Origin of the sequence: Paracoccus versutus, assembly GCF_000763885.1 — a bacterium.
Lineage (GTDB): Bacteria > Pseudomonadota > Alphaproteobacteria > Rhodobacterales > Rhodobacteraceae > Paracoccus > Paracoccus versutus.
In genome coordinates this window covers 1-52,698 of sequence record NZ_JRKO01000042.1, presented here as the reverse complement: position 1 = coordinate 52,698, position 52,698 = coordinate 1, and the positions used below count along the sequence as shown (strand labels likewise).

Here is a 52,698-nt window from a genome sequence, read left to right as displayed (position 1 = left end):
GGCGCCGAGGGGGGCCCTGCCCCCCTCGCGCTTGCGCGGCCCCTCGATGGGGCCGCGCAAGCGCCCCCCGGGGTATTTGGGAACGGAGAAAGGCAGGGGACGCCCCGGCCTTCCGCCGCCGTCCCGCCTCAGGCCGCGCCCTGCTGGGGGCGCATGTCGGCCGGGTCGATGCCGGCGACCACCACCGGCTTCTTCATCGCGTCGCGGCGGAAGGGCTCGCCCAGTTCCTGGTTCAGCAGCACCTCGATGAAGGTGGTCTCGCGGTTCTTCATCTGCCGCTCGACCGCATCGTGCAGCGCCGCGGTCAGTTCCTCCTGGCTCTTCACCTGCACGCCGACGAGCCCGCAGGCCTGGGCGATCTTCGCATAGGAGGTGTCGCGGTCCAGCTCGGTGCCGACGAAGTTGTTGTCGTACCACAGCGTGGTGTTGCGCTTTTCCGCCCCCCACTGGTAGTTGCGGAAGATCACCATGGTGATCGCCGGCCAGTCCTCGCGGCCGCAGGCGGTCATCTCGTTCATCGAGATGCCGAAGGCGCCGTCGCCGGCAAAGCCGATCACCGGCGTCGAGGGATTGCCGATCTTGGCGCCCAGGATCGCCGGGAAGCCGTAGCCGCAGGGCCCGAACAGCCCCGGCGCCAGGTATTTCCGCCCGGCCTCGAAGCTCGGGTAGGCATTGCCGATGGCGCAGTTGTTGCCGATGTCCGAGCTGACGATCGCCTCCTTCGGCACCGCCTGCATGATCGCCCGCCAGGCCTGGCGCGGGCTCATCAGCCCGGCGTCGCGCCTGCGCGCGTCCTCGTTCCATTCGGTGCCGGGATCGTCCTCCTCGTGGTCCAGGCTCGACAGTTCCTGCGCCCAGCGGGACCTGGTCTGCGCCACCAGCGCCTTGCGTTCCGCCCGGCCGGCATCGCCGGCGGTGGGGGCAAGCTGCGCCAGGATGCCGCGCGCCACCTTGGCCGCGTCGCCCTGGATGCCGACCGTGACCTTCTTGGTCAGCCCGATGCGGTCGGCGTTGATGTCGACCTGGATGATCCTGGCGTCCTTCGGCCAGTAGTCGATGCCATAGCCCGGCAGGGTCGAGAACGGGTTCAAGCGCGTGCCCAGCGCCAGCACCACGTCGGCCCTGGCGATGATCTCCATCGCCGCCTTCGAGCCGTTGTAGCCCAAGGGGCCCATGGCCAGCGGGTGCGAGCCGGGGAAGCTGTCGTTGTGCTGGTAGTTCGAGCAGACCGGCGCATCCAGCCGCTCGGCCAGCCTGGCCAGCTCCGGGATCGCGCCCGACAGCACCACGCCGGCGCCCGACAGGATCACCGGGAACTCGGCCGCGGACAGCAGCTTTGCCGCCTCGGCCACCGCCTGCTCGCCGCCCGCGGGCCGCTCGAAGGCGACCACCTGCGGCAGCTCCACGTCGATGACCTGGGTCCAGAAGTCGCGCGGGATGTTGATCTGCGCCGGGGCCGAGTTGCGCCAGGCCTGCATGATCACCCGGTTCAAGACCTCGGGGATGCGCGAGGCGTCGCGCACCTCTTCCTGGTAGCAGACGCAATCGGCGAAGATGCGCATCTGCTCCATCTCCTGGAAGCCGCCCTGGCCGATGGTGCGGTTCGCCGCCTGCGGCGTGACCAAGAGCAGCGGGGTGTGGTTCCAGTAGGCGGTCTTGACCGGCGTGACGAAGCCGGTCACGCCGGGGCCGTTCTGCGCGATCGCCATCGACATCCGGCCGGTCGAGCGGGTGAACCCGTCCGCCATCATCCCGGCATTCGTCTCGTGCGCGCAGTCCCAGAACGTGATCCCAGCCCTGGGAAACAGGTCCGACACAGGCATCATCGCAGAGCCGATGATCCCGAACGCATGCTCGATCCCGTGAAGCTGGAGAACTTTCACAAAAGACTCCTCAGTGGTCATTCTCATTTTATTGTCCTTGCATTTTCAGTATATTATCCAATGGCGGCGCGCATAATTCGCTGTCGGCCCAGACCGGGAACATGCCGATCCCAAGGAAAGACATTTCGCATCGGCCCTGGCATCGATCGAACTGCTCCGGGTGATCCTTCGCATGCCATTTGGCTTGGCTTGGCTTGGCTTGGTTTGGCGTGGCGGGGGGATCGGACCTGCCCGGCAGGGCAGGTCCCTTCTTCATTTCGATACTGCGCCGGCGATCTGTGGATCGCAGTCCAGATCCTTGTCTTCGTTCGCGTCCTCGTTCGCTGGATCGTCGAGAAACGGACGGTCAGGCCGGATGAACAGTGCCATGCCCGCGCCCAGCAGAAGCAAGACCAGCGAGGCGGCAAAGGGCAGATCCCAGCGTCCGGTCAGGTCGATGATCAGCCCGAAGACGATAGGCGAGATCATCCCGGCCAGGCCAAAGCCGAAGTTCATGAAACCGCTGGCAGTACCGGAGTATTGCGGCGCGATATCCATCGGCGTGGCCCAGATCGGCGCCACGATCAGCTCGGCGAAGAAGAAGGCCGCGCTGAGGCTGATCGCCACCGTCACCAGATCGGTCGAGAACATCACCGGCAACATGCAGGCGAAGGCGCCCAGGAAGCCCAGGATGATCACGCTGATCCGCGCCAGGGCGACATTGCCGGTGCGGCGCAGGATGCCGTCGCTGAGCCAGCCGCCCGCCAGGTCGCCCACGACCCCGGCCAGGAAGACGCCGGCCGCGAAGATGGCGGATTTCTTCAGGTCCAGTTCGTGCTGGTGCAGGAAATAGGACGGGATCCAGTTCAGGAACAGCCACAGCGTCCAGCCATAGCAGAAATCGGTGATCGTCACCGGCAGCATCCGCTTGAGCAGCCGGCCCCAGGGCAGGGTCTTGCGCTCGCCCACGATCCTCTGGTCCGGCAGGGCCTCCAGTTCCTCGGGCGTGATGCCCTTGTGGCTGCGGGGATCGTCGCGGAAATACCACCACCACAGCGCCACCCACAGGAAGCTGATCAGGCCGACGATGACGAAGGCATGCCGCCAGGACAGCGCGATGACCAGGAAGGCGATCAGCGGCGGGGTCAGCGCATTGCCGAAACGGGCGAAGGCATGGGTGATGCCCTGCGCGAAGCCGCGCTTCTCGGCCGGCATCCAGTTCGACAGCGCCCGCGTGGCGGTCGGGAAGGCCGAGCCTTCGCCCATGCCCAGAAGCACGCGCGCGATGATGAGCGAGACCGCGCCCTCGACGAAGCCGATCATCACGGTTGCGGCCGACCAGACGGTGCCGCAGATGATCAGGGTCTTGTGCGGTCCCAGCCGGTCGCCCAGCCGGCCGCCGAGGATCTGGAACAGCGCATAGGGATAGGCGAAAGCGGAAAACGCCAGCCCCAACTCGAAATTCGACAGGCCCAGCTCGGCCTGCATGGCGGGGGCGGCGGTGCTGATGTTCACCCGGTCGATATAGGTGACCAGATACATCAGGCAGATGACGAACAGAACGCGGTCCGTCGTCCTGAATCGGGTAAGCCTTAGCATGTCTCCTCCCTGGATTATGCTGGATGTGTTGGCACGTCCGTTTGCGGCCCGTTGCGCGGTCCTCTGTTGAAGCTCCGCCCTCCTCCGGCGGGTCTTCGGGCTCCTGGCGGCGGGCCGTGTTCTTGGGAAACGACGCCTCCTTCCTGCCCCTCGGGCGCTATTGTGTCAGTTGCGCCAGCTTCAGGCGCTGGATCTTGCCCGAGGGGCCCTTGGGTAGCTCGGCCATCAGGTGGATCACCTCGGGCGACTTGAACTTCCCCAGCCGCTCCTCGCAGATCGAGATCAGCTCGGGCGCGCCAAGCGGCGAGCCGGGGCGCAGGGTGACGGCCGCCTCGACCCGCTCGCCGTAGCGGGCGCATTGGCGGGCGAAGGCCGCGGCCTCGATCACGTCGGGATGGGTATAGAGTGCCTCGTCGATCTCGCGCGGGGCGATATTCTCGCCGCCCTTGATGATCAGCTCCTTCAGGCGGCCGGTGACGAAGACGTAGCCTTCCTCGTCCATCTGGCCCAGGTCGCCGGTGCGCAGCCAGCCGTCCGGGGTCAGCGCGGCGGCGGTCGCGGCCGGGTCGCCCAGATAGCCGCGCATGACATTGGCGCCGCGCACGGCGATCTCGCCCTCGATGCCCGGCGGCAGCGGGCGCAGGTCGGGCGACAGGATCGCCACCTGGTTGCCCACCGCCCGGCCGGGCGAGCCGATCTTGCGCAGGCCCGGCGGCAGCGGGTTCGACAGGATCTGGGCCGCCGTCTCGGTCAGGCCCATGGTCTCGATGATGGGAATGCCGAAGCGGCGCTCGAAGCTCGACTGCACCTCAGGCGCCAGAGCCGCCGAGGCCGAGCGGCCGAAGCGCAGCCGCGCTCGGGCAGCCGGCGACGGCTCGCCCTCGCCATGCAGCAGATGCGAGATGATCGTCGGCACGACCGAGAACCAGCTGGCCTCGTGCCGGTCGCACAGGCCCCAGAACCGGCTGGCCGAAAAGCGGTCGCAGACCACCACCGAGCCGCCCGAGAGCAGCGGGCCAAGGATGGTCACGCAAAGCCCGTTGATGTGATAGATGGGCAGCACGCACAAGGCCCGGTCCTCGGGCCGCAGCTCATGTGCCAACGCCGTGGTCCAGCCGCCGGCCAGCAGGCTGGCATGGCTGTGCACCACGCCCTTGGGCCGGCCGGTGGTGCCCGAGGTATACATCAGCAGCGCATCGTCCGCGGCGCCATGCGGATGCGGCTCGGCCGGCGCGCAGCCGGCGGGCCAGTCGAAGCCGGCACCCGCCTCGATCACCACAGGCGCGGCAGGATGGGCGGCGAGCGCCGCCTCCAGCAGCGCGCGCTGGCCGGGATCGACCAGCAGGGCGCGGGCGCCGGAATGCGACAGCACATAGCCGATGGCATCGGCGCCGGCGATCAGGTTGATCATGGTGGCCCGAAAGCCGCCGTAAAGCGCGCCGTAAAGGCCCAGCACCGCATTGCGGCCATTGGGCATCATCAGCGCGACGCTTTCGCCGCGCTCCAGGCCCAGCCCGGCCAGATGCCCGGCGATGCGGGCGGCCTCGTCGCGCAATTCGCGCCAGGTCAGGACCGAGCCGTCCTCGGGAAAGACATGGCTGATCGTCCGGCCCTGGTCGGCGGCACGATGGTCCAGCCAGTCGCGGGTGGTGCCCTGCGGCGGGTTCAGCGGATCCAGCCTCATTTCCCCGCCTCCTGCCAATAGCTGCCGAAGATCTCGTCAAGCGCCGGCTCGCGCGGGGGAATTGGCCGCACGACGCGGGTGCGCTGCATGAAATGGCGCCAGTTCAAATTGGCGTCGATGGAGTTGCCGCCCCAGCTGCCGCAACCCATCGACAGCGAAAAGGGCAGGCCGTTGTCGAAGGCTCCGCCGGTCGCGAAGCAATGCGCCTGGTTGACGATGACCCGGCAGACCGGCAGGTCGCGGCCAAGCGCCAGCGGGCGATCGGCGTCGCGCGAATGCAGCCCGACCGAATGGCCGGCGCCCTGATGGCTCAGGATGCGGCGCGCCAGTTCCGCCGCGTGCTCGAAATCCCGCGCGCGGTAAAGCGCGGCGATGCGGCTGAGCTTTTCGCCCGACAGCGGATGGTCGGGACCGATGCCCTCGGTCTCGACCGCGATCAGCCGGGTGCCGGACGGCACCCTGCCGGCCAGCCCCAGCCGGTCGATCATCACCTCGGCATCCTTGGCGATGATCTCGCGGTTCATATGCCCGTCCTGCCAGAGCCGGGCCACGATACCCGGCGCTTCGGATGGCGGCAGGACCGCGCCCCCTTCGGCCGCAAGTGCAGCGGCGAAGGCGTCATAGACCGCATCCACCACGATCAGCGCATTTTCGGACGAACAGGATGTCGCATTGTCGAAGGTCTTGGAGGCGGCGATCTTGCCCGCCGCATCGGCCAGGTCGGCGGTCTCGTCCACGATCACCGCCACATTGCCGGCGCCGACGCCGATGGCGGGGGTGCCGCTTTCATAGGCGCGCCGCACATTGTCCTGGCTGCCGGTCACGACCACCAGGTCGGCGGTCTCCAGCAGGCGCTGGGTCTTGGCCTTGCTGCCTTGCCCTGGAAGCACCTGCACCAGGTCGCGGTCCTCGCCGATGCGGTCGAACTCGGCATGGATGAACCCCAGCAGCATCTCGCAACAGGCCACCCCCTTGGGCGAGGGCGACAGAACGATGGCATTGCCGCATTTCAGCGCGTTGATGATGTTGTTCGCCGGCGTCGCGGCCGGGTTGGTCGAGGGCACCACCGCGCCGATCACGCCGATGGGCCGCGCGATCTCGGCGATGCCGGTTTCGGGGTCGTCGGACAGGATGCCATGCGTGGCCACGCCACGGATGTCGCGCAAAAGACCCAGCGTCTTGCGATGGTTCTTGACGATCTTGTCGGCGACATTGCCCAGCCCGGTGCTGCGGACCGCCAGTTCCGCCAGTTGCCGGTTGCGTTCGGGCTGCATGATGGCCCAGCCGACGGCAAGGGCAGCCCGGTCATAGCGGCTCTGGCTGCCCCCCGCCTCGTATCCGGCCTGGGCGCTGCGCGCCCGCACCATCGCCGCGTCGACCGAAAGAATATCGTTCGAGATGTTCATACCTGTCATTTGCTCCTGCTCCCGGCAGTCCGCCCGCCGGGAAGGTGAATAGGTCAGCAGCCCGGAAAAACCGGGGCTCGCCCTGTCTGCAATGTTGGTCTGGCACGGCCTCCTCTTGCCGTGGTTTTCGACCCTAGGCCATGAAAACAGTCTTGCAACTGTTTTCATTAAATTTTATGATTCGCAAAAATATATGTGAAAAATCTGATGATTAAGCCAGATATTGTTTTCGTAGCCAATCTTGCAGGCGTTTCACCGGCGACGGTGTCGCGGGTGATGAATCACCCGGATCTGGTGCATCCGGCGACGCGCAAGAAGGTCGAACTGGCGATCGAGAAATCCGGCTATATCCGCAACCGCGCCGCGCAGGCCATGCATGGCAAGCGCAGCGCCACCATCGGTCTGGTGGTGCCGACCGTCGCCAACACCATCTTCGCCGAGGTGGTCCAGGCTTTTAACGACACGGTCAGCGAGCAGGGCTTCACCCTGCTCCTGGCCTCGCATGGCTACGATCTGGAGACCGAATATCGGCTGGTTCGCAAATTGCTGGAGCATCGCGTCGATGCGCTGGCGGTGGTCGGGCTGGATCACAGCGCCGGCACCTTCCGTCTGATCGCCGAACAGCGCGTGCCATTGCTGGCGCTCTGGAACTACCTGCCGGATTCGGCGCTGCCCTGCATCGGGGTGGACAACCGCGAGGCGGGGCGGATGGCAGCCGAACATCTGATCGCACTGGGGCATCGCCGCATCGGCATGGTCTTTCCCACCACCTTCGACAACGACCGGGCACGTGACCGCAAGACGGCGGCGACGGCTGTTTTCCGCGATGCCGGCATCGTGTTGCAGGATCGCTGGCAGGTCGAGGTGCCCTACAGCATCGCCCAGGCCAAGGCCGCTTGCCTGGAATTACTGGCGGGACAGGACCGGCCGAGCGCCTTGCTTTGCGCCAATGACGTGATCGCGCAGGGGGCGATCTATGCGGCGGCGCGGCTGGGGATCGCCATTCCCACCACCTTGTCGGTGATCGGCATCGGCGACTTTGCCGGCTCGGCGCAGATGGAACCGGCGCTCACCACAGTGCGCATCCCCGCGCAGAAACTGGGGGCCACGGCAGGGCGAGAGATTCTTGCGATGATTGGCGCGCCCGACCCCAATTACATGGTTCATAGCAAGATTGAATTGGAACTGATTATGCGTAGCAGCACAGCGATTGCGGTCGAGCTGTCCGGGGCGATCGTGTAGGTATTTGCAGCGGGGAAGGCGTATCCCCTTGTCCGCACGCAATGCATTGCTTTCGAAGGAATACAGCCGCATTGCCCTGTTCCATTCCGCCCCATTGCGGGGTCTCCGAACCGGGTCAGCCGGCCTCATGGGCCAGCGCCCACCTCCGCATCTGCGTGAGTTTCCCCGCCCGCCGGCAGCCGTGCCAAGCGCTCGGCTGCCGGCGGTTGGTCTTCCTGCAATCGCCGGGGCGGCGGGGATCGGCGACGGGGCGATAATTGCGCAGCTGCCGAGCGTCTCGATCAGGCGTTCGCGGCCTAGCCGGTCGGACCCCGCCTCATGGCGGAAGTGGAGCGCGGCGCCTGGGCGGGCCAGCTTCTTCGCCAGCCGCTGGATGGATGCGTTATCCTTGCGGGACTCGCCGAGGACGTGGCGGCGCTGGATTTCTTCGGCATTCCTTTGCGCTTGGCCAGTGGCGAGGTCGAGGAGCGCATCTTCGCAATTCTGGCCCGGCATGACGGCGACACGATGCTGGCTGATAGGGGGCTTGCCGCCGAACCGCGCAAATCCGACAGAACGGATGCGAAAGAACCGCGGCAAATTTGAGCGGGATTGCTTGCGGGTTTCGCGCCCGATCCGCTGAAAAAACCCTGGCTGGGCGGCCTGTGCGCCATGGGGATGCAGCCGGCGACGCGCGTCGAAAGCGGCGCCGGGATAGCCTTGGCGGCCAGGTGCCAGGCATTCGCCGGCAAGCCATGCGCCAGCCACCGCCTTCATGGCCTGCGGAGGAGCCACATCGTGGGCAAGCCATGGATCATGCGGATTTGCGAGGTTCCGCCGCTCTTCAGCGGAAGCCTCGGGCTTGAACGGAACGAGGAGGATAGATGGCCATTGCAATACTGTCGGGCGGGCCGGCGGTGCGGGACGCCCAGGGGCGCCTGCCTGTCGACGAGGCGCCGCTGAAAACCATTCACGTCCTGGCCGCCGCCGCCGTTCTGGGCGGCGCGGTGCTGGACGGCTATGTCCTGGGCATCGTCGGCCCGGCCCTGTCGCTGGCCGGAAACGAGATGCAGCTTTCCGCGCTGGCCCAGGGCCTGATCGCATCGAGCGCGCTGATCGGCATCTTCGTGGGCGGGCTGTTCTTTGGCAACCTGGCCGACCGCTTCGGCCGCCGGCCGGTGTTCGGCTGGAACCTTGCCGCCTTCATCCTGCTGTCGCTGATGCAACTGTTCGTCCAGGACGTCTGGCAACTGGTGGCGCTGCGGCTGGCGCTGGGCCTAGCCGTCGGCGTCGAATATGCGGTCGGCTCGTCGGTGCTGGCCGAGTTCTCGCGCCGCAGGGGGCGGGGGATGCTGCTGGGCAGCTTCTCGATCGGCTGGCAGGTGGGCTTCACGCTCGCCTTCATCGTGGGCGCGCTTTACCAGGGCGACAACTGGCGCATGCTGCTGGCGACCAGTGCCGTGCCGGCGATCATCACCTTCGTCTTGCGGATGACCCTGCCGGAAACCCCGATGTGGCTGCAAGCCAGGGGCCGCAAGGCCGAGGCGCGCGCTGTCGTCGACCGCCATTTCGGCAAGGAGTTCTACATCCCCGAAATCGAGCTGGGCGCGGAACATGCCTCGCCGCGCGAGCTGTTCACCGCCCGGACCTGGCGGCAGTCGCTTTATTCGGGCCTTTTCTGGTTCTGCCAGGTCGGCCCGTTCTTCGGCATCTTCACCTTCATGATGCCGGTGCTGCAATCCCTGGGCGTCGAGGAATCGGGCTCGGTCGACATGTGGCTGAACGCCATCCAGATCGCGGGCGCGTTCGCCGGCATCCTTCTGCTGCACTGGATGAGCCGGCGCGGCTTCGTCATCTGGACGTTTGCCATCATCCTGCTGACGCTGCTGGGCCTGGGCCTGTTCCCGCAAGCGCCCGCCTGGATCGTGCTGGGCCTGTTCGGCATCTACATGTTCGTGGCCCCGGCCGCCAACGACATCCAGTATGTCTATCCGCCCGAGATCTTCGACACCCATGTCCGGGCCACCGGCGTCGGCTTCTCGGCCGCCTTCTCGCGCATTTCCGCGGCGGGCGTGACCTTCCTGCTGCCCTGGCTGATGCAGACCTTCGGCTTCTCGGCCACGCTGACGATGATGGCGGGCTTCCCGTTGCTGGGCCTGGTCCTGTCGATCATGTGGGCGCCGGAAACCAAGGGCAAGCACCTGAGCTGAGCGCCTCATTCAGCAAGAGACGACCAGCCGCCCCTCCCTTGCCGGCGCAAGGGGCGGCTGGTGACGGCGCCGGCAGGACATCCGGTCCGCCGCAGCCGAGGGTGAAAGGGCCGGGCCGGGAAGGGTCTTTTCCGGGCGTCCTGTCCAGGCGGGTCTCGCCACCGCCGGGCACGGATCGGCTTGCCCGGCCTTCGACAAGCTCTCCGCCGCCGGGACGAGCCGGGCCGGCAGATGCCGGACGCCGCGGCGGGGGTTTTCAGCGCGACCCGTTGATCCAGCGTGCCGAGCTCGCGTCCAGCACGCAACGCGGCCCGGCCCGCGCCACGATTTTCGGGGCGATTTCGGCGATGGTGGCCTCGGTGCGGGCCTTATCGCCCGCGGCTCTCCACTACCCCCGGTCGCTGCCGGCCGGGCTGGACGGCGATCGGCGTCACGCCGATCCTGCATCCCTGCATCCCTGCATCCCTGCATCCCTGCATCCCTGCATCCCTGCATCCCTGCATCCCTGCATCCCTGCATCCCTGCATCCCTGCATCCCTGCGCCGGCGCGGCGATCATGCGGGGTCCGCGAGCCTTGCCTTGATCTTCCAGCCGGCATCGTCCCGCCCCAGCAGCCAGGACTTGCGCGCGATGGAGGTTCCTGCCGCGGTGCGATGGCTGGCGATTTCCAGCCGGAACCCTTCGGGGCAAGGCGACAGGCGGCCCGGCACCTCGATCCCGTCGGCAAGGCATATGACGACATCGGTCCCGGCCGCGGGCAGATCGCCCGGCAATGTCGCGCGGCATCCCGGATAGGCATGGCTGTCGCCGAGAAAGATCTGCATCACCGCTCGCCCCTGAAAGTGCTTGCCATCATTAACTCGACTTGCGGCGGGCAAACCAATATGATTGCGCTAACAACAGCTATCTTGCGGAGCCTGCATGGATATTCACGCCGACCTGGCCCTTGTCGCGCATGACGGCAAGAAGGACGACCTGATTGCCTGGGTCGAAGAGCGGATCGACCGGCTGCGGCCGCTGTCGCTGGTCGCCACCGGCACCACCGGAGCGCGGATCCATGCGGCGACGGGGCTTGATGTGGCCCGGCTTCTCAGCGGCCCGCTGGGGGGCGACGCGCAACTGGGGGCGATGATTTCCGAAGGGCGGCTGAAGAACCTGATCTTCTTCATCGACCCGCTGTCCGCCTTGCCCCATGACGTGGACGTGAAATCGCTGCTGCGGCTGGCGATCCTTTACGATGTGCGCCTGGCCGTGAACAGCAAAAGCGCGGATGCGGTGCTGGCGGCCATCGACGCCGATCCCCGCTGAACGGTGGGGCGATCCTGCGCCCCATCCTTTCCCGGACTGTGGTTCTTTGGCGTCGATTTCGAAGGTTTCCGTCGGAAAATGCCCTGGCGATCTTGCGGGCTCCGCCGGCCTGACGCGCATCGCGCGAGGCGTTCTTCGGGACGGCGGGGTCTGCGCAGGCTGACCCTGCGCGCAAGGTTCCAGGATCTCGTGCCGGCCAAGCCCAATGGAAAGGGGCCGGGATGATCCGGCCCCCGATGCCCTTGCGCGGGCGGTCACAGGTCGATGCGCGCCACGCTCTCGTCGCTGTTCTTGGGTGCGCCCTCGGCGGATTTCACCGTCGCGAACAGCGCGTTCTGCCCGGCGTCGAAGGCCAGGCTGTTCGGATGTGCGCCCGTCTCCAGCTTTTCCAGCAGGTCATAGCTGTCGGTGTCGAAGACGCTGATGCTGCCCTCGGCCCGGTTGGTGACGTAAAGCCGCCGGTGCTCGCCGTCGAAGCGCAGGGCGACCGGCCCCTCGCCGCTGGCCATGCGCCTGATCTCGCTGCCGTCCCTGGTGCTGAAGACGAAGACCTGGTTGCCCTCGCCCCTGGGCTGGTAGTCGGGAAGCGCCTCGGCGCGGTATTTGGTGACGCGCGGATGGCCCTGGTCGGTGGCGAAAAGCCGCCCGCCCTCGGCGTCGAGCGCAAGGTTCAGCAGCTGGTCCGCCCCGGTCTCGACCGTGCTGACGATCTCCAGCGTCCCGGTATCGACGGCGAAGAGCTGGCCTTGCAGGTTCGAGACATGGACCCGGCCCGCCGCAGGGTCGATGGCGATGCCGGTGGCGTTGTAGCCAAAGCCCGGCACGACCTTTTCCACCTTCATCGCCTCGGTATCGACGACATAGAGGCTGGAGCCCGTGGGGTGCAGGCCCGGCGCATAGAGGCGATGGTTCTGCGGGTCCAGCGCCAGTTCGCGGAAATGGTGGGGATAGGCGTCCTCGCCTTTCTCGTCCTTGATCTTCTCGGCAAGCTGGATGGTGCCGACGACCTTGTTCGCGGCCGTGTCGATGACGATGACGGCGGCGTCCAGCCCGGCGCCGACATAAAGCCGACCGGCCGCGTCGTCGTTGGCAAGGCCGAAGCCCTTCCGGTCCAGCGGGATCTCGGCCTGGACGGCCAGGGTCTCGGGGTCGAGGCGCAGGATGCGCGAAGGCGCCGCATTCTCGCCGAAGCCGCCGGCCGAGGCCGCGAACAGCGCACCTTGGCGGGGCGAATGCACCAGTTCGTAAAGCCCTTGCGCCAGGGCGGCGGTCCTGATCCGGGCGTCCTGCCGGACCGCGGCCGGATCGGCCTGCGGCGCCGGGGCCGCCTGTTCGGCATGGGCGGCAAGGCCGCAAAGCAGCGATGCGGCCAGGGCGGTGGCCAGTCGCAGGGATGGATGTCGCATGGGGTCTCCTTCCGTTTTTCCGGGAGTCTTGCGGATCGGGCCGCCGCCCTTTCCTTGCATCCGGGTGGTGGCCTTGCCCTTGGGTCCAGGGGCCGGAAGCTGCCTGCCGCACGCCTTCCGCTCTAGCCCGATTTCCCGCGGGATGCCAGTCCGCGCGCCGTCGCAGGGGGGTGCGGCGGATTTCCCGCCGTTTGACAGCCCCGCCTGCGCGACCTAATCTGCGGCCAGCGGTCCAAGCCGCTTCCAGACCCGCGGAAAGGGCCGAGCCCACTTGACCCGACGCCTGATCGTCGAACGAACCTTTGTGCTGCCGGATTGCGGGTCGTCGGCATCGGATGCACCGAGGGTTCCATGAGCGTTCTTCCCGAACGACCCGATCTTGATCAATTGAAACGGCAGGCTAAGGAGCTTTTGCGGCTTTGCCGCGCGGGCGATGGCGGCGCGCTTGACCGCCTGCGCCGCGGCTTGCCTGCGGCAAGGGGGCGCGGCGACGCGCAGGTCGCGGCGGCAGGCTGCCGGCTGCATGATGCGCAATCCTGCATCGCGCGGGAACATGGCTTCGCGTCCTGGGCGGCGCTGAAGGCCTTCGTCGAGGCGGCGTGGCCGCGCGGTTTGGAGCTCGGCGCGCTTGCCGAGGCTTTCGCGCGCTTCGCCTATGCCGGGGATATTGCCGGCGGCACCGGCAATGCGCGCCCGGAACTGGCGGTGCGGCTGCTGCAGGACCAGCCCCGGCTGCCGCTGGATTTCCCGATCATCGCCTGTGCCGCGGGGGATGTCGCCGCGGTGCGCCGCGCGATCCTTGCCGATGCGGGCTGGGTGCATCGGCCGGCGGGGCCGCTGTCCTTGCCGCCTCTGGTCGCCGCGACCCATTCGGGGCTGTTGCAGCTGCCGGCATTCCGCCCGCGCATCCACGCTGTGGTCGGGCTGCTTCTGTCCGCCGGTGCCGATCCCGACCAGCGGGTCGGCAGCCGCTGGCCGCCCGCCTCGGTCCGGGAACCGGACGCCGGCCTGCCGCTTTCCGCGCTTTACGGCTCCGTGGGGCGCAATCACGACGCCGATCTTGCGCGCCTGCTGCTGGAGGCTGGCGCCGATCCGAATGACGGCGAGTCGCTTTACCATTCGCTCGAGGGTCTCGGCTGCACCGATCTGCTGCTGGCGGCGGGGGCGGTCGTCACCGGCACCAATGCGCTGTTCCGCTGCCTAGATTTCGACGATATTGCGCGGCTTCGGCTGTTGCTGGATCATGCCGCCGCCGCGCCCGAGCTGCGCGGCGGCGCCCTGCTGTTCCATGCCATCCGCCGGCGCCGCTCGCCCGCGCATGTCCGGGCGCTGCTTGCGGCAGGCGTCGATCCCGGCGCGCGGACCGGGGATGGCACCGATGCGGCCGCGCTGGCCCTGCGCTATGGCCTGCCCGAGGTCGCGTCCCTGCTGGGCCGGCCGGACGCGCTGTCGCCCGAAGAGCGCTTCATCGCCGCCTGCACCAGCGCCGATGCGGCCGAGGCCCGGCGGATGCTGTCGCAAGCCCCCGGACTGGTCGCCCGCCTGGACCCGGCCCGGCTGCGGCTTTTGCCGGATCTGGCGGCCGAGGGCGCCGGCGATGCCGTCCGGCTGATGGTCGAGCTGGGTTGGCCCATCGAGGCGCGCGGCGGGGATTGGAACGCAAGCGCGCTGAACCACGCCGTCTTCCGCGGCGATAGCGCCCTTGCCGAATTCCTTCTGCAGCATGGCGCGTCCTGGCGGGCCGGGCAGGGGTTCGGCGACGATGTGTCCGGCACCCTGGGCTGGGCATCCTTGAACCGGCCCGTGCCGGAGGGCGACTGGATCGGCTGCGCAAGGGTGCTGGCCCGGCATGGAATGGCGCCCTTCGGCCGCGATCCCGCGACGCCGGACGCGCTGCTTCTGGAAGGCCGCCGCCGGTATTTCTCGCCGGAGGTGGCCGATTGCCTGCTAAACGAAGCGGCCGGGGATCAGGGGCCGTGACGGGCCTGCTGCCTGTGGCAACGGCATGGGCCCGGATCGTCCGGCGTGCGGCTTTCGGGGCGTCGATACGCCATCACCCGCGCCAGCGCAGGGTTTCGACCAGCAGGGTGAAGGCCGACGAGGCATGGTGGCGGTGGGGATAATACAGGTGATAGCCCGGCAGGTCGGGCGTCAGCCGGGCCAGGACGCGCCGCAGGCGGCCGTCGTCCAGATCCTGCCGGACTGGTCCAGCGGCAGATAGGCCAGGCCGTGGCCGTCCAATGCCGCATCGCGGATCAGGTCGATGCTGGTCAGGACCAGCGGGCCCTCGACCCGGACGCGGGTTTCCCGGCCGCCGCCAGCCGTTCAGCGGGCCGCTGGTCGGCAGCCGCAGGTTGATCGCCCGGTGGTCCACCAGCTGCGCCGCAGCGGTCGGGGGCGCGTGCTGGCGAAAGTAGTCGGGCGACCCTACGATGGCCATGGGAATGTCCGGCCCGATCCGCACCGCGATCATGTCCCTGGCGATCTCGCCGCCCAGCCGGACGCCTGCGTCGAAGCGATCCGCCACCACATCGGCCAGGCCGTAATCGAGGGTGATCTCGACCGCGAAAGGAACCGGACAATGACCAGGATCAGCTTCACCAACAGCAACAACCCGGCGATCACCATGGCGGCGGTCGTCCACCTTCCCCAAGGCTTCGACGCGGCCAGGACATGGCCTGCCATCGTCGTGTCGCATCCCGGCGGCGGGGTGAAGGAGCAGGCGGCGGGCACCTATGCCGCCCGGCTGGCCGAGCAAGGCTTCATCGCCATCGCCTATGACGCCAGTTACCAGGGCGAAAGCGGCGGCACCCCGCGCCAGCTGGAAAACCCGCATATCCGCACTGAGGACATCAGCGCCGTCATCGACTACCTGGTGACTCTGCCCTATGTGGACCGGGCGCGGATCGGCGCGACGGGGATCTGCGCGGGCGCGGGCTATACCGCCAATGCCGCGATCCAGGACCGCCGCATCAAGGCGATCGGCACGGTCGGCGCGGTCAATATCGGCGCGATGTTCCGCAACGGCTGGGACAACGACGTCCGATCCAGCGACGCGCTGCCGCTGATCGAGGCGGGCTCGAACGCCCGGACCTCGGACGCCGCGGGCGGCAGCGCCACGATGCCGCTGGCGCCCCTGAAGGAAGCGGATGCGCCGAACGAGGAACTGCGCCAGGCCTGGGAATACTATCACACCCCGCGCGCGCAATGCCCGACCGCGCCGGGCTTCGCCACCCTACGCAGCCTGAACCAGATCATCACCTATGACGCCTATCACATGACCGACATCTACCTGACCCAGCCGATGCAGATCGTGGCGGGCAGCAAGGCCGGCAGCAAATGGATGAGCGAGGATCTTTTCGACCGCGCCGCCAGCGCCGACAAGGCCTTCCACGTGGTCGAGGGCGCCAACCACATGGATCTCTATGACGGCCGGGAATACGTCGATGAGGCGATCTCGGTGCTGGCGCCGTTCTTCGCGGCCAGGCTGAAGGGCGCGTCGCAGTAGCGCCATCCGCGATCTGGTTGCGGCTTGGGCTGCGGCGGGGTCGCGCCTTCGGCAGGGGTCATGGCCCTGCGCTGGGTGCTTATGCTGCGGCGCAGAATGCATAGCGGCTTTGCCGGGATCACGGCTACTTTCCGCGATTTGCCCAGCCTATATCCGCCTTGTCCGCAACATGCCCGCTGGATGGGCAAGATGAAAAAGGTGCCGAGATGTCCGCTGTCGAAATGAGCCATAACCATGCTGCCGGTGGCCTGGGCCAGGTCTTTGCCCGCGCGACCGCAATGATCGCCGCCTGGAACAACGCCCGCATCACCCGCCGCGAACTGGCCCGGCTGACCGACCGCGAACTGAACGATATCGGCCTGACCCGCGGCGATATCGAGCGGATCGCCCGCGGCGCCTGAGGCCATCGCCATCGATGAACGAACCCCGCTTTACCGCGGGGTTTTTTCATGCCCGCCGGCAGGGCCATGGCCCGGCCCCCTGGGCATCCCTCCGCGGCTGGACGACCGGCAGGCACGAAGAGGCTTGCCCGGCCGCCGTCCCTGGCCGATGCTGGCGGCATGACCGCGCCCTATTCCTTTCGCGACGATCCCTTGGTGCCGCGTTTCGACGATTCCGCGCCCCTGGCCGTGATGGATGCGGAATGCGCGCTTTGCAGCTGGGGCGCGCGGATGATCCACCGGCTCGATCGTTCGGGCAGGGTGCGGATATGCCCGGTCCAGACCCCGCTTGGCGCGGCGCTCCTGCGCCATTACGGGCTGGAGGCAGAAGACCCCGCAAGCTGGCTTTTCATCGAGGACGGCATCGCCCATGCCGATTGCGATGCGGTCCTCTATGCCGGGCGGCGGCTTGGCGGGCCCGGCAGGCTGGCCGCGCCGCTGCGGATCCTGCCGCGCGGGCTGCGCAACTGGCTTTATCGGCGCTTTGCGCGCAACCGCTATCGCCTGTTCGGCAGGGCGGACATGTGCGCCTTGCCGGACCCGGCGTTCCAGCGGCGGCTGCTGCGCTGACCGCGGCCGCCCGTCGCGCGCGGGTTCGCCGCCAGCGCCCGGCGGTCATTCGTCCGCGCCATCCGCCCCGGCCTCGATCTCTTCGGCCACGAGCTGCTGGAGCGTCCAGATATAGTCGTCATGGATGCCGTGTTCCGCCAGCCCGCGGACGGTGCGCAGCAGGTATTCCGCGCCCGATCCCGCGGCCCCCGATGCGCGGGCCAGCCGCCGCGCCTGATCCTCGACCGTCAGTTCGGCAAGCTGGGTGCCGATCGGGTCGGCATAGAAGGTCAGCGCCTCTTCCCGGCCGCGGGCGGTCTCGACCTCGATCCAGCAGGCGTTGGCCGAGAGTTCATGGGCGACAAGCTCGCGCCGCAGGATGGCGCGCAGCGACTGCGCCTCGGTCCCCTGGGCGATGTCGAGGACCAGCCCCTCGCAACTGCCGCCCGAGGCCAGCGCCAGCATCAGCCCCGGCCGCTCGGGCGTGCCGCGGAAATGCTCGAGCGAGATCGAGAAGCGGCGATGCCAGCCGATGGCGGTGGCGCGGCGCCGGGCGCCGACGGCAAAGCCGGGGTTCCAGATCAGCGAGCCATAGGCAAAGACCGGGATCGGCCGCGGCCGGTCCTGCGTAAGCCGGTCGGCCAGCAGGTCCAGATCGGCATCCTCGAGCATGCGCCAGCGCGGATCGTGCAGCGGCCCCTGGGCCGAGGCGACGCGGGCGACGTGATCGTCCGACAGCAAGATGGGGCGGCAATTGGTCATGGGGATTCCTGCAAGCGGCGACTGGTTCACCCGCGCAGGATTTCCGCGGCCGAGGCCGCCGGTCAACCCCGAAACCGGGCAAGGCCGCATCTCGGGGGCCGCGGGACGGGTCGCCCGCGATCACAGCAATGCGAGGATGCGATCCCGCAGATGCTGCGCCAGCCGCCGCGCTTCGTTGCCGCGAAGGCGGCATTCCTCCGCGGCCTCGCCCAGATAGGCCCGCCGGGCATGATCCAGCACCGCGGCATCCTGCGGGTCGGGGATCTGCGGCATCGCCCATGCCGCGGCCGCGTCCTTGGCGACGAAGGCCCCGGTGCTGGCGGTGTGCCACATGCGGGCCAGCGTCAGCAGCACGTTGCGCCCGTCCCCCGGCAGTCCCGCCAGCAGCGCCGGCAGCGCATCGCGCATGGCCCGGCGGATATGGCCCAGGGAGATTTCGGGCAGCATTTCGGCTGCGGGCGGGCCGAAAAGCGGCCTGGCCTGCCGTTGCGCCTGCGCCAGCAGCAGCGTGTATTCGGGATCGCGGCTGGGCAGGGGGCTTTCGCCCGCCTCGAAATCCCCCCGCAGCCATTCGCCATAAAGGAACTCGGCCCTGGCCGGAAAGCCATGGGCAAGGTCCGGGGCGCGGACCACCAGAAGCTCGATGCAACGCGGCCCGCCGGGCCTGGCGGGATGGCGGGCGGAAATCCGCAGCAGGGCCGCCAGCAGCCTGGCCCGCCGATCCCCGGCCAGGCCCTGGGCGACGATGGCGAGCAGGTCGATGTCGCTTTGCGGGCGAAGCCCGCCCGACACCGCCGATCCGTGCAGGTAAAGCGCCAGCACCGCCTCTCCGCACACCTCCTTCAGCGCGGCCATGACCGCCGGGATCTGGTCGGGGCTTTCCGCTGTGCTGTCCCGCATTCCGCCTTGCTCCTTGAAAGGCGTGACTATCACGGGGAAAGCCGCTTGTCCCCCCGTCGCGCTATCGTCGGCCGCCTTGTCCGACGTGTTCGTCGCCGGGTGCCGCATCCGCCGCCGCTGTCCGACCCGATTTCGGGCAGGATGTCGCAACGGCGCGGCCGCCCCCTTGCGGGCGCCGGTCCCCGTGCCTAAGTCCTGCCCGTGACCCGCCGGCAGCGAAAACAGAACAAAGGGCATGCTGACGATGCGTTTTCTGCTGACATTCCATTGCGAGGCGACCGGCCAATGGCGTTGCCTCGACACCGCGCTGCTTCCCGCGTTCCGGTCGGGCAGGGCCGAGGATCTGCCCGCCGCCCTGCGGGCCGAGCCGGAACTGGTCATGCGCTGGCTGCTCGGGCGTTATGAGATCGCGGATGCGCTAGTCCCTGCCACGACAGCGGCGCAGACGGGTCAGGGGGACGCGATCGCGGTCTATCCCCTTGGCGCCGACCGCGCGGTCATCGGCTTCGAGAATGCGTATAACGGCGCCTGGCTCGAGATATTCCTGCTTGAGAACCGGCCCATCGGCTTTGTCGCCGCCCACAAGCGGCAGGTCTTGCCGGCCGGCGGGGCGATGGCCTCGTTGAAGATACGGGCGGCGCGGCCGCTGCATGCCTCCGACCAGGCCTGCCACCTGACGGTGAGCCGGATCATCGAGCATCGGCAGATATGGGCCGAGCAGCGCAGGGAGGGTGCCGATCGGGTGGCCGCCCTGACCGAGGAAAGCTGAGCCGGGCCTGACAGGTTTTCCGGGCGTTCGGCCCGCATGCGCCGGGAATGGGCCGAGGATGTCTGCGGATCATGCGGCCCTGGGCTTTCCCCTCGGGATCGTCCGCGGCCGGGTCCAGGGTGGCCTCGGCCGAAGCCGCAGGGCGAGGGGCAAGCTTCATTGCCAGCGCTTGGCCTTCCTGTTACCCGGAACAAAACACGCACATGGTGGAATCCGCATGAGCGATCTTTTCGACGCCGCCCCGCGCCAGGGCCGGCTGCCGCTGGCGGCGGCGCTGCGCCCGGCCACGCTGGACGAGGTCATCGGGCAGCAGGCGCTGACCGCGCCCGGCTCGATCCTGCGCCGCCGCATCGCGGCCGGGGCGCTGGGCAGCGTCATCCTCTACGGGCCGCCGGGGATCGGCAAGACCTCGATCGCGCGGGCGGTGGGTGCCATGCTGGGCAAGAGCTTCCGGCCGCTGAATGCCACCCGTGCCGGGGTCGCCGACATCCGCCGCCTGGCGGACGAGGCGCGGATGACCCCGCTGCTGATCTTCGTCGACGAGGTGCAGCGCTTTTCCGCGACCCAGACCGACGACCTGCTGGCGATCTGCGAGGATGGCACGGCCGATTTCATCGGCGCGACCACCGGCAACCCCTATCACGTGCTGACCCCGGCGCTGGTCTCGCGCTCGACCATCCTGAAGCTGGAGCCGCTCTCCATCGAGGACATGGAACAGGTGGTGCGGCGCGGGCTGGATCACCTGCCCGGCGTGGCGATGACGCCCGAGCAGATCCGCCTGGTCGCCGGCCGCTCGGGTGGCGATGCGCGGCGCGCGCTGACCACGCTGGAAAGCCTGGCGCTTGGCCATGACAGGCCGGTCACGGAGGCGATGATCGAGGAAGCCTATGCGGCAGCGCCGATCAACCACGACCGCTCGGGCGATGCGCATTACGACGTGGTCTCGGCCTTCATCAAGTCGATGCGCGGCTCGGACCCGGACGCGACGCTTTACTGGCTGGCGCGGCTGATCCATGGCGGCGAGGATCCGCGCTTCATCGCCCGGCGCATCATGATCCATGCGTCCGAGGATGTCGGGCTGGCCGACAACACCACCCTGCAGACGGCGGTGGCCGCGGCTCAGGCGGTCGAGAAGATCGGCTATCCCGAGGCGCAGATCGTGCTGGCCCATGCCGCGCTGCATGTGGCGCGGGCGCCGAAATCGGCCTCGGCCTGCCGCGGCATCATGGCGGCGCTGCAACTGGTCGCCTCGACCCCGCCCGCCCCGGTGCCGCTGCACCTGCGCGACGCGCATTACAGGGGGGCCGAGGCGCTTGGCCACACCGGCTATGTCCTGCCCCATGACGACCCGCGCGGCTGGGTCGAGCAGGACTATTCCCCGATCCCGCCCGGCACGCTTTACCAAAGCGATGCCCGCGACGCCGCGACCTTCGAGAAGCGGGCCGATGAATATTGGCGGAAGGTGACGGGGCGGCCACCGCACGGGCCGCAAACCTAGGCTGGTCGAGCATCGGCCTTGCCAATATGCCGGGCAGGCGCCCACAGGCGGCAAACCATTCTTGCCGCCGCAAAGGCGGCCGCCCTTGGCTTTCCCGGCTAGGACGAGGGCGAAGCCGCTTCAGCACCCGCGCCGGAGCAAAAGGCGGCAAGCGCCGCCTCGCCGGGGGCGCAGGCGCGTTCCAGCGCCTCGCGCTCGGCAGGGGAAAGGGCGGCCAGGCGCGACGGGCGCAGCTGCGGCATGGCGGCGGCCCGGTCGAGCCATGCGGCGGGGGTGCCGGCCTGCAGATGCGCGCCCAGCCTTTCGATCCAGGTGCGGGGGTCGCGGCACAGATCCTCGTGGCGCAGGATCATCGGCCGGGCGCCGCGCAGCCCTTGCAGGCCGCGGATGGTCAGGGCCGACCAGAAGGCCCCGGTTTCGGCAAGGCCGGGACGGCGGGCGACGATGCGCCGGACGCCGGACGGCCCGCTGATCGCCGCGACCAGTGGCCATAGGGCGCCGCGCCCGAAATGCCGGCGCGGGTGCAGCAGGTCGAGGCCCAGCGGCCCGAGCCTGCGCCAGCACCAGATCGCCAGCCGCGCGGCGGGATAGTCGCGCATCGACAGCGCCGTGTCCGGCCCGTTGCGCGCCAGCAGCACCAGCGCTGCATCGGGAAACATCTCGCGCAGCGTGGCCGCGGCCACCAGCGACCCGCCTGACCGTTCCACCCAGATCTCGCGCCCGCCGATCTGCCAGGCCATCGCCTGGAAAAGCGCGCGGTAATGCGCGGCCAGCGGGGCCGGGGCCCGCGCGCGCATCTGCCCGGCCAGCGCATCGAACAGGGCATCGGGGTTTTCGCTCAGATGCGGCAGCGTGACCGCCAGGATCGGTGGGCAATGCCACGGGTCATGCGCGGGGTGCTGCACGCGGCCGTAAAGGAACTCGGAGGGCGCGGCATCGGGGTTCGCCACCTGCGCCATGGCGCGCGAGGGCCGGGCCATATGCGCCCAGAACCGCGCGCCGTCCAGATGCCGCGGGCGAAAGGCGTTATGCCCGGCGGCGGCGAAAAGCTCGGAAACCGACAGGACGGCCGGATGCGCGTTCAGGATCTGCGACACCAGCGTCGAGCCGCAGCGGGCCGAGCCCAGGATCAGCGCCCCGCGCATGGCCGGTTCTGCAATCTTGTCCGGGGCATCATTCGGCCCCGGCACGGATGGCGGCGATCATGCGCTCGACCGCGGCATGCGCCAGGTCCATGGGCTTTTGCCTGGTGATCAGGTCCAGCCGGTCGATGGCCGCCAGGGCGACGATGCCATGCACCGACAGCAGCAGCTGCTCGGCCAGCAGGCGCGGGTCGCCCTTGGGCTTCAGCGCCGCCACCGGCTGGGTGATGCGGCCGATCAGCCCGTCGATCTGCGCCAGATACCAGTCGGGAAAATTGTTCGAGATGCGCGGCCCCTCGAACAGCGCCCGCCAGACCGCGCGGCGATCCAGCATGAAGGTCACATAGACCTCGGCCAGCGCCAGCAGGCGTTCGCGCGGCTCGGTCTCGCGCACCGCATCCACGGCGATCGCCAGATCGACCAGCGCCTGCCGGTTCACCTCTTGCAGCACCGCGCTCATGCTGTCGAAGAGGTTGTAGATGGTGCCGGGCGTCGTCTTGACCGAACTGGCCAGCGCGCGGGCGGTCAGCGCCGCCGGCCCGCCTTCCTCCAAAAGCAGCTTCGCCGCCTCGATCGTGCGGGTCCGCAGGGCGTCGTGATCATATCGTCTGGGTCTGGCCATGGTGTTCCTGAACTATGTTCAAAAATACGCTTGACAGGAATCGGGGCGATTGTCAATGTTAATGAACATCGTTCAATAATGGTGCCTCACATGTCTCCGATCAATCTCACAATCACCGGGACCGGCAGCTACCTGCCCGCCACGGTCCTGCCTTCGACCGATATCGACGACCGCATGGGATGGGCGCAGGGCGAATGCCAGGCGCGCTTCGGCATCGCCTCGCGCCATGTCGCCATGCCCGAGGAAACCACCTCGTTCATGGGCGCCGAGGCGGCGCGGCGCGCCATGGAGATGGCGGGTTGCAAGCCCGAGGATCTGGACATGATCCTGGGCGCCTGCGGGGTGATGGAACAGCCGATCCCCTCGACCGCGACGCTGGTGCAGGACCGGCTGGGGCTGGGCCGGTCCGGCATCCCGGCCTTCGACGTGAATGCGACCTGCCTCAGCTTCCTGCAGGCGCTGGACCTTGCGGCGATGCATGTCCAATGCGGCCGGGTGCGGCGGGCGCTGGTGTTTTCCTCGGACATCGCCTCGGTCGGGCTGGACTGGAACCGGCCCGAGGCTGCCGCGATCTTTGGCGACGGCGCCGCGGCCGTGGTGGTCGAGGCGGGCGGCAAGGGCGCGGTGCTGGCGCATGATTTCCAGACCTATGCCCATGGCCATGACGCCTGCGTGCTGGCGGCGGGCGGCACGCGGGTCAATCCGGCCCGCGGTATCGCGCCGGGCCAGGATCGCTTTCACATGGACGGGGGCAAGGCGTTCAAGGTCGCCTCGCGCTATCTGCCGCGCTTTCTGCAAAGGCTGCTGAAAAAGGCCGAGGTGGGGCTGAACGGCATCGCCTGCGTCATCCCGCACCAGGCCAGCGCCCAGGCCCTGCAGCACGCGACCCGCAACCTGTGGCTGCCGCCCGAGCGGGTGATCGACATCTTTGCCCATGCCGGCAACCAGATCGCGGCCTCGATCCCGACGGCGCTGGATCATGCGGTGCGCTCGGGGCGGCTGATGCGCGGGGATACGGCGCTGCTGATGGGCACCTCGGCCGGCATCTCGCTCGGCGGCACGATGGTGCGGTTCTGATGCGCGCGCTGGTGACAGGGGCCAGCGGCTGCCTGGGCCGCGCCTTGGTCGAGCAGTTGGCGATGCATGGCTGGGACGTCAGCACCACCGCGCGCCAGCCCGCGGCGCTGCCCGGCTTTCGCGCCGCCGATCTGGTCAGCGCCGATCTGGGCCCGCTGCTCGACGGCATCGACGTGGTGTTCCATTGCGCCGCGCGCAGCTCGGCCTGGGGCACGCGGGCCGAGTTCCATGCCGACAACGTGCTGGCGACCCAGCGATTGCTGGACGCGGCCGAGCGGGCAGGGGTCAAGCGCTTCGTCCTTGCCTCATCGCCCAGCATCTATGCCGACGGCACCGACAGGCTGGACGTGGCCGAGGATGCGCCGCTGCCGGCGCGCCCGCTGTCGCTCTATGCCGAAAGCAAGCTTATGGCCGAGCGGATGGTGCTGGGCCATGCCGGGGCCATGGGCTGCACGGCGATCCGCCCGCGTGCCATCTACGGCCGCCACGACCGGGCGTTGCTGCCGCGGGTGATCGAGGCGATCCGGCGCGGCCGGCTGCCGATGATCCGGGGCGGGCGGGCGCTGATCGACCTGACGCATCGGCACGATGCGGCGCGGGGGATGATCCTGGCCGCCTCGGGTCCGCGCGGGGGCGTGTGGAACATCACCTCGGGCGAGGCTTTCAGGTTCTGCGACCTGGCCGAGATCATCGCGCATCGCGCCGGGCTGCGCCTGCGCGGCATGCCGCTGCCGCAGGGGCTGGCGCGCTGGCTGGCCGGTGCCTCCGAGGCCGTGGCCCGGATGCGCGGCGGGGCCGAGCCGCGGCTGACCTTGCAGGCCGTGGCGTCCCTGGGCAGCAGCCTGACGCTGGACATCTCGGCCGCGAGGCGGGATCTGGGCTATCGGCCGCGGGTCGGCTTCCAGGAGGGGGTGGCGGAATGCTTCGCCTGACCACGCTGAAGATCGGCGAATGCCGCGCCCCGGCCTGGGGCGCGGGACTGCCGGGCCTGGGCGGCGCCACCTTCCCGGCGCTGGCCACGCTGGTCGAGACGGAAAGCGCCTGCGTGCTGGTCGATACCGGCTATGGGCCGGCCTTCTTCGCGGCGACGCGGGGCTTTCCGGCCCGGCTCTATCGCTGGCTGACCCCGGTTCGGCTGCCGGCGCAGGAACAGCTGCTGCGCCGGTTGCCGCGCCTGCCGGATCTGGTGTTCCTGACCCATATGCATGCCGATCACAGCGCCGGGCTGATCGACCTGCCGGCCGGCATCCCGGTCACGGCCTCGGCCGCGGCGATTGCCGAATTGCGGGCGCTCGGCGATCTGGCCAGCATCCGCGCCGCCTGTCCGCCGCTTTTGCGCGACGCGATCCTGGCGCGCGATCCGCAGACGGTCGAGGCATGCGTGGCGGTCCCGACCGGCCTGCCCGAATTTCCGCAAGGCCATGACCTGCTGGGCGACGGCCGGCTGATCGCCGTGCCGCTGCCGGGCCACGGCACCGGACAGATGGGGATTTGGCTGCCCGAGGCCGCGCGCTTCCTGGTCGCCGATGCCGCCTATGGCCGGGCGCAACTGCGCGCAAACCGGCTGCCGCCCGGCCCGGTGCTGGCGCGCCTGGGCGATGCCGCCGCCTATCGCCGGACCTTCGCCCGGCTGCGCGCGCTGATGCTGCGCCGCCCCGACATCACCATCGACCCCTCGCATTGCCCCGAGACCGCCAGATGAGCCTGACCGCATTCCTGCACAGCCGCCATGGCCGCGGCTTTTCCTGCCGCGCCGAGATCGAGGCGCATCACGCCGCCGCCTTTCGCCGCTTCCGCGCGCGGGTCATGCCGCGCTCGCCCTTCTATCGCGGCATGGCCGACCTGCCGCTAAAGGCGTTGCCGCGCATGGACAAGGCGCGGCTGATGGCGAATTTCTCGGCCATCAACACCTGCGGCATCGACCATGACGCGGCGATGCAGGTGGCCATCCGGGCCGAAACCAGCCGCGATTTTCGCCCGCTGATCGGAAAGGTCTCGGTTGGGCTGTCCACCGGCACCTCGGGCCAGCGCGGGCTGTTCCTGGCGACGCCGCGGGAAAGGCGGCTCTGGGCCGCGATCATGCTGGGGTGCTACTGGCCGGAACTGTGGCGGCGCCAGCGCGTGGCGTTCTTCATGCGCGCCGACAATGCGCTTTATCGCAGCCTGTCGAATCCGCTGGTCCGCTTTGCCTTCTTCGACCTGCTGTCGCCCTTCGAGGACCACCTGGCCCGGCTGGCCGATCTGGACCCCAGCGTCCTGATCGCGCCCGCGCGCATCCTGGCGATGCTGGCCGAGCGGCAGGCGGCGGGCGGGCTGGCCCTGTCGCCGCGACGGGTGATCTCGGTCGCCGAGACGCTGTCCCCCGAGGATGCGGCGCTGATCGAACGCGCCTTCGGCACCCGCGTCCACCAGGTCTACCAGGCGACCGAGGGCGTCCTGGCGATGACCTGCCGGCTGGGCCACCTGCACCTGAACGAACGCTGGCTGCGCATCGACCGCGACGTGATCGACGCGGCAAGCGGCGCCTTCTGCCCGGTCATCCACGATTTCACGCGCGAAAGCCTGCCGATCCTGAACTATCGCCTGGACGACGTGCTGATCCCCGATCCCGATCCTTGCCCCTGCGGCTGCGCCAGCCAGCGCATCGCCCGCATCGAAGGCCGCGAGGACGACGTCCTGTGGTGGCCCTCGGTCACGGGGCCGCGCATGGTCGCGTCCGAGGCGATTCGAACCGCCATCGCCTGCCTGCCGCAGCCCTTGCGCGACTATCGGGTCGTCCAGCAGGGCAGGATGCTGCACCTGTGGCTGGACGCAGCCGCGCCGGGTGCCGAGCCGGCGCTGCGAACCAGCTTGGCCGGGCTGGCGCGGCGACTGGGGGCCGAACCGCCCGCGCTTGTCTTTCATCGCGGCCTGCCGCCGGAAACCGACGCCAAGCGCCGCCGGATCAGGGTCTTGCCCGAGGCGCGGACCGGGGTGTGACGGCCGGAGCCCAGGGGTTTCCGCCTGCCCGGCAGCCCCCCGCGACCGTGTCAGACATGCTGGCCGCCGTTGATGTGGATCTCGCTGCCGGTCACATACGACGCCTGCCCGCTGGCGAGGAAATAGACCACCTCCGCCACCTCTTCCGGGCGTCCGAGGCGCTTCATCGGCACCTGAGCCTCGATGAGCCTGTCGGTGCCCGGCGACAGGATCGAGGTCTCGATCTCGCCGGGGGCGACGGCGTTCACCCGCACCCCGTATTCGGCAAGGTCATAGGCCAGCTCGCGGGTCAGGGCCGAGAGCGCGGCCTTGGAAACGGCATAGGCCGCCCCGGCGAAAGGATGCACCCGGCTGCCCGCGATCGAGGTGATGTTGACCACCGCGCCCTGCCTTGCCTTCAGCGGCTCCAGAAGCTCCTGGCAGAGCTGCAGCGGGGCGACCAGGTTGACCTGCTGCACGCTCAGGAGCGTTGCCAGCGGCGTGACCAAGGCCCCCATGCGCCCGCCGTCCCCGCACTTCGGGGAAATCCCGGCGTTGTTGACCAGGGCCGACAGCCCGTGCCCGTCCAGCATCCGTTTCAGCCTGTCGGCGGCACCGGTGATCGAGCCTGGGTCGGACAGGTCGACCTCGATGTGATGAATAATGCCTTCGGCCCAGGGGCACTGGGTCGAGAAGGGCGTGCGCGCCAGGGTGATGACCTTCCAGCCCTGGCGGTGGAAGTGGCGCACGATGGCATGGCCGATGCCGCGGCTGGCGCCGGTGACCGCGACGACGGGCTTGGAAGGATCGGTCATCATTTCTCATGTCCAGGTGACGGTGCGCGTGGCGAGCTTAGCCCCGGCCTTGGTCCAGATCAAACGGGTCCGCCGGTTGCGGCGTTCGGGCGGCGCAGGTCCGGGCGATGCCTGCGCGCCCGGCCCTGGCGGCGGGGCGGCTGGCTGATATCCGCCGCCCTGCCCTGGCGGTGGTTCTGATTCCGCCCAGGCTCTGATATGCTCCCTGAAGCTGCATTTCATGAGATGAATTCTCGCTAGGCGGATAACGACCATGTCCTTTGCATCTGCAAACGAGCGCTACTTCGTCAGCCTGGTCAACCAGGCTCGCCGGGCCGAAGGGCTTCCCGCGCTGTCCATCGAAAAACGGCTCAACGATTCGGCCGAGGGCCATAGCCGCTGGATGCTGGAGACGGATGTGTTCTCGCATACCGGCCGCGGCGGCTCTTCCTCGCGCGAGCGGATGGAGGCGGCGGGCTTCGACCTGGCGGGCAACTGGATGACGGCCGAGAACATCGCCTATGTCTCCATCCAGGGCGAGGCCGACCTGCGTGACGAGATCCGCCAGTTGCACCAGAACTTGATGAACAGTTCCGGCCATTATCAGAACATCATGAGCGATGCGGCCTTTATCGGCATCGGGCTGGAGGTCGGCTATCTGACGGTGAACGGCCGCGACTACAAGGTGCTGATGGCGACGCAGAACTTTGCCGATACGGACGGGCAGGTGCGCGTCGATACCGGCACCTTCACCCGCGTCGCCAATCCCGGCGCGGACCTGTCGATGCAGTCCCGCGCCGACTGGCTGGCAAGCTTCAACGGCGAGGTCTTCGTCACCCCCGGCCCGACGCAAAGCACGCCGCGCAACGACGATTATCGCCTGACGGCCCGGCATGATGTTGCGTCGGGCGGGGACGGTCACGATTGGATGGACGGCAAGGCGGGGCATGACACGCTGAACGGTAGCGGGGGTAACGACCGGCTCATCGGTCGCGAAGGCTTCGATTCCCTGCATGGCGGTTACGGCAACGATACCCTGCAAGGTGGCAACGGCAACGACACCCTGGATGGGGCCGCCGGACATGACCAGATTCGTGGGGATGCCGGCAATGACACGCTTTTGGGTGGGGCGGGTTTCGACACATTGCTGGGTGGAACCGGTGCTGACAGGCTGGACGGCGGTGCAGGCAATGACTGGCTCAGGGGGGAAGGAGACAACGACCGCCTGATCGGCGGCGATGGCAATGACACGCTGCATGGGGGCTATGGCAACGACGTTCTGGTCGGGGGGGCCGGGGCCGATGTGTTCATCTTCCAGGATGGCCATGGCGCCGATACGATCAACGGCTATCAGCGCGGCATCGACCGGCTGCTGATTGACGATTCCATGCTGGACGCGAACCCCGCCGCCTTCATCCGCGACCACATGCAAAAGACCGCGAATGGCGTGGTCATCGACTTCGGCGACGGCGACCGGATCGTGGTCAACGGCCAGAACCTGACCGTGGCCCAGGTGGCGGACGACATTTTCGCGATCTGACGGCGATCCCCCGGCCGAAACAAACGGCCGAGGGCAGGGATATGCAGAAGCGGGCAGCCGGTCACGCCGCCTCTTGCAGCCGTTCGGGGGCGGGCGCAGGCAGCAGGCGCTTGCCGCAAGCTGCAATCAGGTAATGCTGCAAATAGCTGCCCGCATTTCCGGTGATGGACCCGCCGAGCCGGGGATTGATCTCGAAGATCTTCGGCTTGCCGTCCATCTCGCGATAGTCGATGCAGCAGGCGCCATTCGCAAATCCCACCCTGTCCAGGATTTCCGTGAACAGATCCCGATGGCGCGAACCTTCCTGCCATACCAGGCTCTTGTGCCCGGTATTGATCCCCTTCACATGCGGCATGTCCGGCATGTCGAATATGGCCGTGCGGGAAAAAGCGATCCGGCCGTCGCGCATCAGCAGATATGCGGATAATTCGGTAGTGCCGGGAATATATTCCTGCAGGAATTCCTGCTCGGGATCGTAGACCAGCGGCGAATCCGGGGTCAGGCAGAAAATACGCGACAGCTTGCCCCATTCATCCTTGCGGCGCTTGACGATGATGGGCTCGCCAATCGGAAGGTTGCCGGGATCGGCGAACATGGCCGGGACGTAATCACCCAGGCCGGCGCTGGCCATCAGCCGGTTGAAGGCAAGCTTGTCATGGCAGTTTTCCTGCGCCGTGGCGCTGGGGAACAGGGCGTTGAACATCTCGCCCCCGGCACGCCTTTGATCCAGGAAATCGCGGTCCCACAGGGTCAGCGGGACCACGGCGTCATAGCTGGACAGATCGGCATGGCGAAGATCCGCCATATGGCTTTGGATGCCGATGGCCTGCGCGCTGCGCTCCAAAGCTGCCGACCAGTCGGCCTTCATTCCAAACAGAATACTTTTCACAACAAACCTCCCAGGCAATCGATAACTGATTGCAATCCGCCAGAGACAACAATCGGAACGCGAACAGGCCCAGTGATGCCCCACGGGGTGCTGCATGAGAAGCTGACTTTTTGGGCAGTTATTGCCCGAATTCTGCGGAGAATTGGCGCCAGGCGCCTGATATTTCCACGATATGGACGGATTTCCCGCCCGCTGCCGGATTGGCGGATCGGCAGGGGGTGACGGCGCTGCCAACCGCTCCGGGCGCCGCGCCGTCGAGGGTATTTTCGCCCCGGTCGGCGATTCTCGAAAACGGTTTCAAGGGGGTGCGACAACGATACGCAGCTGCGCGGGATGACGCGGATGCGATCCGGCGCGACGAAACCCTTTCCCGCTTGCCGGGGTTTAGACCCGATGAGCATGAAGGAGGTAAGAGTCATGCTGAAACGCAGTTTGACGACCGCCCTGGTCGGCGGCAAGGCATTGGCGCTTGGCGCCATCATGGGCTCCACCGCGCTTGCGCAAAGCGGCGAGGTGATCGAAGGCGATACCACCGTCATCGAGACGCCCTCGGGCAACACCGCGATTGCGCCGGGCGCGGCGGTCGAGCCGAGCGCGCCGGTGGGCGCGGTTCTCGAGCCGGATTACCCGTTGCTGGAGCAGCTCGACAATGACCAGGAGATCGCGCGGACGCTGATCGCGCAGGGCTTCAGCGACGTGCATATCCTGCGCGAGGGCCCGATCCTGACGATCAATGCGCAGCGCAACGGCCAGCCCACCGAACTGGTCTACAGCATCGCCAATGGCAGCCTGATCTCTGTGGACGGCGTGGAACTTCGCGCCGAACCGGACGAAAGCGGCAAGGGCGGGCCGACCGCCTCGGAAACCCAGGATGGGCCCGGCGCCGGTGATGAACCCGGCGAGGATGCCGGGGGTGATACGGGCGGCGATACGGGTGACGGGACTGGCGACGGAACCGGAGAGAATGGTGATGGTTCGGACGGCTCCGACAGCGGCTCCGACGGATCGGATGGCGGCACCGGGGGCTCTGACGGAGGCGCGGATGGCGGCGCGGACAGCGGCTCCGACGGCGGTTCGGATGGCGGCTCCGATGGCGGTGATTCCGGCGGCGATGGTGGCGAAGGCAACGGCTGATCCCTGCCGCTAAGCCTACGCCAGCCCCTGGGCGGGCGCGTGCCCTCATTATGGCCGCACCGCCCGGCGAAGGCCGGGCCAAGATCGACGACACCCGCCAGAGCCTGCCATGGCCCAATAGAGGAAGGCCCCGGCGGCGCGGTCGCGCTCCGGGGCCTTCTGGTTGGTCAGGACGCGGATCTATTCGTCGTCGCTGTCCGGCACGTCGGCGATGTCGTCCAGCGACATGTCGCCATCGTCGTCGTCATCGTCCAGCAGATCGTCGTCCAGATCGCCGGTGTCGGCGTCGTCGTCCAGATCCTCGTCTTCGGCCAGGTCGGCCTGGTCCGCGTCGCGCGCAGCGGTCTTTTCCGAGATCAGCGAGCGCGAGCGACCGTTGGTCAGGCTTTCCACGGTAAATTCCGCACCGCAGGCCGGGCAGGTCATCGGGTCGTTCATCAGGTCGTAAAAGCGCGTCGCGCAATGGGGGCAAAGGCGTTTCGTGCCCCATTCCTCTTTGGGCATGGTTGTTCTCTTTCTGCCGCGTTCAGCTAAATCCGCTGTCCCCTGCCACAGCCGGGGCAGGGTGTCAAAGCCTTTTCCCCCTTGCGGCCGGCCGGCGGTGCGGGGGAAAGATGGGCAGAGGCGCGGCCCTTCGCAAGATGGGGGAACGGATGGACAGGATTCTGGTCGGAGGCGACATTCCGGTGACGCTGCGGCGCTCGTCCAGGGCGCGGCGCATGACCCTGCGCGTAGCGCGCGCGGGGGGCGAGGTGGTGCTGACCCTGCCCAGCCGCACCAGCCTGTCGGACGGCCGCGCCTTTGCCGAATCGCGGGCCGAATGGCTGCGGCAGACCCGCGCCGGGATGCCGCCGCTTTGCGTGGTCGAACCGGGCGCCCTGCTGCCCGTCGAGGGGCGCCCGCGCCGGATCATGCCCCATGACGGGCGGCGGGTGGAACTGACCGAGGCGCTGCTGCTGGTCCCGCAGGGCCGTCCCGCCGGCCTGCTGGTCGAGGCCTGGCTGAAGCACCTGGCGCAGGCGCGGCTGAGCCGGGCCTGCGACCGCCATGCCGCGGCGCTGGGGCGCGGGTTTCGCGCGCTGGCGCTGCGCGACACGCGCTCGCGCTGGGGCAGTTGCACCCATGACGGGCGGCTGATGTTTTCCTGGCGGCTGGCCATGGCGCCGCCCGAGGTGCTGGACTATGTCGCCGCGCATGAGGTGGCGCATCTGTTGCACATGGACCATTCGGCCGCCTTCTGGACCGCAACCGGCCGGCTGATGCCCGATTACGCCCGCCATCGCGATTGGCTGCGCCGGCACGGGCATGAACTGCTGGCTTGGCGCTTTCGTTCCTGACCGCACCGGCTTGACGGCGCCGGCATTTGTGATCACAGATGGCGCATGACAGCTTCGCGTTCCTCGGAAAGTTCGGCCCATGAGCGGCTTTATCGCAACCTGCGCCAGCGCATCATGCTGGGCGAGCTGCCGCCGGGCCTGCCCCTGACCCTGCGCGGCATCGCGGCCGAGCATCGCGTCTCGATGACGCCCGCGCGCGAGGCGGTGCGGCGGCTGGGGGCCGAGGGGGCGCTGTCGCTGTCTTCCTCGGGGCGTATCGCCACGCCGGAACTGTCGGTCGAGCGGATCGAGGAGCTTGCCGCCCTGCGCGGGCTGATCGAGCCGGAACTGGCCGCCCGCGCCCTGCCGCGCGCCCACCAGGCCCTGATCGAGCGCATGGCCGTCATCAACGCCGCCATCGGCGAGGCGGCCGAACGGCACGACGCCGTGGGCTATATCCGCACCAACCTGGAGTTTCATCGCCTGCTTTACCTGCGCGCCCAGGCGCCGGCGATGCTGGCCATCGTCGAGACGGTCTGGCTGCAGCTGGGCCCGACCATGCGGGCGCTTTACGGGCGGATGAAACGCAACGAGCCGCCGCGCCATCACCGCATGATCCTGGCCTCGCTGCGGGCGGGGGACGAGCCGGGGCTGCGGCTTGCCGTGCGCGCCGACGTGACCCACGGGCTGCGCCACCTGGGATCGAACTAGGCGGGCGGGCTGCCGGGGCGCGACAAGTCATCGCTGCCCGAAATGATTTACCTTAACACTCAGGTATTCTAGGCATGGCGGATCAGGAGGTATCCCGCGACCATGCCAGGCTTTGCCCAGGACCGGACGACCGCTTTTGCCGGCCCCGAACTCGGGCGCCTGCGCCAGATCGACAGCTGGAGCGCACCGCTGCTGCTGCGCATCACCCGCCTGCACGAGGGCCAGGCCTGCAAGCCCCATGCCCATGCCCGCGGCCAGTTCCTGTTCCCGCGCAGCGGCCGCTGCCGGATCTGGACCGAGGGCGAGATCTGGACCGCCTCGCCCCGACAGGCGATCTGGATCCCCTCCGGCGTGCTGCATTATGTCGAGGGGATTGCCGCGACCGAGGTGCATAACGCCTATGTCGATGCCGGGATCTGCCGCGACATGCCGGGCCGGGCCAAGGTGATGACCGTCTCGCCGCTGCTGGCCGAGTTGATCGCCTATGCGCTTGGCCGCGGGGCGGAGGCCTTGCCGGTCGGGGCGGATGCGCGGGTGCATCAGGTGATCGCCGACCAGATCCGCAGCGCCCGCGACGTGGCGGCGATGCACCTGCCGCTAAGCGGAGACGACCGGCTGGGGCCGCTGCTCGACCGGATGGTGCGCCACCCCGAGGACGGCCGGTCGCTGGAGCAATGGGCCGATGCCGCGCATATGAGCGCGCGCACGCTCGCGCGGCTGTTCCTGCGCGAAACCGGGCTGTCCTTTGGGCAATGGCGGCAAAGGCTGCGGATCATGGAGGCGATGGCGCGCCTGGCCGAGGGGCAGTCGGTGCTGGCCGTGTCGCTGGACCTGGGCTATGCCAGCCAGAGCGCCTTCACCGCCATGTTCCGCAAGGTGACGGGCATGACCCCCTCGGACTTCCTGCGCGACAGCGCCGCCCCGACCGGGCGCGGCCGCCGTCCGGGATCCTGACCGCGCCCTGTCCGTTTCTCGACGGCTTTTGGCCGGGGCGAAACAGACCGCCCCCCGCCCGGCTGATACAAGCCGCATACCCAAGAAAATTTATCGGGTTTGCCGGAGGCGAAGGAACAGATGATTGTGAAAAGGTTGATTTCGGGAAAAGGGTGCCGGGTTGCCCTGGCCGCCGGGCTGGCCACGGCCTCGGCCCTGGCGATGACTTCTGCCGTGGCCCAGGAGGACACGGTGCGGTTGGAAACGATCTATCTCAAGGCCGGAACCGACGCGGACGGTCAGTCCGTGACCGATGAAAGGATCGCGCAGCGCCAGCCGCTGACGCTCAACGATTTTTATGCCGCCGAGCCCGAGGTCCATGTCAGCGGCGCCGACCGCAGCACGGCGCAAAGGGTCTATGTCCGCGGGATCGAGGAAACCAGCCTCAACGTCACCGTGGACGGCGCCCGCCAAAGCGGCAACCTGTTTCGCCACAACGGCAACATGGGCATCGACCCCTTCATGCTGAAGCGGGTCGAGGTCGAGGCGGGCACCGGCAGCGCGCTGGCCGGTCCGGGCGCCCTGGGCGGCGCCATCCGCTACGAGACCAAGGATGCCGAGGATCTGCTTCTGCCGGGGCAGCGGCAGGGGGTGATGCTGCGTTTCGCCGGGCAGAGCAATGGCGACCGGCTTTCGCCGTCCCTGGGCTTCTACGGCCGGCCGGACGAGCGCTTTTCCTATCTGGTCTATGGGTCCAAGACCTGGGCCGGCAATTACAAGGACGGCGGCGGCAACGAGGTTCCCTATAGCGACGACGAACCCGCCGAGGGCTTGGTCAAGCTGCGCTTCCGTCCCGCCCCGGACCACGAGATCGCCCTGACCCACAACCGGCGCGAGGACAACGGCATGCGCGCCACGCAGGCCAATTTCGGCCTGCCGGATGCCGAGCCGCAGGACCAGGAGTTCACCCGCGAAACCATCAGCCTGCGCTATTCCTATGCTCCGGCGGGCAACCCGCTGATCGACCTGGAATTGCGCGCCTATGACAACCGCAGCGCGCTGAAGCGGCTGACCGCCTCGCCGTCCGAGGGCGAGTGGCTGACCAGCGGCCTGGATATCCGCAACCGTTCGGAACTGGGGGCGCTGGTGCTGACCTATGGCTATGACTACACGAGGGAACAGTCGCGCGGCCGCGCCGGTTCGGGCCCGCGCGTCTCGGAGACGGGCGAGACGCATGGCCTGTATCTGCAGGCGGAATACGGCTTTGCCGGGCATTGGCTGGCTTCGGGCGGGCTGCGCTATGACAGCACCTCGCTGACCGACCTGGCGGGGAACCACTATGACGGCGACCACCTCAGCCCGAATGTCGGGCTGCGCTTTGAAACGGCGCAGGGGCTGTCGCTTTTCGCCTCGTGGTCCGAGGCGCATCGCGGCGTCCGTCCGGTGCCGGGAACGCAGCTGACAAGCGGGATCAACGCCGCCGCCACCGACCCGACGCTGGAGGGCGAACGCGCCCGCACCACCGAGATCGGCGCCACCTTCGACGCCAATGGATGGCGCGCGGGGCTGATCCTCTTCGACACTCGCATCGAAGGTTCGATCCTTTACGGCGGGCAGCGCGGCATGCCCTATGCCCGGACGCGCGGCGGCGACATCGACAGCCGGGGCTTTACCGCGCGGCTGGGCCGGGACTGGGGCGACTGGAGCCTGGACCTCAGCTATTCCCGCGCCGATGTCGATTACGCCGGCGTTCCGGTCGGGCCGGGCGACTGGTCGAACGGCGTGGCGCCCCAGGGCGACAAGCTCGTGCTGGACATCGCCCATGCCATGGCCGCGCATGACCTGCAATTCGCCTGGACCAGCATCCTGGTCCTGGCCGAGGACGACCTGCCCGCCACCTTCACCGCGCTCGAGGAACTGCCGGGCTATGCCGTGCATGACCTGTCGGTGGTCTGGCGGCCGGCGGAAGGGCAGGAATACAGCCTGGCGATCCAGAACATCTTCGACAAGCGCTACCTGGATCACTCCACCCCCTACAGCGTGTCGGGCGGCGTGACCAATCTTTACGAGATGGGGCGCAGCATCCGGCTTGCCGGGGGCTGGCGGTTCTGAACTCCGGCGCGGGCTGCCGGCGGGACCGTGACGGATGGCGATCCCGGTCCCCTGGGGTAAAGCGTTCGGGCGATGGCCACCGGCGCCAGCGTCACCGTCCGTTCGTCCGCACGCCGACGGGTGTTCCTGGCGATGGGCGCGAAGGTCGCCGGGGCCGTTCACCAATGCGCCGCGCATTCGCCGGGGCCAGGCTATGGCGGCGCGGGGTGCCGATTGCGACGATCGTGGCCCCGCCGGCCCGCGCTGCGACAGGCCGGCGATCAGCCTTCGGCGCGGGTATCGGCGGCCCGGCCGATCCGGTCCACATGGCCTTGCAGCGACAGGCGGTCGAGCGAGGCGATGGGCAGGCTGACGAAGGCCGAGATGCGGTTCTTCAGCGCGCGATAGGTCTCGGCAAAGGCCAGGTGCCGCTCGGCCTCGGTGCCGGTGGCGGCGGCCGGGTCGGGCAGGCCCCAATGCGCGGTCATCGGCTGGCCGGGCCAGACCGGGCAGATCTCTCCGGCCGCATCGTCGCAGACGGTGAAGACGAAATCCATCTGCGGCGCCTCGGGTCCGGCAAACTCGTCCCAGCCTTTCGAGCGCAGCCCGGCCGTGTCATGCCCCCGCCGCTCGAGCAGCTGCAGGGCAAGGGGGTGGACCGTGCCCTTGGGGAACGAGCCGGCGGAATGGGCGCGGAACCGGCCCTTGCCTTCGGCATTCAGGATGGCCTCGGCCAGGATCGAGCGGGCCGAATTGCCGGTGCAGAGGAAAAGGACGTGATAGGGATGGTCGGTCATGGCGGGCCTCCGGCCGTTGCAGGCGATCTGGTCCAGAACCGGCTGGCACAGCTCGGGCCGGCCGCCGCAGCAATCCTGCATCAGGAAGGCCAGCAGCCCGCGCATCGCCTCGATCCCGGCGAAATAGCGGATCGAGCGGCCCTCGCGCGCCGAATGCACCAGCCCCGCCGCGGCAAGGACGGTCAGGTTGTTCGACAGCGTATTGGCGCGGATGTTCAGCATATCCGCGATCTCGCCTGCCGTCCGACCCTCGGGACCGGCCTGGACCAGCAAGCGAAACACATCCAGCCGGATGTCATGGGCCAGGGCGGCGAGCGTGTCGAGAACGCGATTCTTTTCCATTATTCATGTATAATGGAAATAATTTGGCAAGGCAAGCACCGGCCCACGCACGCGGGCATCGCCGTTCGCGACCCGGTCATTCCAGTTGGCCGGCTTCCCTGTAGAAACGCTCGGCGCCCGGATGGAAGGGGATGCCCGCGGCCTGGGTCGCATTCTCCAGCATGATCAGCCTGCCCCTGGGATGGCCGGCGGCGAGCAGCCTTTGCGTGGTCTGGTTGTAAAGCGCCTGGGTGATGCCGTGGACCAGCTCCTCGGGCTGGTCGGCGCTTGTCACCAGCTGCGCCCCGACCGAAAGCGTGGCGACATCGGCATCCTGCCCCTCATAGGTGCCGGTCTGCGCCCAATAGGCCACGTCGGACTGGCTGAAGCCGGCCTCCAGGCTGCCGCCGTCGATGGCCTTCACATTGCCGACCGAGCCGCTCGTGACCAGCGCCGTCGCCACCAGCCCCGGCACCCCGCAGGAGCCGCCTTCCTCGCAGGCACGCGAGCCGGGCGGGTTCGAGATCGCATTCGCGATCAGCCCGCCGATCGGGTAATAGGTGCCGGCGGTGCCGCCGGTGCCGATGCGGAAGAACGCGATCTCTTGCGCCGTCGCGGCCTGGCCCAGGCCGGCGGCGATGGCGAAGGCCGCGAACATTGTCCCTAGCTTCGTGGCATGCCCCTGTTGCCCTGATCGTCCGCGGCGATGCTAGACAGAGCCGCCGCCGTCAACAACCGGCTGGGGCTGCGAAAATGCGCGGTCGTCCTGCTGCGTGGGGGAGGAGGGATCCAGCCGACCTAGGCGCGCATTCTATGCGCTGGCCTAAGTCGCTGGGAATCATGGTGGGCGATAACGGATTTGAACCGCTGACATCTTCGATGTGAACGAAGCGCTCTACCGCTGAGCTAATCGCCCGATGCGCGCTAGATAGCCGCAGCCGCGGCGGGCTGCAAGAGGCTTTGGACGAAAAATCATGCGTCGCCGGCGGCGCGGCGGCGCAGGCGCAGGGTGATGACCTCGCCGCCCGATCTGTCGTTGCGCCGGCTGATCCGCGCCCGGCCCAAGGGCGGCAGCGCCAGCGTCATGCCCGCCGCAATCGCCTCGTCCAGTTCGGCCAGGGTGGCCTCGACGACGGCCTTGACCTCGCTGTTGCGCAGGCCGGTCCGCCGCGCGACCTGGGCCAGAAGCTGCCGCTTTTGCAGAACCCTTGCCGGCTCAGGCTCGGCGGTGCTTTCCCTTTTCGGTTTTCCCTCCGATCTTGCCATGAGCGAACTCCTTTCTGATGGAGCCTCGGTCAAGAAAAAACCGCGCGGGATGGCCCGCGCGGTTGCTTGTGTCAATGGGCGACCGCCGCGCCGCCGCTGCCCTGGTCACGGGTCGCGGCCAGCCGGCTGGCCTCGGCCGCTTCCTCGGCGGCCTCGTCCCATTCGATGGGCTCGGGCATCCGCACCAGCGCCTGCTGCAACACCTCGCGCACATGGCTGACCGGGATGATCCTGAGCCCTTCCTTGACGTTGGCCGGGATCTCGGCCAGATCCTTTTCGTTATCGGCCGGGATCAGCACGGTCTTGATGCCGCCGCGCAGCGCCGCCAGCAGCTTTTCCTTGAGCCCGCCGATGGCCAGCACGTTGCCGCGCAGCGTGACCTCGCCGGTCATGGCCACGTCCTTGCGGACCGGGATCTGCGTCAGCACCGACACGATCGAGGTCACCATGGCGATGCCCGCGGACGGCCCGTCCTTGGGCGTCGCGCCTTCGGGGACGTGGACGTGGATGTCCACCTTCTCGAACTTCGGCGGCTTCACCCCCAGCTCGGGGCTGATCGAGCGGACGAAGGAGGATGCGGCGTCGATCGATTCCTTCATCACCTCGCCCAGCTTTCCGGTCGTCTTCATCCGGCCCTTGCCGGGCAGCTTCAGCGCCTCGATCTGCAGCAGGTCGCCGCCGACCTGGGTCCAGGCCAGGCCCGTCACCACGCCGACCTGGTCGTCCCTTTCGGCCAGGCCATAGCGATAGCGGCGCACGCCCAGGTATTCCTCGGCCTTTTCGGGCGTCACCTCGACCGACTTGACCTTGCCCTTGAGGATCTCGGTCACCGCCTTGCGGGCCAGCTTGGCGATTTCGCGCTCCAGCGACCGCACGCCCGCCTCGCGGGTGTAGTAGCGGATCACATGGGTCAGCGCCTCGTCGCTGACCGAGAACTCGCCCTTGCGCAGCCCGTTCGCCTTGATCTGCTTGGGCAGCAGGTGCTGGCGCGCGATCTCGCGCTTCTCGTCCTCGGTGTAGCCGGCCAGGGGGATGATCTCCATCCGGTCGAGCAGGGGCCCCGGCATGTTGTAGCTGTTGGCCGTGGTCACGAACATCACGTTCGACAGGTCGTATTCCACCTCGAGATAGTGGTCCACGAAAGTCGCGTTCTGTTCGGGGTCCAGCACCTCCAGCATCGCGCTGGCCGGATCGCCGCGGAAATCCTGGCCCATCTTGTCGATCTCGTCGAGCAGGATCAGCGGGTTCGTGGTCTTGGCCTTCTTCAGCGCCTGGATGATCTTGCCGGGCATCGAGCCGATATAGGTCCGGCGGTGGCCGCGGATCTCGGATTCGTCGCGCACCCCGCCAAGGCTGATGCGGATGAACTCGCGCCCCGTGGCGCGGGCCACCGAACGGCCCAGCGAGGTCTTGCCGACGCCCGGAGGCCCGACGAGGCACAGGATCGGCCCCTTGAGCTTCGCCGAGCGGTTCTGCACCGCCAGGTATTCGACGATCCGCTCCTTGACCTTTTCCAGGCCGTAGTGATCGGCGTCCAGCACCTCCTCGGCCTTGCCGAGATCCTTGCGGATGCGCGATTTCACGCCCCAGGGCAGCGCCAGCAGCCAGTCGAGATAGTTGCGGCTGACCGTAGCCTCGGCTGACATCGGCGACATCGACTTCAGCTTCTTCAGCTCGGCCTCGGCCTTTTCGCGGGCCTCCTTGCTGAACTTGGTCGCCGCGATCTTCTCTTCCAGCTCGGTGATCTCGTTCGAGCCGTCCTCGCCGTCGCCCAGCTCCTTCTGAATGGCCTTCATCTGCTCATTCAGGTAGTATTCGCGCTGGGTCTTCTCCATCTGCGTCTTGACGCGGGACTTGATCTTCTTCTCGACCTGCAGGACCGACATCTCGCCCTGCATCAGGCCATAGACCTTTTCCAGCCGCTCGGCAGTCACCAGCGTTTCCAGCAGTTCCTGCTTCTTGTCCAGCGCGATGCCCAGATGGCCGCTGACCAGGTCGGCCAGGCGCGCCGCATCGCGGGCCTCGGCTACGGCCGAGACGACCTCTTCGGGGATGTTCTTGCGCACTTTCACGTAGCGCTCGAACTCCTCGGCGACGGCGCGGGTCAGGGCGGCCAGCGTCTCTTCGTCGCCCGGCTCTTCGGGCAGCATCTCGCAGCGGGCCTCGAAATAGGCGTCGTTCGGCACGAAATCGGTGATGGTGACGCGTTCGCGCCCTTCGACCAGGACCTTGACGGTCCCGTCGGGAAGTTTCAGCAATTGCAGCACATTGGCCAGAACGCCGGTGCGGAAGATCCCCTCGGCGGCGGGCTCGTCGACCGCGGCATCCTTCTGGGCTGCGAGAAGGATCGGGCGGTCCTGCTCCATCACGGCCTCGAGCGCCCGCACCGATTTCTCGCGCCCGACGAACAGCGGCACGATCATGTGCGGAAACACCACGATGTCCCGCAAGGGCAGGACCGGATGGGTGGTTTGGGCGAATTCGTTCATGGAATCAGTCCTTTCTCGCCAAGAGGCGCAACCCCTAAAGACAGGCAGTCTGCGCCCCCTGCTGGCAGACAAGATAGGAAGCCCGCGCAAGAGGTTCAATGGGGGATTTGTTCGCATTTTGTTCTTAATCCCACCGGACCGCGGCAAGAAAAGGGCCCCCGGCGCGAACCGGAGGCCCCAAGGGTCGTCGGACCTGGGTGAAAGCGGGGTCAGACCTTGTCGCGGAAGAAGTGGTCGATCTGCTCTTCCGCCTTTTCCTTGGTCCAGCCGTATTTTTCCTGCAGCTTGCCGGCAAGCTTGTCCTTCTTGCCCGCCATCTCGGTCAGTTCGTCATCGGTCAGGTCGCCCCATTTTTCCCTGACGCTGCCCTTGAGCTGGTTCCATTTGCCTTCGATGATATCCCAGTTCATCGGCACTCCTTTCGAGCGGATTGAGTTTGCATGTGGGAATTGAACGACCGTTCCGTGCAGGAGGTTCCCGCATGCGGCCGGAAATCTGCCGCAGGATTCGCCGCCTCCCTGTCGTGCCGCCGCCGGATTCCGGGAAAACGGGCTGATCTGGAAAGGGAAAATGCCCGGCTGGGAAATGGCGGAAACCCGCCTTGGGGAACGGGCAGGGACTGTCGGTCGACGCTAGGCGAGCCGAATGCCGTCATTTCAACTGCAAGGAGATGCCGGGACCCCGGCCGATGCGCGTGACAAATCCTTGGCCGGTGCGGTTGCAGGGCGCGCGATTCAATAAACCTGCACAAGAGCATCGGCGGAAAAGCGCCATGGTTTTATCGAAATGATCGACAAGTCTCGGGTAGAATGTCAAATTCGAATAAAGAGCGACCGGATGAGCACGGTGCCCACGTCTCACCCGGTCTTGCCGTACCTGTAAAAGTGGAAATCGTTCAACGGCTGAAGTCACCCTGCAATGAAAGCCGTTGAGCGGGAACCTGCCTTTTTGGTGAGGTTTCTGCCGAGTTTCTGCATTTCGTGCAATTCAAGGGTGTTTCCGTTCCCTATTCTTTCCCCGCCATATCGCATGGCGGTTGAATAAGGAAAACCGAATTCACCTCTGGAACGAAACCCCGTCCTGTTGCTAAACCCGTCGCGGTAAAGATTCGCAAGATGGGTATGTGTGACGTGGTCAAGGACAAGGGAAAAGACAAGGACCGGGAGGACCCGCCCCCGACGAGCAGGCGGGCCGCACAGCAGGCCGCCAACCGCGCCCAGCGCGAAGCCCAGCGCCAGTTGCGCCAGGCCGAACGCGCCGCGAAGCGCAAAAAGCCGGCAGCCAAGACCAAGGCCGAGACCAGGGCCCCCGCGCCGGTGACGGCCGGCCCCTTCAATATCCTGCTGATCGGCCAGGACATCCGCCTGGGCATGGAGGCGGCGCTGTTCGCCGCCAGCCTGCGCCACCACGCCCCCGACTGGCGCGGCCGGCTGATCGTCGCGGAACCCGGTGCCGAGGGTGCCTGGACCGGGGCGCGGACCAAGATACCGGCCCCGATCCGCCTGGCGCTGCTGGATTTCGGGGCCGAGATCCTGCCCTTCACCGCCCGGCATTTCGGCGCCAGCTATCCCTTCGGCAACAAGATCGAGGCGCTGTCGGTGCTGCCGCCCGGCGAGCCCTTCGTCTTCTTCGACAGCGATACGCTGGTGACCGGGCCGCTGGACCGGCTGCCCTTCGACTTCTCGCGCCCTTCGGCCTCGATGCGCCGCAGCGCGACATGGCCCGAGCCGCCGCTTTACGGTCCGGGCTATGGCGCGATCTGGAAGTCGCTCTATGACCGTTTCGGGCTGGACTACGAAAGCTCGCTGGACACCAGCCAGCCCGACGAGCATTGGGAGCGTTACCTGTATTTCAACGCCGGCTGGTTCTTCGGCGCCGACCCGCAGGAATTCGGCCGCCGCTTCCTGGACTGGGCGCTGGCGATCCGCGAGGATCCCGGCGAGGCGCTGGCCAGTCAGAAGCTGGACGTGCTGCTGGACCAGGTGGCGCTTCCGCTGGTGATCCACGCGCTTGGTGGCGGGCGGCCGGGCCCCGGCCTCGCCGGGCTCGACGGCGACGTGACCTGTCACTATCGCGACCTGCCGCTGCTTTATGCCAGGGAAAGCGACCTGGTCGTCGAGACGGTCGAGACGCTGCTGCGCGATCCGCGGCTGGCCCCGCTGGCCGAGGCATGGGCGCCCTCGCGGCAGATCGTGCTGGCGGGAACCGGCCGGGACCGCATCCGCCCCATGTTCGACCGCCGCATGCCGCTGAACGAAGGCCGCACGCGGCAAATCCTGAAGAAGGCCGGCCTCTGGTTGCGCTAGCCGCGAGCGACGGTTCCCGGCCGGCAGGGCGCTGCCGGGAACCATCGGCGGGACCGTCACCCCTTGGCCAGCACCGCATCGCAGCGGGCGCAGGTGCCCGGATGGCGGTGGCTGCCGACATCGGGCAGGATCTTCCAGCAGCGCTGGCATTTCTCGCCCTCCGCGGCCTCGAAGACCACGCCGATGCCGGGCACGTCCGACAGCCGGAACGCCTCGCCCGGCGCCGGATCGGCGGTCAGGCTCAGGTCCGAGGTGATGCAGATATCGGCGAAATCCACCGATTTCAGCGCCTTCAGATCCTCGGGCTCATCGACATGCACCACCGGCGCGGCTTCCAGGCTGGCGCCGATCACCTTGTCCGTGCGCTTGATCTCCAGCGCGGCGGTCACGGTGCGGCGGATGCGGCGGATGGTGTCCCATTTCGCCGCCAGGGATTCGTTCAGCCACTCCGCCGGGGTGACGGGGAAGTCCCGCAGATGCACGCTGTCATCCTCGGAGGGGAAACGGCTCAGCCAGACATCCTCCATGGTGAAGGGCAGGATCGGCGCCAGCCAGGTGACGAGCCGGTGGAACAGCAGGTCCAGCACCGTGCGCGCCGCCCGCCGGCGCAGCGCATCGGGCGCGTCGCAATAAAGCGCGTCCTTGCGGATGTCGAAATAGAAGGCCGAAAGGTCCACGGTGGCGAACTGGAACACGGTCTGGAACACGCCCTGGAAATCGAAGCCGTCATAGCCCTTGCGCAGCTGCTGGTCGATCTGCGCCAGCCGGTGCAGCACCCATTGCTCCAGTTCCGGCATCTCGGCCGCCTCGACCCGCTCGGCCTCGTCGAATCCGGCCAGGTTGCCCAGGATGAAGCGCAGCGTGTTGCGCAGCCGGCGATAGCTGTCGGCGGTGCCCTTGAGGATCTCGGGGCCGATGCGCTGGTCGGCGGTATAGTCGGTCTGCGCCACCCAGAGCCGCAGGATGTCGGCGCCGTATTGCTTGATGACCTCGGCCGGCACGATGGTATTGCCGAGCGACTTGGACATCTTCATGCCCTTCTCGTCCAGCGTGAAGCCGTGCGTGACCACGTTGCGATAGGGCGCCCGGCCCCTGGTCGCGCAGGCCTGCAAGAGCGAGGATTGGAACCAGCCGCGATGCTGGTCGGTGCCTTCCAGGTAGACGTCGGCGATGCCGTCCGGCGCCCCGTCGGCGCGGTCGCGCAGCACGAAGGCATGGGTCGAGCCGCTGTCGAACCAGACATCCAGCACGTCCATGACCTGATCGTAATCCGCCGGGTCGGCCACGCCCTCCAGCACCTCGGCGGCAAAGCCGGGGCGATACCAGGCATCGGCGCCGTCCCGTTCGAAGGCTTCGATGATGCGGTCGTTCACCCGCTGGTCGCGCAGCAGGAACTCCGGGTCGCCGGGCTTCGCGCCCTTCTTCACGAAACAGGTCAGCGGCACGCCCCAGGCGCGCTGGCGCGACAGCACCCAGTCGGGCCGGTTCTCGACCATGGCATGGATGCGGTTGCGGCCCGATTGCGGCCACCATTTCACCAGCCTGTCGATGCTGGTCAGCGCCCGCGTGCGGATGGTGTCGCCATATTCGCCCATGCCGTCGGCCAGCGCATGGTCGATGGCCGCGAACCATTGCGGCGTGTTGCGATAGATCAGCGGCGCCTTGGACCGCCAGCTGTGCGGATAGGAATGCTTGATCTTGCCCTTGGCCAGCAGCGCGCCGGCCCAGGCCAGCTGCTTGATGACGCTGACATTGGCCGGGCCTTCCTTGCCGTCCGCACCGATGATCGCCTGGCCGCCGAACAGCGGCAGGTCGGCGCGATAGGAGCCGTCCGGCTCGACGTTATAGGTCATCGGCAGCTTGAAGCGCAGCCCAAGCTGATAGTCGTCGTCGCCATGGCTGGGGGCGGTATGGACGAAGCCGGTGCCGGCATCCTCGGTCACATGCTCGCCCGGCAGCATGGGCACGTCATAGTCCCATTCGCCCGCACCGCCCTCGACGCCGCGCAGGGGATGGGCCAGCACCAGCCCCTCCAGGTCGGCCGCGGTCACGTCGCGGACCCGCTCCCATTCCTCGACCTTGGCCGCAGCCCGCACGCTTTCGGCCAGCGCATCGGCCAGCACCAGCAACTCGCCGCTTTTCGCCGTCGCATTCTCGGCCACCGCGCCCACGCGATAAAGCCCGTAGGCGACGCCGGGATTATAGGCCACCGCCCGGTTCTGCGGGATGGTCCAGGGGGTGGTGGTCCAGATCACCACGCTGGCGGGTTTCTCCGTTGCCCAAATACCCTGCGACGATTCCACCGGGAACCGCACCCAGATGGTGTGGCTGGTATGGTCGTGATACTCGACCTCGGCCTCGGCCAGCGCGGTCTTTTCGACCGGCGACCACATCACCGGCTTCGAGCCCTGGTAGAGCGAGCCGTTCATCAGCAGCTTCATGAACTCGGCCGCGATCACCGCCTCGGCGTGATGGTCCATGGTCAGGTAGGGATCGTCCCATTTGCCGGTGATGCCCAGCCGCTTGAACTCCTCGCGCTGGACATCGACCCAATGCTCGGCAAAGCGGCGGCATTCCTGGCGGAACTCGACCACGTCGACCGCGTCCTTGTCGCGGCCTTCCTTGCGGTATTTCTCCTCGATCTTCCATTCGATCGGCAGGCCGTGGCAGTCCCAGCCGGGCACGTAGCGCGCATCGCGGCCCATCATCTGGTGGCTGCGCACGATGATGTCCTTGATGGTCTTGTTCAGCGCGTGGCCGATATGCAGGTTGCCGTTCGCATAGGGCGGGCCGTCGTGCAGGATGAAGGGCGTGCGCCCCGCCGCCCTCTCGCGCAGCCGGTCGTAGATGCCGATGCGCTCCCAGCGGGCCAGCCATTCGGGCTCGCGCTGCGGCAGGCCGGCGCGCATCGGGAAATCGGTCTGGGGCAGGAAGACGGTGTCGCGGTAATCGGTCGCGGCCTGGGTCTCGGTCGTGGTGTCGCTCATCTGGCGGGAATCCTTCGGTGGCAGGGCAGGCATGCATGACCCGGCGGCGAGGGCTCCCTACGCCGCCGGGCGAATAATTCGGAAGATCCGCGCCCTGCTGAACATGCGCGGGTTATAGGAAACCGCCCCGAACCCTGCAAGCGCGGCTTGCACCCGCGGCCCGGCTCGGGCAGCAAGCGGCCATGAGCTACAGGATCGCCATCGCCGGCGCCGGGATCGGCGGCCTGGCCTCTGCCGCCCTTCTGGCCCGCGAGGGCCATGCCGTCACCCTGTTCGAGCGCTTTGCCGCGCCGCGCCCGCTGGGCTCGGGCCTGGTGGTCCAGCCGGTCGGGCTGGCCGTGCTGGACCGGATCGGCGCGGGCGAGGAGACCCGCCGCCTCTCCAGCCCCATCGCCCGGATGCTCGGGCACGAGGCGCGGGGCCGCAAGGTGCTGGACGTCTCCTATCCCGCCGCGGCGCCGGGCCGCGGCATCCATCGCGCCACGCTGTTCGGGCTGCTCTGGGACCGGGTCGCCGGGCTCGGCCTGCCGGTGGTGACCGGGGCCGAGATCGCCGCGGCGCCGCCGGACGGGGCGGGACGGCGCCTTGCGCTGGCGGATGGGCGCGATTTCGGCCCCTTCGACCTTGTCGTCGATGCCAGCGGCGCCGGCTCGCGGCTGTCGCCGCTACGGGCGCGGCCGCTGGGCTATGGCGCGATCTGGGGCACGGTGCCCTGGCCCGAGACGGATTTCCCCCGCGACCAGCTGCGCCAGCGCTACCGCGCCGCCAGCCGCATGGCGGGCGTGCTGCCGATCGGCTGCCTGCCCGGCGACCCGACGCCGCGCGCGGCCGTCTTCTGGTCCATGCCGCTGGCCGAGCTGGACCGCTGGCCGCAAACCCCGGTCGCGGATTGGCGCGCCCAGGTCGCCGCGCTCTGGCCGCAGATGGCGCCCTTCCTGGAAACCATCCGCGACCATGCGCAGATGACGCCGGCGCGCTACAGCCACGGCACCCTGCGCCGGCCCTTTGCGCCGGGCCTGGTCCATATCGGCGATGCCGCGCATCGCGCCAGCCCGCAGCTGGGGCAGGGGGCGAACATGGCGCTGCTCGACGCCTTTGCGCTGGCCCATGCGCTGCGCCGCCCGCTGGCGGAAGCCCTGCCGGATTACGCCGCCATGCGCCGCTGGCATGTGCGCATCTACCAGGCGATGAGCGCGGCCTTCACGCCGATGTATCAATCGGGCAGCCGCAGCCTGCCCTGGCTGCGCGACTTGGTCCTGGCGCCGCTTTCGACCCTGCCGCTGCTGCGGCGCGGGCTGACGCATCTGGTCGCCGGCACCATGATCCCGCCGCTTTCGGGCACGCGCGATCCGTGACAGGCTTGCAGCGCGGGCCGCAGGGGTCCATATCCGGCGCATGATCCCGCCCCGTTTCGACGTCACACCCGAACAGATCGACCGCGTCGTCGCCACCTTCTACGCCGCGGTGCGCCGGCACGAGGTGCTGGGCCCGGTCTTCGCCGCCCATGTCGCCGACTGGCCCGAGCACGAGGCCAAGATCGCCCGCTTCTGGCGCAATGCCATCCTTTATGAGCGCGGCTATGACGGCAATCCGATGCAGGTCCACATGCGCACGGGCGACGTGAAGGCGCAGCATTTCGCGCCCTGGCTGATGCTTTTCGACGAAACCCTGCGCCGCACCCTTCCGCTCGAGACGGCCAAAGCCTGGTCGGCGCTTGCGCATCGCATCGGCGCCGGGCTGCGCATGGGGGTCGAGGATCTGCGCGAACGCCGTCCCGGCCCGCCGGTCTTGCGCTAGGTCGCGCGCAGGTGTAAACAAAACGGGAACATCCGAAAGGGCTTCCCGATGAAGATCGACTATCTCGAATTCAGCTCGCCCGACCTGCCGGCCACGAAAGCCTTCTTCGGCCAAGCCTTCGGCTGGCGTTTCAACGACTACGGTCCCGACTACCAGGAACTCGCCGATGCCGGCCTGGCGGGTGGCATCGCCGCCGGTCCCCCGGCGCCGCCGCTGGTGATCCTGCGCACCGACGACCTGGAAGTGGCGCTGGCCCGCGTGACCGAGGCGGGGGCCGCGATCACCCGGCCGATCTTCGCCTTCCCCGGCGGCCGCCGCTTCCAGTTCCGCGAGCCGGGCGGCACCGAGATGGCAATCTGGTCCGACCGCTGAGGCCGGTCACATCCGCGGTGGCCGCGCCTTGTAGACCGGCAGCCGCCAGCCGAAGCCCAGGCCCCCGGCGCGCAGCAGCAGCACCACCGCCGCGCAGCCGATCAGCGCCCAGCCGCGCCCGGCACCCAGCGCCAGCAACAGCAGCGCCGCCACCGCCCCGCCAAAGGCGGCGGTGACGTAAAGCTCGCCCTGCTTCAGCACCAGGGGCACCTCATTCCCGACCACGTCGCGCATCAGCCCGCCGAAGGTGCCGGTCATCACCCCCATCAGCACGGTGACGACGGGGCTCACCCCCGTCTCCAGCGCCACGCCGACCCCGGCCGGCACCGCCACGGCCAGGGCAAAGGCATCCAGCCACAGGATGGCGCGATAGCGGCTCTCCAGCCGATGCGCGGTAAAGAACACCACGATCGCCGCGCCGGCGGTCAGCAGCAGCAGCTCGGGCCGCCCGACCCAGAACACCGGCGCCCGGCCCAAGACCAGGTCGCGCAGGGTGCCGCCGCCGATCCCGGTCAGCGTGGCGAAGAAGATGAAGCCGACGACGTCCAGCTGCCCGCGGCTCGCCACCAGCGCGCCGGTCAGGGCAAAGACCAGCACGCTGGCATAATCCAGAAGCGGGACCAGCGCCTCGACGCTCATCCCGCGGCCCTGGCCGGCTTGAAGGGCGCCATGCCCGCCCGCGCCAGCGCATCGGCGCGCTCGTTCTCTGGATGTCCGGCATGGCCCTTGATCCATTCCCAGCGCACCTTGTGGCGCGCCTGCGCCGCGTCAAGCCGCTGCCACAGCTCGGCATTCTTCACCGGCTTGCGGTCGGCGGTGCGCCAGCCGTTCCGCTTCCAGCCGTGGATCCATTGCGTGACGCCGTTCTTCACATAGGCGCTGTCGGTGGTCACGGTGATCTCGCTCGGCCGGGTCAGCGCCTCCAAGGCCGAGATCGCCGCCATCAGCTCCATGCGATTGTTGGTGGTCTCGGCCTCGCCGCCCGACAGCTCGCGCTCCTTCAGCACCGTCTCGCCCTCCATGGCCCGCATCAGCACCCCCCAGCCGCCGGGGCCGGGATTGCCGCTGCAGGCGCCGTCGGTCCAGGCGAACAGCGCGCTCATGCCTCCAGTCCCTTGTAGCCGGGCAGGGCGGCGATGCGGCCAAGCCAGCGCCCGATGCCGGGGAACCGCGCCATGTCGAACCCGCCCAGGCTGCCGGCCGTATGGGTATAGCCGTAAAGGCAGATATCGGCGAGGCTGACGGCATCGCCCACCAGCCAGTCATGCCCGGCCAGCCGGTCCTCCATCACCTGGAGCAGCGCATGGCCGCGCTCCAGCAATTCGGCCATGCGCTCGGGCGTCGCCTGCGCGCGGCGCTGCGGATAGACCTGCAAGGCCGCGCGCACGGCGATCACGCCCTCGTGCTGGTTCTGCTCCCAGAACATCCAGCCCAGCATGGCGGCGCGCTCGAAGGCGTCCTGCGGCACGAAGCGCGTGCCCTCGCCCAGCCAGCACAGGATCGCGTTCGATTCCGGCAACAGCCGCCCGTCGTCCAGCTCCAGCACCGGCGCCTTGCCAAAGGGCAGCCGCCCCGTCGCCTTGGCCGCCGCCAGCGCCTCGGTCAGATATTCGACATCCACGATCTCGCAATCGCGCCCCAGCAGCGCCAGGGCCAGCCGAACCTTGTAACTGTTGCCGGATGACGGCATCGACCAGAGCTTCATCCCGACCCTTTCTTCGTTCCCAAAATACTCCGGGGGAGGCCCGCAGGGCCGGGGGCAGCGCCCCCCGCGACGGCACCGCCCGGCAAGCCCGGCTCAGGCCTCGCGCAAGACCCGCGGCACCTTGAACTCGACATTCTCGCGCGCCGTCTCGACCATCTCGACCGTCACGTCGTAGCGTTCGCGAAAGGCCGCGACCACCTCGTCCACCAGCACCTCGGGGGCCGAGGCGCCGGCGGTCACGCCCACCGCCCGCGCGCCTTCGATGGCGCGCCAGTCGATCTGGTCGGCGCGCATCACCAGCTGGGAATAGGCGCAGCCGGCGGCGCTGCCCACCTCGACCAGCCGGCGCGAGTTGGAACTGTTCGGCGCCCCGATCACCAGAAGCGCGTCGATCTGCCCGGCGATGGCCTTGACCGAGGCCTGCCGGTTGGTCGTCGCATAGCAGATGTCCTCCTTGGCCGGCCCCCTGATGCCGGGAAACCGGGCCTGCAAGGCGGCCACGATGGCGGCGGTGTCGTCGACCGACAGCGTGGTCTGGGTGATGAAGGCCAGCCGGGAAGGATCGCGCGGCTCGATCCCGGCCACGTCCTCGACCGTCTCGACCAGCAGCACCTCGCCCTCGGGCAATTGCCCCATGGTGCCCAGCACCTCGGGGTGGCCGGCATGGCCGATCATCACCATCTGCAGGCCCTCGGCGTGGTGGCGCTCGGCCTCGACATGGACCTTGCTGACCAGGGGGCAGGTGGCGTCGACGAAGACCATCTCGCGCCGCCGCGCCTCGGCCGGCACCGCCTTGGGCACGCCATGGGCGGAAAAGATCACCGGCCGGTCGTCGGGGCACTCGTCCAGCTCCTCGACGAAGACCGCGCCCTTGTCGCGCAGGCTGTCGACGACGAACTTGTTATGCACGATCTCGTGGCGCACATAGACCGGCGCGCCCCATTTCTGCAGCGCCATCTCGACGATCTTGATGGCGCGGTCCACGCCGGCGCAAAAGCCGCGCGGCGCGGCCAGGTAAAGGATCAGGGGCGGTTTCTTGTCCATGGGCTTCACCTAACCCCGGTAGGGGCGCCTCGCAAGGGATCAGGCGCCCTCGAAGCTGGTCAGGGCATGGACCTCGTGGCCCAGCCCCTCCAGCAGCGCCCGCCCGCCCAGCTCGGGCAGCTCGATTACGAAGGCGCAGCCCACGACCTCGGCCCCCAGCCGCTCGCAAAGCGAGATCCCGGCCGCTGCGGTGCCGCCGGTGGCCAGCAGGTCGTCCACGATCAGCACCCGTTCGCCGGGGCGAAGCGCGTCGTCGTGGATCTCCATCACCGCCTCGCCATATTCCAGCGCATAGGCCTGGCTGATGACGGCGCCGGGCAGCTTACCCTTCTTGCGGATCGGCACGAAGCCCACGGAAAGCTGATGTGCCACCGCGCCGCCCAGGATGAAGCCGCGCGCCTCGAGCCCGACCACCTTGTCGATGGCCTCGCCGGCATAGGCGGCCAGAAGCTGGTCCACCGCCATGCGAAAGCCGCGCGCATCGGCAAAGAGCGTGGTCACGTCGCGAAATAGGATGCCCTCATGCGGGAAATCGACGATGGTGCGGATATAGTCGCGCACCGTCCGGGTGTCGCGGCGGCGCTTTTCGGGCCGGTTCTCCATCAGGGGCGCTCCATCTCGAAGGTCTGGGTGGTGATGGTGTAGTCCTTGTAGCCCATGCGCGACAGCCAGCCGGTGGCGCGCAGGTCGAAGCGGCCGTCCTTCAGGCAATCCTCGCGCAGGTGGATGCCGGTGACGACGCCCAGCACCATGTAGTTCGCCTCGCCCGCCAGCCGCAGGATGCGGGTCGCGCGGCATTCCAGCGCCGCGGCGGCGCCGGCCACGCGCGGGCAGTCGATGCTCTCGCATTCGGCGGGCTCGATGCCGGCGGCCTGGAATTCGTTCACCCCGGCGGGCAGGGCTGCGGAACTGGCGTTGACCTGGTCCTTCAGCGGCCCGTCGGCGATGTTGACGCAGAAGACGCGCGACTCGGCGATCTGGGCCACGCTGTCCTTGGTCCCGTTCCGGTCCGGCTTGGCCGCGGTCGAGGCGAACATGACCTGCGGCGGCACATAGGCGGTCAGGTTGAAGAAGGAATAGGGCGCCAGGTTGTCGCCCTGCCGCCCGCGGGTCGAGATCCAGCCGATCGGCCGCGGCGCGACGATAGCGTTCAGCGGATTGTGCGGCAGCCCGTGGCCGTCCTGGGGTCGGTAGAACATGGCGCGCCTCGCTGGTCGCTCAGTGATGCGGGGCCCAGAAGTGACCCCATGCGCGCGGCGCGTCAAGCGTTCTTGCCGCCTTGCCC

50 protein-coding genes and 1 tRNA gene are annotated in these 52,698 nt (G+C 68.3%); 24 read left to right on the top strand and 27 right to left on the bottom strand.

The window, feature by feature from the left end; all coding sequences use genetic code 11:
* Positions 1–128: 128 nt before the first annotated feature.
* The 4 genes from xsc to sauS form a co-directional block, all read right to left on the bottom strand.
* Positions 129–1,910: a sulfoacetaldehyde acetyltransferase gene (gene xsc / locus IT40_RS18295; RefSeq protein WP_036758145.1), complete on the bottom strand. Its 1,782-nt coding sequence runs from the start codon at positions 1,908–1,910 to the stop codon at positions 129–131.
* 225 nt (positions 1,911–2,135) lie between these two features.
* Positions 2,136–3,461 carry an MFS transporter gene (locus IT40_RS18290; protein WP_036758144.1) on the bottom strand — a complete coding sequence of 442 codons (1,326 nt, stop codon included), beginning with the start codon at positions 3,459–3,461 and terminating at the stop codon, positions 2,136–2,138.
* A 157-nt stretch (positions 3,462–3,618) separates the two neighbouring features.
* The gene (locus tag IT40_RS18285; RefSeq protein WP_036758143.1) at positions 3,619–5,145 is read right to left on the bottom strand and encodes an AMP-binding protein; all 1,527 of its coding nucleotides are present in this window, start codon (positions 5,143–5,145) and stop codon (positions 3,619–3,621) included.
* The gene (gene sauS, locus IT40_RS18280; RefSeq protein WP_036758142.1) at positions 5,142–6,551 is read right to left on the bottom strand and encodes an acylating sulfoacetaldehyde dehydrogenase; all 1,410 of its coding nucleotides are present in this window, start codon (positions 6,549–6,551) and stop codon (positions 5,142–5,144) included. The genes IT40_RS18285 and sauS overlap by 4 nt, the downstream gene beginning before the upstream one ends.
* Positions 6,552–6,758: 207 nt before the next feature.
* On the opposite strand from sauS, the gene IT40_RS18275 reads away from it, so the two are divergent.
* The 3 genes from IT40_RS18275 (at position 6,759) to IT40_RS18265 (ending at position 9,982) form a co-directional block, all read left to right on the top strand.
* The gene (locus IT40_RS18275; RefSeq protein ID WP_036758153.1) at positions 6,759–7,793 is read left to right on the top strand and encodes a LacI family DNA-binding transcriptional regulator; all 1,035 of its coding nucleotides are present in this window, start codon (positions 6,759–6,761) and stop codon (positions 7,791–7,793) included.
* A gap of 318 nt (positions 7,794–8,111) precedes the next feature.
* On the top strand, positions 8,112–8,378 hold the full coding sequence (locus IT40_RS18270; protein WP_036758141.1) for a hypothetical protein: 267 nt from the start codon (positions 8,112–8,114) through the stop codon (positions 8,376–8,378).
* 278 nt (positions 8,379–8,656) lie between these two features.
* On the top strand, positions 8,657–9,982 hold the full coding sequence (locus tag IT40_RS18265; protein WP_036758140.1) for an MFS transporter: 1,326 nt from the start codon (positions 8,657–8,659) through the stop codon (positions 9,980–9,982).
* Between the two features lie 554 nt (positions 9,983–10,536).
* On the opposite strand, the gene IT40_RS18260 is transcribed toward IT40_RS18265, so the two are convergent.
* Positions 10,537–10,806 carry a hypothetical protein gene (locus IT40_RS18260; protein ID WP_036758138.1) on the bottom strand — a complete coding sequence of 90 codons (270 nt, stop codon included), beginning with the start codon at positions 10,804–10,806 and terminating at the stop codon, positions 10,537–10,539.
* Between the two features lie 97 nt (positions 10,807–10,903).
* Between IT40_RS18260 and IT40_RS18255 the strand changes: the two genes are divergently transcribed.
* Complete coding sequence (locus tag IT40_RS18255) at positions 10,904–11,290, top strand: methylglyoxal synthase (RefSeq protein ID WP_036758136.1); 387 nt, start codon at positions 10,904–10,906, stop codon at positions 11,288–11,290.
* A 254-nt stretch (positions 11,291–11,544) separates the two neighbouring features.
* Here the strand turns inward: IT40_RS18255 and IT40_RS18250 are convergent, their stop codons facing one another.
* Positions 11,545–12,696, bottom strand: coding sequence for a YncE family protein (locus tag IT40_RS18250; RefSeq protein ID WP_036758134.1), 1,152 nt, complete (start codon positions 12,694–12,696; stop codon positions 11,545–11,547).
* Positions 12,697–13,047: 351 nt separating this feature from the next.
* On the opposite strand from IT40_RS18250, the gene IT40_RS18245 reads away from it, so the two are divergent.
* Positions 13,048–14,676 (top strand): ankyrin repeat domain-containing protein, encoded by a 1,629-nt coding sequence (locus IT40_RS18245; RefSeq protein WP_036758133.1) that lies wholly within the window; start codon positions 13,048–13,050, stop codon positions 14,674–14,676.
* A 73-nt stretch (positions 14,677–14,749) separates the two neighbouring features.
* On the opposite strand, the gene IT40_RS18240 is transcribed toward IT40_RS18245, so the two are convergent.
* Positions 14,750–15,223 carry a type 2 periplasmic-binding domain-containing protein gene (locus IT40_RS18240; RefSeq protein ID WP_208021313.1) on the bottom strand — a complete coding sequence of 158 codons (474 nt, stop codon included), beginning with the start codon at positions 15,221–15,223 and terminating at the stop codon, positions 14,750–14,752.
* A 54-nt stretch (positions 15,224–15,277) separates the two neighbouring features.
* On the opposite strand from IT40_RS18240, the gene IT40_RS18235 reads away from it, so the two are divergent.
* From IT40_RS18235 to IT40_RS18225, 3 genes are all read left to right on the top strand, one after another.
* Positions 15,278–16,204 carry an alpha/beta hydrolase gene (locus tag IT40_RS18235; protein ID WP_036758131.1) on the top strand — a complete coding sequence of 309 codons (927 nt, stop codon included), beginning with the start codon at positions 15,278–15,280 and terminating at the stop codon, positions 16,202–16,204.
* Positions 16,205–16,410: 206 nt separating this feature from the next.
* Positions 16,411–16,605 (top strand): DUF1127 domain-containing protein, encoded by a 195-nt coding sequence (locus IT40_RS18230; protein WP_036758130.1) that lies wholly within the window; start codon positions 16,411–16,413, stop codon positions 16,603–16,605.
* A gap of 159 nt (positions 16,606–16,764) precedes the next feature.
* Entirely contained in the window at positions 16,765–17,214 is a 450-nt protein-coding gene (locus IT40_RS18225; protein ID WP_036758128.1) for a thiol-disulfide oxidoreductase DCC family protein, read from the top strand.
* Between the two features lie 45 nt (positions 17,215–17,259).
* Here IT40_RS18225 and IT40_RS18220 read toward each other — a convergent pair whose 3' ends face one another.
* Both IT40_RS18220 and IT40_RS18215 read right to left on the bottom strand, forming a co-directional pair.
* Positions 17,260–17,955: a gamma-glutamylcyclotransferase gene (locus tag IT40_RS18220; protein WP_036758126.1), complete on the bottom strand. Its 696-nt coding sequence runs from the start codon at positions 17,953–17,955 to the stop codon at positions 17,260–17,262.
* 120 nt (positions 17,956–18,075) lie between these two features.
* Complete coding sequence (locus tag IT40_RS18215; protein WP_036758124.1) at positions 18,076–18,855, bottom strand: aminoglycoside adenylyltransferase domain-containing protein; 780 nt, start codon at positions 18,853–18,855, stop codon at positions 18,076–18,078.
* Between the two features lie 235 nt (positions 18,856–19,090).
* Between IT40_RS18215 and IT40_RS18210 the strand changes: the two genes are divergently transcribed.
* Both IT40_RS18210 and IT40_RS18205 read left to right on the top strand, forming a co-directional pair.
* A complete protein-coding gene (locus IT40_RS18210) occupies positions 19,091–19,624 on the top strand; it encodes a hypothetical protein (RefSeq protein ID WP_116171122.1) in 534 nt (177 codons plus the stop codon).
* 217 nt (positions 19,625–19,841) lie between these two features.
* Positions 19,842–21,122, top strand: a complete 1,281-nt coding sequence (locus IT40_RS18205; RefSeq protein WP_036758120.1) for a replication-associated recombination protein A — start codon at positions 19,842–19,844, stop codon at positions 21,120–21,122.
* Positions 21,123–21,220: 98 nt separating this feature from the next.
* Here IT40_RS18205 and IT40_RS18200 read toward each other — a convergent pair whose 3' ends face one another.
* Positions 21,221–22,267 carry a sulfotransferase gene (locus IT40_RS18200; RefSeq protein WP_036758118.1) on the bottom strand — a complete coding sequence of 349 codons (1,047 nt, stop codon included), beginning with the start codon at positions 22,265–22,267 and terminating at the stop codon, positions 21,221–21,223.
* 28 nt (positions 22,268–22,295) lie between these two features.
* Entirely contained in the window at positions 22,296–22,886 is a 591-nt protein-coding gene (locus IT40_RS18195) for a TetR/AcrR family transcriptional regulator (protein WP_036758117.1), read from the bottom strand.
* A 90-nt stretch (positions 22,887–22,976) separates the two neighbouring features.
* On the opposite strand from IT40_RS18195, the gene IT40_RS18190 reads away from it, so the two are divergent.
* Genes IT40_RS18190 through IT40_RS18175 form a run of 4 tightly spaced genes read left to right on the top strand, consistent with a single transcriptional unit; the run spans position 22,977 to position 26,942 of the window.
* Positions 22,977–23,963: a 3-oxoacyl-[acyl-carrier-protein] synthase III C-terminal domain-containing protein gene (locus IT40_RS18190; RefSeq protein ID WP_036758116.1), complete on the top strand. Its 987-nt coding sequence runs from the start codon at positions 22,977–22,979 to the stop codon at positions 23,961–23,963.
* The gene (locus IT40_RS18185) at positions 23,963–24,895 is read left to right on the top strand and encodes an NAD-dependent epimerase/dehydratase family protein (RefSeq protein ID WP_036758115.1); all 933 of its coding nucleotides are present in this window, start codon (positions 23,963–23,965) and stop codon (positions 24,893–24,895) included. The genes IT40_RS18190 and IT40_RS18185 overlap by 1 nt, the downstream gene beginning before the upstream one ends.
* Positions 24,883–25,665, top strand: a complete 783-nt coding sequence (locus tag IT40_RS18180) for an MBL fold metallo-hydrolase (RefSeq protein WP_036758114.1) — start codon at positions 24,883–24,885, stop codon at positions 25,663–25,665. The genes IT40_RS18185 and IT40_RS18180 overlap by 13 nt, the downstream gene beginning before the upstream one ends.
* Complete coding sequence (locus IT40_RS18175; RefSeq protein ID WP_036758112.1) at positions 25,662–26,942, top strand: F390 synthetase-related protein; 1,281 nt, start codon at positions 25,662–25,664, stop codon at positions 26,940–26,942. Before IT40_RS18180 ends, IT40_RS18175 begins: the two co-directional genes overlap by 4 nt.
* 50 nt (positions 26,943–26,992) lie before the next feature.
* Here the strand turns inward: IT40_RS18175 and IT40_RS18170 are convergent, their stop codons facing one another.
* Complete coding sequence (locus IT40_RS18170; protein WP_116171127.1) at positions 26,993–27,736, bottom strand: SDR family NAD(P)-dependent oxidoreductase; 744 nt, start codon at positions 27,734–27,736, stop codon at positions 26,993–26,995.
* Between the two features lie 253 nt (positions 27,737–27,989).
* Here IT40_RS18170 and IT40_RS18165 point away from each other — a divergent pair, with 253 nt between their 5' ends.
* Positions 27,990–29,255 (top strand): CAP domain-containing protein, encoded by a 1,266-nt coding sequence (locus tag IT40_RS18165; protein WP_052096126.1) that lies wholly within the window; start codon positions 27,990–27,992, stop codon positions 29,253–29,255.
* A gap of 61 nt (positions 29,256–29,316) precedes the next feature.
* On the opposite strand, the gene IT40_RS18160 is transcribed toward IT40_RS18165, so the two are convergent.
* Positions 29,317–30,240: an ATP-grasp domain-containing protein gene (locus tag IT40_RS18160; protein WP_147307270.1), complete on the bottom strand. Its 924-nt coding sequence runs from the start codon at positions 30,238–30,240 to the stop codon at positions 29,317–29,319.
* 297 nt (positions 30,241–30,537) lie between these two features.
* On the opposite strand from IT40_RS18160, the gene IT40_RS26890 reads away from it, so the two are divergent.
* Complete coding sequence (locus IT40_RS26890; RefSeq protein WP_052096125.1) at positions 30,538–31,278, top strand: hypothetical protein; 741 nt, start codon at positions 30,538–30,540, stop codon at positions 31,276–31,278.
* 180 nt (positions 31,279–31,458) lie between these two features.
* Here IT40_RS26890 and IT40_RS18150 read toward each other — a convergent pair whose 3' ends face one another.
* Entirely contained in the window at positions 31,459–31,782 is a 324-nt protein-coding gene (locus IT40_RS18150; RefSeq protein ID WP_036758107.1) for an FYDLN acid domain-containing protein, read from the bottom strand.
* Positions 31,783–31,931: 149 nt separating this feature from the next.
* On the opposite strand from IT40_RS18150, the gene IT40_RS18145 reads away from it, so the two are divergent.
* The 4 genes from IT40_RS18145 to IT40_RS18130 all read left to right on the top strand — a co-directional run bounded on the left by IT40_RS18145 (position 31,932) and on the right by IT40_RS18130 (position 36,350).
* Positions 31,932–32,615, top strand: a complete 684-nt coding sequence (locus IT40_RS18145; protein WP_036758149.1) for a M48 family metallopeptidase — start codon at positions 31,932–31,934, stop codon at positions 32,613–32,615.
* Positions 32,616–32,660: 45 nt separating this feature from the next.
* Positions 32,661–33,305 carry a GntR family transcriptional regulator gene (locus IT40_RS18140; protein ID WP_036758106.1) on the top strand — a complete coding sequence of 215 codons (645 nt, stop codon included), beginning with the start codon at positions 32,661–32,663 and terminating at the stop codon, positions 33,303–33,305.
* A gap of 102 nt (positions 33,306–33,407) precedes the next feature.
* Positions 33,408–34,259 (top strand): helix-turn-helix domain-containing protein, encoded by an 852-nt coding sequence (locus tag IT40_RS26885; protein ID WP_052096124.1) that lies wholly within the window; start codon positions 33,408–33,410, stop codon positions 34,257–34,259.
* Positions 34,260–34,379: 120 nt separating this feature from the next.
* Positions 34,380–36,350 carry a TonB-dependent receptor domain-containing protein gene (locus IT40_RS18130; protein ID WP_116171125.1) on the top strand — a complete coding sequence of 657 codons (1,971 nt, stop codon included), beginning with the start codon at positions 34,380–34,382 and terminating at the stop codon, positions 36,348–36,350.
* Positions 36,351–36,610: 260 nt separating this feature from the next.
* Here the strand turns inward: IT40_RS18130 and IT40_RS18125 are convergent, their stop codons facing one another.
* The 6 genes from IT40_RS18125 to IT40_RS18100 all read right to left on the bottom strand — a co-directional run bounded on the left by IT40_RS18125 (position 36,611) and on the right by IT40_RS18100 (position 41,612).
* The gene (locus tag IT40_RS18125; RefSeq protein WP_036758102.1) at positions 36,611–37,468 is read right to left on the bottom strand and encodes an arsenate reductase/protein-tyrosine-phosphatase family protein; all 858 of its coding nucleotides are present in this window, start codon (positions 37,466–37,468) and stop codon (positions 36,611–36,613) included.
* Between the two features lie 76 nt (positions 37,469–37,544).
* Positions 37,545–38,105 carry a TAXI family TRAP transporter solute-binding subunit gene (locus IT40_RS18120; RefSeq protein ID WP_036758100.1) on the bottom strand — a complete coding sequence of 187 codons (561 nt, stop codon included), beginning with the start codon at positions 38,103–38,105 and terminating at the stop codon, positions 37,545–37,547.
* 183 nt (positions 38,106–38,288) lie between these two features.
* Positions 38,289–38,363: transfer RNA gene (locus tag IT40_RS18115), tRNA-Val, on the bottom strand.
* 56 nt (positions 38,364–38,419) lie between these two features.
* Positions 38,420–38,713 carry an HU family DNA-binding protein gene (locus IT40_RS18110; RefSeq protein WP_036758098.1) on the bottom strand — a complete coding sequence of 98 codons (294 nt, stop codon included), beginning with the start codon at positions 38,711–38,713 and terminating at the stop codon, positions 38,420–38,422.
* 71 nt (positions 38,714–38,784) lie between these two features.
* Positions 38,785–41,202 (bottom strand): endopeptidase La, encoded by a 2,418-nt coding sequence (gene lon, locus IT40_RS18105; protein WP_036758095.1) that lies wholly within the window; start codon positions 41,200–41,202, stop codon positions 38,785–38,787.
* A gap of 209 nt (positions 41,203–41,411) precedes the next feature.
* Entirely contained in the window at positions 41,412–41,612 is a 201-nt protein-coding gene (locus IT40_RS18100; protein WP_036758093.1) for a CsbD family protein, read from the bottom strand.
* Between the two features lie 705 nt (positions 41,613–42,317).
* Between IT40_RS18100 and IT40_RS18095 the strand changes: the two genes are divergently transcribed.
* Positions 42,318–43,508 (top strand): hypothetical protein, encoded by a 1,191-nt coding sequence (locus IT40_RS18095; protein ID WP_420874796.1) that lies wholly within the window; start codon positions 42,318–42,320, stop codon positions 43,506–43,508.
* Between the two features lie 56 nt (positions 43,509–43,564).
* Here the strand turns inward: IT40_RS18095 and ileS are convergent, their stop codons facing one another.
* Complete coding sequence (ileS, locus tag IT40_RS18090) at positions 43,565–46,495, bottom strand: isoleucine--tRNA ligase (RefSeq protein WP_036758091.1); 2,931 nt, start codon at positions 46,493–46,495, stop codon at positions 43,565–43,567.
* Between the two features lie 182 nt (positions 46,496–46,677).
* On the opposite strand from ileS, the gene IT40_RS18085 reads away from it, so the two are divergent.
* From IT40_RS18085 to IT40_RS18075, 3 genes are read left to right on the top strand one after another with little or no spacing between them, the layout of a single operon-like run.
* A complete protein-coding gene (locus IT40_RS18085; RefSeq protein WP_036758089.1) occupies positions 46,678–47,850 on the top strand; it encodes an FAD-dependent oxidoreductase in 1,173 nt (390 codons plus the stop codon).
* Positions 47,851–47,890: 40 nt separating this feature from the next.
* Entirely contained in the window at positions 47,891–48,292 is a 402-nt protein-coding gene (locus tag IT40_RS18080) for a group III truncated hemoglobin (RefSeq protein WP_036758087.1), read from the top strand.
* A gap of 48 nt (positions 48,293–48,340) precedes the next feature.
* Positions 48,341–48,664 carry a VOC family protein gene (locus tag IT40_RS18075; protein WP_036758085.1) on the top strand — a complete coding sequence of 108 codons (324 nt, stop codon included), beginning with the start codon at positions 48,341–48,343 and terminating at the stop codon, positions 48,662–48,664.
* A 6-nt stretch (positions 48,665–48,670) separates the two neighbouring features.
* On the opposite strand, the gene IT40_RS18070 is transcribed toward IT40_RS18075, so the two are convergent.
* From IT40_RS18070 to IT40_RS18045, 6 genes are all read right to left on the bottom strand, one after another.
* A complete protein-coding gene (locus tag IT40_RS18070; protein ID WP_036758083.1) occupies positions 48,671–49,303 on the bottom strand; it encodes a trimeric intracellular cation channel family protein in 633 nt (210 codons plus the stop codon).
* Positions 49,300–49,767, bottom strand: a complete 468-nt coding sequence (gene rnhA, locus IT40_RS18065) for a ribonuclease HI (protein WP_036758081.1) — start codon at positions 49,765–49,767, stop codon at positions 49,300–49,302. Before rnhA ends, IT40_RS18070 begins: the two co-directional genes overlap by 4 nt.
* Entirely contained in the window at positions 49,764–50,369 is a 606-nt protein-coding gene (locus IT40_RS18060; RefSeq protein WP_036758079.1) for a glutathione S-transferase family protein, read from the bottom strand. The genes rnhA and IT40_RS18060 overlap by 4 nt, the downstream gene beginning before the upstream one ends.
* A 93-nt stretch (positions 50,370–50,462) precedes the next feature.
* Positions 50,463–51,413 (bottom strand): 4-hydroxy-3-methylbut-2-enyl diphosphate reductase, encoded by a 951-nt coding sequence (ispH, locus tag IT40_RS18055; RefSeq protein ID WP_036758077.1) that lies wholly within the window; start codon positions 51,411–51,413, stop codon positions 50,463–50,465.
* A 39-nt stretch (positions 51,414–51,452) separates the two neighbouring features.
* Positions 51,453–52,016 carry an adenine phosphoribosyltransferase gene (locus IT40_RS18050; protein WP_036758075.1) on the bottom strand — a complete coding sequence of 188 codons (564 nt, stop codon included), beginning with the start codon at positions 52,014–52,016 and terminating at the stop codon, positions 51,453–51,455.
* Positions 52,016–52,612 carry a flavin reductase family protein gene (locus IT40_RS18045; RefSeq protein ID WP_036758073.1) on the bottom strand — a complete coding sequence of 199 codons (597 nt, stop codon included), beginning with the start codon at positions 52,610–52,612 and terminating at the stop codon, positions 52,016–52,018. Before IT40_RS18045 ends, IT40_RS18050 begins: the two co-directional genes overlap by 1 nt.
* Between the last annotated feature and the right edge of the window lie 86 nt (positions 52,613–52,698).

Bases quoted from the DNA above. Each gene is read 5' to 3' on its own strand.
- xsc (WP_036758145.1), bottom strand. From the start codon at position 1,910: ATGAGAATGACCACTGAGGAGTCTTTTGTGAAAGTTCTCCAGCTTCAC.
- IT40_RS18290 (WP_036758144.1), bottom strand. From the start codon at position 3,461: ATGCTAAGGCTTACCCGATTCAGGACGACGGACCGCGTTCTGTTCGTC.
- IT40_RS18285 (WP_036758143.1), bottom strand. From the start codon at position 5,145: ATGAGGCTGGATCCGCTGAACCCGCCGCAGGGCACCACCCGCGACTGG.
- sauS (WP_036758142.1), bottom strand. From the start codon at position 6,551: ATGAACATCTCGAACGATATTCTTTCGGTCGACGCGGCGATGGTGCGG.
- IT40_RS18275 (WP_036758153.1), top strand. From the start codon at position 6,759: ATGATTAAGCCAGATATTGTTTTCGTAGCCAATCTTGCAGGCGTTTCA.
- IT40_RS18270 (WP_036758141.1), top strand. From the start codon at position 8,112: ATGGCGGAAGTGGAGCGCGGCGCCTGGGCGGGCCAGCTTCTTCGCCAG.
- IT40_RS18265 (WP_036758140.1), top strand. From the start codon at position 8,657: ATGGCCATTGCAATACTGTCGGGCGGGCCGGCGGTGCGGGACGCCCAG.
- IT40_RS18260 (WP_036758138.1), bottom strand. From the start codon at position 10,806: ATGCAGATCTTTCTCGGCGACAGCCATGCCTATCCGGGATGCCGCGCG.
- IT40_RS18255 (WP_036758136.1), top strand. From the start codon at position 10,904: ATGGATATTCACGCCGACCTGGCCCTTGTCGCGCATGACGGCAAGAAG.
- IT40_RS18250 (WP_036758134.1), bottom strand. From the start codon at position 12,696: ATGCGACATCCATCCCTGCGACTGGCCACCGCCCTGGCCGCATCGCTG.
- IT40_RS18245 (WP_036758133.1), top strand. From the start codon at position 13,048: ATGAGCGTTCTTCCCGAACGACCCGATCTTGATCAATTGAAACGGCAG.
- IT40_RS18235 (WP_036758131.1), top strand. From the start codon at position 15,278: ATGACCAGGATCAGCTTCACCAACAGCAACAACCCGGCGATCACCATG.
- IT40_RS18230 (WP_036758130.1), top strand. From the start codon at position 16,411: ATGTCCGCTGTCGAAATGAGCCATAACCATGCTGCCGGTGGCCTGGGC.
- IT40_RS18225 (WP_036758128.1), top strand. From the start codon at position 16,765: ATGACCGCGCCCTATTCCTTTCGCGACGATCCCTTGGTGCCGCGTTTC.
- IT40_RS18220 (WP_036758126.1), bottom strand. From the start codon at position 17,955: ATGACCAATTGCCGCCCCATCTTGCTGTCGGACGATCACGTCGCCCGC.
- IT40_RS18215 (WP_036758124.1), bottom strand. From the start codon at position 18,855: ATGCGGGACAGCACAGCGGAAAGCCCCGACCAGATCCCGGCGGTCATG.
- IT40_RS18210 (WP_116171122.1), top strand. From the start codon at position 19,091: ATGCTGACGATGCGTTTTCTGCTGACATTCCATTGCGAGGCGACCGGC.
- IT40_RS18205 (WP_036758120.1), top strand. From the start codon at position 19,842: ATGAGCGATCTTTTCGACGCCGCCCCGCGCCAGGGCCGGCTGCCGCTG.
- IT40_RS18200 (WP_036758118.1), bottom strand. From the start codon at position 22,267: ATGCGCGGGGCGCTGATCCTGGGCTCGGCCCGCTGCGGCTCGACGCTG.
- IT40_RS18195 (WP_036758117.1), bottom strand. From the start codon at position 22,886: ATGGCCAGACCCAGACGATATGATCACGACGCCCTGCGGACCCGCACG.
- IT40_RS18190 (WP_036758116.1), top strand. From the start codon at position 22,977: ATGTCTCCGATCAATCTCACAATCACCGGGACCGGCAGCTACCTGCCC.
- IT40_RS18185 (WP_036758115.1), top strand. From the start codon at position 23,963: ATGCGCGCGCTGGTGACAGGGGCCAGCGGCTGCCTGGGCCGCGCCTTG.
- IT40_RS18180 (WP_036758114.1), top strand. From the start codon at position 24,883: ATGCTTCGCCTGACCACGCTGAAGATCGGCGAATGCCGCGCCCCGGCC.
- IT40_RS18175 (WP_036758112.1), top strand. From the start codon at position 25,662: ATGAGCCTGACCGCATTCCTGCACAGCCGCCATGGCCGCGGCTTTTCC.
- IT40_RS18170 (WP_116171127.1), bottom strand. From the start codon at position 27,736: ATGACCGATCCTTCCAAGCCCGTCGTCGCGGTCACCGGCGCCAGCCGC.
- IT40_RS18165 (WP_052096126.1), top strand. From the start codon at position 27,990: ATGTCCTTTGCATCTGCAAACGAGCGCTACTTCGTCAGCCTGGTCAAC.
- IT40_RS18160 (WP_147307270.1), bottom strand. From the start codon at position 30,240: ATGCAGCACCCCGTGGGGCATCACTGGGCCTGTTCGCGTTCCGATTGT.
- IT40_RS26890 (WP_052096125.1), top strand. From the start codon at position 30,538: ATGAGCATGAAGGAGGTAAGAGTCATGCTGAAACGCAGTTTGACGACC.
- IT40_RS18150 (WP_036758107.1), bottom strand. From the start codon at position 31,782: ATGCCCAAAGAGGAATGGGGCACGAAACGCCTTTGCCCCCATTGCGCG.
- IT40_RS18145 (WP_036758149.1), top strand. From the start codon at position 31,932: ATGGACAGGATTCTGGTCGGAGGCGACATTCCGGTGACGCTGCGGCGC.
- IT40_RS18140 (WP_036758106.1), top strand. From the start codon at position 32,661: ATGACAGCTTCGCGTTCCTCGGAAAGTTCGGCCCATGAGCGGCTTTAT.
- IT40_RS26885 (WP_052096124.1), top strand. From the start codon at position 33,408: ATGCCAGGCTTTGCCCAGGACCGGACGACCGCTTTTGCCGGCCCCGAA.
- IT40_RS18130 (WP_116171125.1), top strand. From the start codon at position 34,380: ATGATTGTGAAAAGGTTGATTTCGGGAAAAGGGTGCCGGGTTGCCCTG.
- IT40_RS18125 (WP_036758102.1), bottom strand. From the start codon at position 37,468: ATGGAAAAGAATCGCGTTCTCGACACGCTCGCCGCCCTGGCCCATGAC.
- IT40_RS18120 (WP_036758100.1), bottom strand. From the start codon at position 38,105: ATGTTCGCGGCCTTCGCCATCGCCGCCGGCCTGGGCCAGGCCGCGACG.
- IT40_RS18110 (WP_036758098.1), bottom strand. From the start codon at position 38,713: ATGGCAAGATCGGAGGGAAAACCGAAAAGGGAAAGCACCGCCGAGCCT.
- lon (WP_036758095.1), bottom strand. From the start codon at position 41,202: ATGAACGAATTCGCCCAAACCACCCATCCGGTCCTGCCCTTGCGGGAC.
- IT40_RS18100 (WP_036758093.1), bottom strand. From the start codon at position 41,612: ATGAACTGGGATATCATCGAAGGCAAATGGAACCAGCTCAAGGGCAGC.
- IT40_RS18095 (WP_420874796.1), top strand. From the start codon at position 42,318: ATGGGTATGTGTGACGTGGTCAAGGACAAGGGAAAAGACAAGGACCGG.
- ileS (WP_036758091.1), bottom strand. From the start codon at position 46,495: ATGAGCGACACCACGACCGAGACCCAGGCCGCGACCGATTACCGCGAC.
- IT40_RS18085 (WP_036758089.1), top strand. From the start codon at position 46,678: ATGAGCTACAGGATCGCCATCGCCGGCGCCGGGATCGGCGGCCTGGCC.
- IT40_RS18080 (WP_036758087.1), top strand. From the start codon at position 47,891: ATGATCCCGCCCCGTTTCGACGTCACACCCGAACAGATCGACCGCGTC.
- IT40_RS18075 (WP_036758085.1), top strand. From the start codon at position 48,341: ATGAAGATCGACTATCTCGAATTCAGCTCGCCCGACCTGCCGGCCACG.
- IT40_RS18070 (WP_036758083.1), bottom strand. From the start codon at position 49,303: ATGAGCGTCGAGGCGCTGGTCCCGCTTCTGGATTATGCCAGCGTGCTG.
- rnhA (WP_036758081.1), bottom strand. From the start codon at position 49,767: ATGAGCGCGCTGTTCGCCTGGACCGACGGCGCCTGCAGCGGCAATCCC.
- IT40_RS18060 (WP_036758079.1), bottom strand. From the start codon at position 50,369: ATGAAGCTCTGGTCGATGCCGTCATCCGGCAACAGTTACAAGGTTCGG.
- ispH (WP_036758077.1), bottom strand. From the start codon at position 51,413: ATGGACAAGAAACCGCCCCTGATCCTTTACCTGGCCGCGCCGCGCGGC.
- IT40_RS18050 (WP_036758075.1), bottom strand. From the start codon at position 52,016: ATGGAGAACCGGCCCGAAAAGCGCCGCCGCGACACCCGGACGGTGCGC.
- IT40_RS18045 (WP_036758073.1), bottom strand. From the start codon at position 52,612: ATGTTCTACCGACCCCAGGACGGCCACGGGCTGCCGCACAATCCGCTG.